This is a genomic window from Dietzia sp. NCCP-2495 (assembly GCF_026011735.1).
GTDB lineage: Bacteria > Actinomycetota > Actinomycetes > Mycobacteriales > Mycobacteriaceae > Dietzia.
In genome coordinates this window covers 1-57,671 of sequence record NZ_BRVN01000007.1, presented here as the reverse complement: position 1 = coordinate 57,671, position 57,671 = coordinate 1, and the positions used below count along the sequence as shown (strand labels likewise).

The 57,671-nt window shown below is 70.7% G+C and carries 36 protein-coding genes, 1 tRNA gene and 1 pseudogene (1 of these 38 running past the window's edge); 14 read left to right on the top strand and 24 right to left on the bottom strand.

The features are described from left to right. The 3 genes in view from OPF83_RS08345 to OPF83_RS08335 are tightly spaced (each overlapping or abutting the next) and all read right to left on the bottom strand, a layout consistent with a single transcriptional unit that may run on beyond the window. On the bottom strand, window positions 1-3,809 hold the 5' portion of the coding sequence (locus OPF83_RS08345) for an amino acid adenylation domain-containing protein (RefSeq protein WP_264886900.1). It extends 448 nt beyond the left edge of the window; the window shows 3,809 of its 4,257 coding nt (coding positions 1-3,809); its start codon is at window positions 3,807-3,809; the stop codon falls past the left edge of the window. Continuing rightward, complete coding sequence (locus OPF83_RS08340; protein ID WP_264886899.1) at window positions 3,806-5,467, bottom strand: (2,3-dihydroxybenzoyl)adenylate synthase; 1,662 nt, start codon at window positions 5,465-5,467, stop codon at window positions 3,806-3,808. The genes OPF83_RS08345 and OPF83_RS08340 overlap by 4 nt, the downstream gene beginning before the upstream one ends. Next, a complete protein-coding gene (locus OPF83_RS08335; protein WP_264886897.1) occupies window positions 5,464-7,134 on the bottom strand; it encodes a long-chain-fatty-acid--CoA ligase in 1,671 nt (556 codons plus the stop codon). Before OPF83_RS08335 ends, OPF83_RS08340 begins: the two co-directional genes overlap by 4 nt. A gap of 144 nt (window positions 7,135-7,278) precedes the next feature. On the opposite strand from OPF83_RS08335, the gene OPF83_RS08330 reads away from it, so the two are divergent. Beyond that, window positions 7,279-7,581 carry an acyl carrier protein gene (locus tag OPF83_RS08330; protein ID WP_264887009.1) on the top strand — a complete coding sequence of 101 codons (303 nt, stop codon included), beginning with the start codon at window positions 7,279-7,281 and terminating at the stop codon, window positions 7,579-7,581. Beyond that, on the top strand, window positions 7,578-8,873 hold the full coding sequence (locus OPF83_RS08325) for a wax ester/triacylglycerol synthase domain-containing protein (RefSeq protein ID WP_264886896.1): 1,296 nt from the start codon (window positions 7,578-7,580) through the stop codon (window positions 8,871-8,873). The genes OPF83_RS08330 and OPF83_RS08325 overlap by 4 nt, the downstream gene beginning before the upstream one ends. 81 nt (window positions 8,874-8,954) lie before the next feature. On the opposite strand, the gene OPF83_RS08320 is transcribed toward OPF83_RS08325, so the two are convergent. Beyond that, window positions 8,955-9,040: transfer RNA gene (locus tag OPF83_RS08320), tRNA-Ser, on the bottom strand. Window positions 9,041-9,196: 156 nt separating this feature from the next. Here OPF83_RS08320 and OPF83_RS08315 point away from each other — a divergent pair. Then, entirely contained in the window at window positions 9,197-10,246 is a 1,050-nt protein-coding gene (locus OPF83_RS08315; RefSeq protein ID WP_264886895.1) for an NAD(P)H-quinone oxidoreductase, read from the top strand. Between the two features lie 231 nt (window positions 10,247-10,477). Here the strand turns inward: OPF83_RS08315 and OPF83_RS08310 are convergent, their stop codons facing one another. The 4 genes from OPF83_RS08310 to OPF83_RS08295 form a co-directional block, all read right to left on the bottom strand. Next, window positions 10,478-11,068: a PadR family transcriptional regulator gene (locus OPF83_RS08310; RefSeq protein ID WP_264886894.1), complete on the bottom strand. Its 591-nt coding sequence runs from the start codon at window positions 11,066-11,068 to the stop codon at window positions 10,478-10,480. A 34-nt stretch (window positions 11,069-11,102) separates the two neighbouring features. Next, the gene (locus tag OPF83_RS08305; RefSeq protein WP_264886893.1) at window positions 11,103-12,116 is read right to left on the bottom strand and encodes a nitronate monooxygenase family protein; all 1,014 of its coding nucleotides are present in this window, start codon (window positions 12,114-12,116) and stop codon (window positions 11,103-11,105) included. A gap of 244 nt (window positions 12,117-12,360) precedes the next feature. Further along, window positions 12,361-13,791 carry a polysaccharide pyruvyl transferase family protein gene (locus OPF83_RS08300; RefSeq protein WP_264886892.1) on the bottom strand — a complete coding sequence of 477 codons (1,431 nt, stop codon included), beginning with the start codon at window positions 13,789-13,791 and terminating at the stop codon, window positions 12,361-12,363. A gap of 87 nt (window positions 13,792-13,878) precedes the next feature. Beyond that, entirely contained in the window at window positions 13,879-14,895 is a 1,017-nt protein-coding gene (locus tag OPF83_RS08295; RefSeq protein ID WP_264886891.1) for an NADP-dependent oxidoreductase, read from the bottom strand. A gap of 66 nt (window positions 14,896-14,961) precedes the next feature. On the opposite strand from OPF83_RS08295, the gene OPF83_RS08290 reads away from it, so the two are divergent. The 4 genes from OPF83_RS08290 to OPF83_RS08275 all read left to right on the top strand — a co-directional run bounded on the left by OPF83_RS08290 (window position 14,962) and on the right by OPF83_RS08275 (window position 18,401). Then, on the top strand, window positions 14,962-15,846 hold the full coding sequence (locus OPF83_RS08290; RefSeq protein WP_375546233.1) for an ABC transporter permease: 885 nt from the start codon (window positions 14,962-14,964) through the stop codon (window positions 15,844-15,846). Window positions 15,847-15,858: 12 nt separating this feature from the next. Further along, window positions 15,859-16,680, top strand: coding sequence for an ABC transporter ATP-binding protein (locus OPF83_RS08285; protein WP_264886890.1), 822 nt, complete (start codon window positions 15,859-15,861; stop codon window positions 16,678-16,680). An 82-nt stretch (window positions 16,681-16,762) separates the two neighbouring features. Continuing rightward, window positions 16,763-17,659, top strand: coding sequence for a glycosyltransferase (locus OPF83_RS08280; RefSeq protein ID WP_264887006.1), 897 nt, complete (start codon window positions 16,763-16,765; stop codon window positions 17,657-17,659). A gap of 142 nt (window positions 17,660-17,801) precedes the next feature. Beyond that, the gene (locus OPF83_RS08275; RefSeq protein ID WP_264886889.1) at window positions 17,802-18,401 is read left to right on the top strand and encodes a TIGR03086 family metal-binding protein; all 600 of its coding nucleotides are present in this window, start codon (window positions 17,802-17,804) and stop codon (window positions 18,399-18,401) included. 17 nt (window positions 18,402-18,418) lie between these two features. Here the strand turns inward: OPF83_RS08275 and OPF83_RS08270 are convergent, their stop codons facing one another. The 5 genes and pseudogenes from OPF83_RS08270 to OPF83_RS08255 form a co-directional block, all read right to left on the bottom strand. Beyond that, a complete protein-coding gene (locus OPF83_RS08270) occupies window positions 18,419-19,420 on the bottom strand; it encodes a hypothetical protein (protein ID WP_264886888.1) in 1,002 nt (333 codons plus the stop codon). A 123-nt stretch (window positions 19,421-19,543) separates the two neighbouring features. Next, window positions 19,544-21,424 (bottom strand): glycosyltransferase, encoded by a 1,881-nt coding sequence (locus OPF83_RS08265; protein ID WP_264886887.1) that lies wholly within the window; start codon window positions 21,422-21,424, stop codon window positions 19,544-19,546. A gap of 57 nt (window positions 21,425-21,481) precedes the next feature. Continuing rightward, window positions 21,482-22,468 (bottom strand): DUF6541 family protein, encoded by a 987-nt coding sequence (locus tag OPF83_RS08260; RefSeq protein WP_264886886.1) that lies wholly within the window; start codon window positions 22,466-22,468, stop codon window positions 21,482-21,484. Window positions 22,469-22,511: 43 nt separating this feature from the next. After that, window positions 22,512-23,573, bottom strand: a pseudogene (locus OPF83_RS17475) (DUF6541 family protein); the annotation flags it as partial. Between the two features lie 7 nt (window positions 23,574-23,580). After that, window positions 23,581-24,033 carry a GtrA family protein gene (locus tag OPF83_RS08255; protein ID WP_264887005.1) on the bottom strand — a complete coding sequence of 151 codons (453 nt, stop codon included), beginning with the start codon at window positions 24,031-24,033 and terminating at the stop codon, window positions 23,581-23,583. A 258-nt stretch (window positions 24,034-24,291) separates the two neighbouring features. Here OPF83_RS08255 and OPF83_RS08250 point away from each other — a divergent pair, with 258 nt between their 5' ends. From OPF83_RS08250 to OPF83_RS08225, 6 genes are all read left to right on the top strand, one after another. Further along, on the top strand, window positions 24,292-25,650 hold the full coding sequence (locus tag OPF83_RS08250) for a lipase family protein (RefSeq protein WP_264886885.1): 1,359 nt from the start codon (window positions 24,292-24,294) through the stop codon (window positions 25,648-25,650). A 132-nt stretch (window positions 25,651-25,782) separates the two neighbouring features. Beyond that, window positions 25,783-27,141 carry an FAD-binding oxidoreductase gene (locus OPF83_RS08245; protein WP_264887003.1) on the top strand — a complete coding sequence of 453 codons (1,359 nt, stop codon included), beginning with the start codon at window positions 25,783-25,785 and terminating at the stop codon, window positions 27,139-27,141. A gap of 66 nt (window positions 27,142-27,207) precedes the next feature. Then, window positions 27,208-27,969 (top strand): decaprenylphospho-beta-D-erythro-pentofuranosid-2-ulose 2-reductase, encoded by a 762-nt coding sequence (locus OPF83_RS08240; RefSeq protein ID WP_264886884.1) that lies wholly within the window; start codon window positions 27,208-27,210, stop codon window positions 27,967-27,969. 2 nt (window positions 27,970-27,971) lie between these two features. Continuing rightward, on the top strand, window positions 27,972-29,948 hold the full coding sequence (locus tag OPF83_RS08235; protein ID WP_264886883.1) for a galactan 5-O-arabinofuranosyltransferase: 1,977 nt from the start codon (window positions 27,972-27,974) through the stop codon (window positions 29,946-29,948). Window positions 29,949-29,953: 5 nt separating this feature from the next. Continuing rightward, window positions 29,954-33,367, top strand: coding sequence for an arabinosyltransferase domain-containing protein (locus OPF83_RS08230; protein ID WP_264886882.1), 3,414 nt, complete (start codon window positions 29,954-29,956; stop codon window positions 33,365-33,367). Window positions 33,368-33,452: 85 nt separating this feature from the next. Next, on the top strand, window positions 33,453-36,770 hold the full coding sequence (locus tag OPF83_RS08225; RefSeq protein ID WP_375546236.1) for an arabinosyltransferase domain-containing protein: 3,318 nt from the start codon (window positions 33,453-33,455) through the stop codon (window positions 36,768-36,770). 317 nt (window positions 36,771-37,087) lie between these two features. On the opposite strand, the gene OPF83_RS08220 is transcribed toward OPF83_RS08225, so the two are convergent. The 11 genes from OPF83_RS08220 to OPF83_RS08170 form a co-directional block, all read right to left on the bottom strand. After that, window positions 37,088-38,641 (bottom strand): acyl-CoA carboxylase subunit beta, encoded by a 1,554-nt coding sequence (locus OPF83_RS08220; protein WP_264886880.1) that lies wholly within the window; start codon window positions 38,639-38,641, stop codon window positions 37,088-37,090. A 20-nt stretch (window positions 38,642-38,661) separates the two neighbouring features. Then, the gene (gene pks13 / locus OPF83_RS08215) at window positions 38,662-43,677 is read right to left on the bottom strand and encodes a polyketide synthase Pks13 (protein WP_264886879.1); all 5,016 of its coding nucleotides are present in this window, start codon (window positions 43,675-43,677) and stop codon (window positions 38,662-38,664) included. 90 nt (window positions 43,678-43,767) lie between these two features. Beyond that, the gene (gene fadD32 / locus OPF83_RS08210; protein WP_264886878.1) at window positions 43,768-45,723 is read right to left on the bottom strand and encodes a long-chain-fatty-acid--AMP ligase FadD32; all 1,956 of its coding nucleotides are present in this window, start codon (window positions 45,721-45,723) and stop codon (window positions 43,768-43,770) included. A 190-nt stretch (window positions 45,724-45,913) separates the two neighbouring features. After that, window positions 45,914-46,879 (bottom strand): cutinase family protein, encoded by a 966-nt coding sequence (locus tag OPF83_RS08205; RefSeq protein WP_264886876.1) that lies wholly within the window; start codon window positions 46,877-46,879, stop codon window positions 45,914-45,916. A gap of 216 nt (window positions 46,880-47,095) precedes the next feature. Then, window positions 47,096-47,587, bottom strand: a complete 492-nt coding sequence (locus OPF83_RS08200; protein WP_264886874.1) for a DUF732 domain-containing protein — start codon at window positions 47,585-47,587, stop codon at window positions 47,096-47,098. Further along, window positions 47,584-49,557: an alpha/beta hydrolase-fold protein gene (locus OPF83_RS08195; RefSeq protein ID WP_264886873.1), complete on the bottom strand. Its 1,974-nt coding sequence runs from the start codon at window positions 49,555-49,557 to the stop codon at window positions 47,584-47,586. Before OPF83_RS08195 ends, OPF83_RS08200 begins: the two co-directional genes overlap by 4 nt. A 245-nt stretch (window positions 49,558-49,802) precedes the next feature. Continuing rightward, window positions 49,803-50,900 carry an alpha/beta hydrolase family protein gene (locus OPF83_RS08190; protein WP_264886872.1) on the bottom strand — a complete coding sequence of 366 codons (1,098 nt, stop codon included), beginning with the start codon at window positions 50,898-50,900 and terminating at the stop codon, window positions 49,803-49,805. A gap of 185 nt (window positions 50,901-51,085) precedes the next feature. Then, a complete protein-coding gene (locus OPF83_RS08185) occupies window positions 51,086-53,131 on the bottom strand; it encodes an arabinosyltransferase (protein ID WP_264886871.1) in 2,046 nt (681 codons plus the stop codon). A 13-nt stretch (window positions 53,132-53,144) separates the two neighbouring features. After that, window positions 53,145-54,179: a decaprenyl-phosphate phosphoribosyltransferase gene (locus OPF83_RS08180; RefSeq protein ID WP_264886870.1), complete on the bottom strand. Its 1,035-nt coding sequence runs from the start codon at window positions 54,177-54,179 to the stop codon at window positions 53,145-53,147. Then, window positions 54,176-54,766, bottom strand: coding sequence for a phosphatase PAP2 family protein (locus tag OPF83_RS08175; protein ID WP_264887002.1), 591 nt, complete (start codon window positions 54,764-54,766; stop codon window positions 54,176-54,178). The genes OPF83_RS08180 and OPF83_RS08175 overlap by 4 nt, the downstream gene beginning before the upstream one ends. Before the next feature lie 22 nt (window positions 54,767-54,788). Then, complete coding sequence (locus OPF83_RS08170; protein WP_264886869.1) at window positions 54,789-56,789, bottom strand: glycosyltransferase; 2,001 nt, start codon at window positions 56,787-56,789, stop codon at window positions 54,789-54,791. Window positions 56,790-56,919: 130 nt separating this feature from the next. Here OPF83_RS08170 and OPF83_RS17405 point away from each other — a divergent pair. Beyond that, a partial coding sequence (locus OPF83_RS17405) for a peptidylprolyl isomerase (protein WP_309297759.1) occupies window positions 56,920-57,671 on the top strand: 752 nt, incomplete at its 3' end.

Below are 57,671 nucleotides of genomic sequence, written 5' to 3'. Positions count from 1 at the left end.
CCGAGCCGCATTCCGTGGGGTGCGCCCGTCTCGGCATGGCGGATGAGGGTCACCACGTCGTCGCGGGTGGCTTCGAGCATCTCCCAGAACACGGACTTGGGGTGCGTCAGCCACGGGTGGATGACGGGAGCGTGGGTCTCGGGGTCCATGGGCTCGTCAGTGATGCGGTCGAGCAGCGGGAGCTCGGCGAGCTCGGCGGCCACCTCGGCGTCCGACATCGCGCTGATCTCGAGATAGTCGGCGACCGCCGCGTCCAGTCCCCCTCCTGCCGCCTCGCCGAGTCCGGCGATGTGCTCGGCGAGCGCGGCCACGGTGCGCCGGGAGAACACGTCGGCCACCGTCAGGTCCGTGAGCTCGAGCCAGTCCCGCAGCTCCGCGACGAACCGGGTGGCCTGCAGCGAGTCCCCACCCAGATCGAGGAAGTCGTCGTGGACACCGACTCCGCTCATGCCGAGCACACCGGCGAGGACGTCCACCAGGACCTCCTCGAGCGGCGTCCGCGGGGCGGTACCCGCATCACGCTCCGGGGGCTCGGTGAGCGCCGCGACCGCCGCCCGGTCGTACTTGCCGTTCCCGGTCAGCGGCAGCTCGGCGAGCGCCGACACCGTGCGGGGGATCATGTGCGGCGGCAGCTCGGAGGCCAGCCCGGCACGGAGATCCTCAGCGGTCACCGCCCCGGCGCTCTCAGGGCTCTCGGCGAGCGGTGACTCAGCACCTTCGGCGAGAGCCACCGCGGCGCGCAGGTCGCGCCCGTCCGACCACGCGACGGCCCCCGTCACGCCCGGCGCGCGCAGCAGTGCGGCCTCGACCTCACCCAGTTCGACGCGATACCCGCGGACCTTGACCATGTGGTCAGCGCGACCGAGGAAGTCGAGGAAGCCCCCGGGAAGGTAGCGGAGCACGTCGCCGGTGCGGTACCAGCGCTCGCCGTCGTGCTCGACGAACCGCTCGGCCGTGCGCTCCCGGTCGCCGCGGTAGCCCGACGCCACGCCGGCACCGCCGATCCACAGCTCGCCGGGCACGAGGTCCGGTCGGTCGTTGCCGCGCTCGTCGACCACCCGGCACCGGACCCCGGCCAGCGGGAATCCGTACGGCACGAAGGTCGCGCCGGCGGGCACGGCGTCGGGACCGCAGTAGGTCGAGTGGATCGCGGTCTCCGTGGCACCGCCCAGGCCGGCGACCCGGCAATGCGGCGACTGCTCGCGCACGCGGGTGATGAGCGAGGCCTCCACCTTGTCGCCGCCCATGATCACCTCACGCACCGACGGTGGGAGCGGCCCCAGGTCCAGCAGCATCCCGAGGATCGAGGGCACACAGTTCAGATGCGTGACCTCGTGCTGGTCGAGCAGTCTGACCCAGTCGTCCACGCGCGCTCCGGGAGTGGACGGGCCGCGGGAGTCGTCGTCGTCCTTCCCGACCTCGGTGGGCACCACCACGGCGCCACCGACGGCCAACGGCGCGAAGATGTCGAACACGGACAGGTCGAACTCGAGCGAGGACACCATCAGGGTGCGATCTCCCGCGCCCAGGCCGAGGCGACCGACCAGGTCGGTGAGGGTCGCGACGGCCGCGCGGTGCGGCACCTCGACGCCCTTGGGCTGGCCGGTCGACCCCGAGGTGAACAGCACGTACGCGAGGTGCTCGCCACTGACACCGGGCCGGCTAGCAGGCACCGGGTGGTGGGCGGAGGCGGCGTCGATATCCAGCACCGGCGCGCGGCTCCCGGCCCACGCGCCGGGGCGATCGGTGAGCACAGCGGCCGGCTCGGCCACGGCGGCGATTCGCTCGCGACGCGCCTGCGGCTGGGTCGGGGCGACGGGCACGTAGGCGGCGCCGGCGATGAGGACACCGATCGCGGCGGCGACCTGCTCCCCGCCGCGGGGCAGGTTCACCACCACCGTGTCACCGGCGCGGACCCCCACGTCGAGCAGGGCGCCGGCAATCGCGCGGGCCTGCGCGGCGAGCTCGGCGTGGGACCACGTGCGGGCGTCGGTGATCACGGCCGGGGCGTCGGCGCGGTCGCCTGAAGCGGCGAGGAAGCGGCCGTGCAGGGTGCCGTCGAACACCCCGGTCTCAGGCAGCGGAGATTCGGTGGCGCGCCGCGCGTCGAGGGTCGCGGCGTCGACGGCGGCGGGTGCCGGAGAGTCCCAGTCGCCGGCGATGAGCTGGTCCAGGGTCCGGACGTAGTGCGCGAACATCGCCTCCGCGACGCCAGCCGGCAGTTCGGAGGTGCGGACGTCCCAGTTGAGCAGCAGCCCGCCGGCGACCTCGGTGATCTGCGCGTCCAGCAGCACCTGCGGCCCCTGGGACACGATCCAGGAGGGCTCGCCGAACTGCTCGGTGACGGCCGGCGAGAACAGCTCGCCGAGCCCCAGCGCGCTGGTGAACACCACGGGGGACACGACCGGCTCGCCGTGGTGGCGGCTCAGCTCGCGGAGCACCTCGAGACCGCTGACGGAGCCGTGCACCGACGCGTCGCGCATCTCGCGGCGCAGTTCGGCGGCGCGCTCGGCGAGCGTGGCGGGACGGCTGAGATCCACGGCGACGACCAGTGAGGACGTGAAATCCCCCACCACGCGCTCGAGGTCGGGGTGCTCGCCGTGCGGGTCGGCGGCGTCGCGGTCGAACATCGGGACGGTGAGCAAGAACCGGGGCGAGGCTGCGTGGGTGCCCACGGCCTCGGCGAAGGCGGCGGCCACCGCAGCGGCCGGGGTCACGCCGTGGCGCTGCGCGTACTCCTCGAGGCGGGCCCTGTCGGCGGCGTCGATGCGGTGGTCCAGGCGGACGGTCCGAGCGTCGCCTGCGGTGTCGACGGTCGGCAGCTCCGGTGCCCCGGGCAGGGTGGGGATCCGCTCACGCCACCAGGCGAGGTCGGACTCCGTGGCACGATCCGCCGTGCGGGCGGCACCGAGCCCGGCGTACGTGCTCCGCAGCGGGGGAAGATGCTCGCCCAGGTAGAGCCTGGCGAGGTCGTCGGTGAGGACCCGGAAGCTCATCGCGTCGGCGGCGAGCATGTCCACGTCGAGGTGGATGCGGCTGCGCCCGCCGGGCAGGAGGGTCAGTTCGGCGCGGAACATGCCGCCCTCTGAGACCGGGAGCATCCTGTGGGTGCCCTCGGCCCGACGCCGGTCGAGCTCGGCCTCGGCCTGCTCGGCGGTCGCGGCGCGGAGGTCATGGACCGCGCAGCTCTGCGGGTGTAAAGCGCCGATGCTCTGGGTCCCGTCGGGGTGCACACAGGCGCGGAGCATGGGGTGCCGGTCGGCCAGTGCGGTCACGGCCGTGGTGAACCTGTCCGCGGCGTCGTCCCCGGCGATCCGGTCGCCGTCGAACTCGAGGTAGAGGTGCGCGGCCACGCCGCCGAGGGCGTGCGAGTCCGAGCGCCCGACCCAGTAGGCGTGCTGCATCGGTGCGAGGGGGAACCGGTCGGCGTCGGTCGGCTCGTCTCCCTCGCCAGGTGTCGAGGTGTCGGAGGAGGCGGAGATCGAGGAGTCGACGACGACAACAACGTCAGCGTCTGCATCGACGTCGTCGTTGTCGTTGTCGTTGTTGTTGTCGTCCTCCCCTGAAACAGCGGCGTCACCGAGGAGGTCGGTCCAGGCCTCGATCGTGGGGTCGGCGACCAGGCGCGCAAAGTCCACGTCGTACCCACGCTTGCGCCACTGCCCGGCCAGCTTCATCATGCGTAGGGAGTCCAACCCGTGCATCACCAGGTCGCTGCCCGGGTCGAGGGAGTCGGTCTCCACTCCGAGAACGGCGGCGATTTCCGCGCGGACGTCGAGAAGGTCGGTGTTCGAAGGCGTGATGGTCATGCGTTCTCCTTCTGCAGTTCGGCGCGCAGCGCCTTCTTGTCGACCTTGCCGATAGCGGTGACCGGCAATGAGGGGACGGTGTGCACCTCGTCGGGCAGCTTGAAGGCGGCCAGTCCGCGGCCGGTGAGGAATCTGCGCACCTCGGAGAGTTCGATGGGCTGGCCCGGTGGATGGTCGTGCGAGACCACGACGAGAGCCGAGATCCTCTCGCCCAGGTCCGGATCGGGGACGCCCACCACGGCGGCCTGCCTGATCGACGGGTGCGCGGTGAGGTTCTCCTCGACGTCGTCGGCGGCCACGTTCTCGCCGGCACGCACGACGGTGTCCTTGATCCGGCCGGTCACCGTGAGATACCCGCCCGCGAGCCGACGGACCGCGTCGCCGGAGCGGTAGTAGCCGTCCGGGGTGAAGCTGTTCGCGGCCTGCTCGCCTGCGCGGTAGTAGCCGCGGATCGTGTACGGGCCGCGGACCAAGAGTTCGCCCTCCGCGCCGTCGGGCACGTCGTCGCCGTTCTCGTCGACGACCCGGACGTCGTCGAACTCCGACATCGGGGCGCCCTGGCTCCGGTGGACGAGCTCGCGCGGGTCGTCTAGGCGCGTGTAACAGATCAGCCCTTCGGCCATGCCGAACACCTGCTGGCCGATCGGGCCGAGCGCGGCGTCGAGTGCCTCCGCATCGGCCTGACCGAGCTTGGAGCCCCCGACCTGCAGCAGTCGCAACGACGAGACATCGGCCGGTTCCCACTCCGTGGCCGCGGTCCAGACCTGTGCCAATGCCGGCACGAGCGCGGTGACGGTGACCCCGTGCGCCTCGATCACGTCGAACGCCGAGTCCGGGCTGGGGTTGTCCGTCATCACCACGTGGCCGCCGACGGCCCACGTCCCGAAGATCCCGGGGCAGGCCAGCGGGAAATTGTGCGCGGCGGGCAGCGCGGCCAGGTAGACGTCGCCGGCTCCCAGCCGCGTGACCTCTGCGGACAGCACGGCGTTGAGGACGTAGTCGTTGTGCGTGCGAGCGATGGGTTTCGGCAGACCGGTGGTACCGCCGGAGACCAGCAGCAGTGCCGGGAGCTCGGGGTCCATCTGTTCCGGGAGGTCGATCTCCGCCGGGTCCGCGTCCGGGATCGGGAGGTGGTCGCCGGGGTCGCCGTCGATGAAGACCTGACGCAGTCCCGGCACCCGGTCCCTGAGCGTGCTGGCGAGTTCCCTGTAGTCGTAGCCGCGACGGGCGTCCTCGGTGATGTAGGCGACCGCGTCGACGCTCGAGGCCAGATGACTGATCTCGCTGATGCGGTGCGCGGGCAACGTCATCACGGGAACCGCCCCGGCGCGTAGGAGCCCGAGCAGCGTGATCGCGAACGCCGCGGAGTTGTTCAGCTGCAGGACCACCCGGTCGCCCGGTTCGAGTCCGGCGGCGACAAGCCCGGCCGCTCTGGAGCGGGCGGCGTCGTCGAGCTCGGAGTAGGTCAGGGTCCGGGGTCCGTCGGTACCGGCGTCGGTGACGGCGGGCGCGTCCGGGTTGCTCCGGGCAGCGTCGCTGACAATCTGCCACAGGGCCCGGCCGTCGAATAGTCCGGCCTCGCTGTAGCGGTGGGCTGCCGCGTCGGGGTGGGGAGCGAATCCGTCGGCCAGCCCACCGACCCGGTCTGCGCCGATCATGCGCCGGCCACCGTGACGAGGCCGGCGGCGGCGTGGCGGCGGATCTTGCCCGAGGTTGTCTTGGGCATCTCGCCCTTGCCGATGAGGGTCACGACGGACACGGGCACACCGACCGCATCGAAGACCGCGCGCACGATCTCGTCGTGGATCCGCTGGTCGGCCGCGTGGTCGTCGTGTGCGATCGTCGAGTCGATCTCGGCGATCACCGCGATCCCCTCGCGCCCGTCGGGCCGGGGATACGGCACGGCGGCGGCGTTGCCGGGGCGAACCCCCTCGACCGCGCAGGCCGCGCGCTCGATCACGGCCGGTGCGATATTTCGGCCGGAGACGATGATCACGTCCTTCTTCCGTCCGGTCACCACCACTTCACCGGTGTCGGTTAGGTACCCGAGGTCGCCGGTGTCGAGCCAGCCGTCGGCGTCGACAGCGTCCGCGAAACCGTCGGGACCCAGGTAGCGGGCGGTCACGGCGGCACCGCGGACCATCAGCGTGCCGATCCGTCCCGCGGGGAGCGACTGCCCCTCGTCGGTGACCGTCACCTCGATTCCCGGCACCGGCTTTCCGACGCGGACGTGGGTCTGCGTGCGGGCCCCCTCCTGGACGACGTGGCGGATCTCGCCGCTCGTCTCGGCGGCACCGGCATCTATGGTGTCCGCGGTGAAGTGGTCCGTGAGCGAGTCGAAGGACACGGCGAGGGTGGTCTCGGCCATGCCGTAGCAGGGCATCAGCGCCTCGGGGGCGAGGGCGAACCGGGCGCCTTCGGCGAGCAGGGTGTGCATCGAGGACGCATCGATCGGCTCGGCACCGTTGATCGCGATCCGCAGCGACGACAGGTCGAACGCCCCGTCGTCCGCACGTCGGAGCCGCTTGGTCAGCAGTGCGTACGCGAAGTTCGGTGCCGCGGTGCAGGTCCCCCGGTATCGGTCGATGAGTTCCGCCCAGACCTGGGGCTTGACCAGAAACGCCCGTGGCGTGGTGATCACCGCGGCGATCCCCGCCAGCATCGGCATGAGCAGCAGACCGATCATCCCCATGTCGTGGAACAGCGGGAGCCAGCTGACGGTCACGTCCTTATCGGTCAGCTCGAGTGCACTCGTCATGGCGTCCTGGTTCGCCTCGACGTTGCCGAAGGTGATGACGACGGCCTTGGGGATCCCGGTGCTGCCCGAGGTCAGCTGGAGGATCGCCACGTCGTCGGCCACGACCGGCACGGGAGCGATATCCGGTCCTTCTCCCGCCTCGCCGGCCGCCACGAGATCGGCGACGCTCACCACCCGGGTGCCGACGTCCTGTCCGTTCAGGGAGTCGGCGAAGATCCCGCCCACCACGAGGACATCGGCCCCGAGCAGGGAGATCACGGCGCGAGTGTCCTCGAGCCACGTCTCGAGATCCGCCCGCGGAGTCGGCTGGTGGAGCATCGTGAACGCCGCTCCCCGGGTCCAGGTCGCCTGGACGAGATCGGCCACGTCACCCGGATCATCGGCGAGGATCGCGACCCGTCCGCCGTGCCCCACATCAGCGGTCGCCAGCCCCGCCGCGAGGGTCCGCGCGTCCTGCCTGAGCCGGGCCCACGACCGGTAGCGGAGGTCTGCCGGATCCTCACCACTGTGCAGCCCACAGTCCGTGGGAACCGGACCGTTCAGCCATTTCTCAACAAAAGTAGACACGCGCTGGATCAACCCTCATTCGCTCTTTAATGTAGTGGACGCAGCAACAGGTTAGGCATCCCTAAGTTAGGCAAGGTATACCTTGCTTTGCGCGCCAAGCGCTAGTACCGTTTCCGGTGATCCACACCACTCTGACGGTCCGAAATTGACCGAGATCGCCACCATAACTCCAGCTCAGGAGGCTCCATGCCCGACCACATCGAAAGCGCATTGCAAGATATCCTCACCGAGGACCTCGACCTCCTCCTCGATCAAGCCAGCTCGTCATCGCGGCTCGTCGAGGACCTGGGGCTCGATTCCGTCGGCTTCGCCATCGGCGTGGTCTCCATCGAGGAGCGCCTGGGCGTGCGTCTGTCGGAGCGCGAAATGCTCGAGACCTCTACAGTTGGCGAGCTGGTCGATCTGGTCCGCTCGCGGCGCACCGAGCCCGCGGATCAGCCGGCATGAGCCAGGCCTCGTCCATCACCTTCGGGCCACCGGATCACACCTACCTCCACCTGGACACCCCCAGTCGCCCGATGCACTGGGCGATGCTCCTCGAGGTCGATCCGGGGCCGGTCGGCCGTCTGGATCTCGACACGGTCCGCAGCCGCGTCGCCGACCGCGCCTCGCGCTACGACCTGTTCCGGACCGGCATCACGGGCGGCAGGTGGACCCGCCCCCGGATGCTCCAGGTCGCGGAGATCTCCCCGGAACTCCAGGTCACCGCCGTGGACGTTGCGGACCAGGCCGAACTCCACGAGGCGATCGGCCGGCTGATGGGCGAGCCCCTTCCCCGCGGGCTCCCGTTCTGGCACATCACCCTGCTCAGCGTGGCAGGCACTGAGGACCGGGCCGACGATCGGCAGTATCTCCTGGTGCGCGTGCACCACAGCCTGTCCGACGGGATCGCCGGCGCGGCGTTCTCCGCCCTCCTGGCCGACGGCAGCGATGAGGACCTGTCCGAGTTCGACAGATTCGCCACCAGCCCCAGGTTCTCGATCAGCGGGATTGAGAAGGAGGCCCTGAGGACCGCCAAGACGGCATTCGAGGACGCCTGGGCCGACGGCGAGCAGGGGCGCCGCTGGCCTGCCCTCACCGAGGACCGTCGGCGCGAGGTCGCGTGGCACAGCGTGTCCACGCGAGAGCTGCGCCGTGCGGCGAAACGGGCCGGCGCGACGCCGCACGAGTTCGTGCTCGCCGCAGTGGGCGCGGCCCTGAGCACGGCGCCTCCCACCGCCGACCGCTCGGAGAACATCCGCGTCACGCTGCCGGTGACCCTGGACAAGGATTTCCGGCACACCGGCAATGCGGTCGCGGTGTCCCTGCTCACCCTGTCAGGCGACCAGGACTCGGTGTCCGCGCAGCTACCGCGGATCCGCGAGCAGCTCACCCGGATCGAGGACGACTCGATGGCCCTGTACCTCGCGGCCGCCGACGACGCCCCGCGCGCGCCGTGGCCGATCTTTCGACTGCTCTCCGGCGCGTCGATGAAGAAGATGTCGCCCGATATCCACGTGGGGATCAACCCGGGCTTCACGCGGGTCCGCACGGTTCTCGGCGCACCGATCGCGAGGCTGACGGCCCTGTCCCCGCTGGTGGGCTACTCGTTCTCGGTGACCATCCTCATCCTGGGCTCGCGGACCAGCTTCGGAATCGTCTACGACCCGGCGGCGCTACCGGGCTACGGCAGGACGTTCGTCGAGGCCTTCGACACGCACCTCGGCGCGATGGACTCCGCCCGCACGGTAGCCCCGTAGACCTATCGAAACCCCGCGCACGCTGCGCGAACGGACGATGTCCCGGACCATCCACCTCGATGATCCGGGACATCTCGTCTGCGGAAGTGGAGGGATTTGAACCCCCGGTGCTGTTTAGGCACGCTCGCTTTCAAGGCGAGTGCATTCGGCCGCTCTGCCACACTTCCCCGCCGCGGGCTGCGATCAGCACACAACCGCTCGGTTCCACGTGGAACCGTCACCGCGACGTTGCTCATCGTAGTGGACCGCGACGGGGGCACACACCTCCGGCCGTGCCTGTTCCGTGTCTGCCGACTCTCGCCGGCCCGACTACGGTCGTGAGCATGAAGGCCATCGAGTACAGCACCGGACCCGACACCCTGCGGCTCACGGAGGTTCCCGATCCCGCTCCCCACGCCGGCGAGGTCGTCATCGATGTCGCGGCCACCGCCGTCAACCGCGCCGATCTCCTCCAGACCAAAGGGCACTATCCGCCTCCGCCCGGCGCGTCGGAGATTCTGGGCCTGGAGTGCTCGGGCCGGATCTCGGCCCTAGGCGAGGGCGTGGAGCACCTGTCGGTCGGCGACGAGGTCTGCGCGTTGCTCGCCGGCGGCGGGTATGCAGAGAAGGTCGCGGTCCCGGCCGCCCAGGTGATGCCGGTGCCGGCAGGCGTGTCGCTGCACGAGGCGGCGACGCTGCCGGAGGTGGCGTGCACCGTGTGGTCCAACCTCGTAATGACGGGCGGCCTCGGCCGCGGGGTGCTCGCCGCGGACGCCCGCTGGGGCGAGGCGAAGCTCGGCGCTCCGCGCGTCCTGATCCACGGCGGCGCGGGCGGGATCGGCTCGCACGCGGTGCAGGTGTGCCGCGCCCTGGGCGCGCGCGTCGCCACCACGTCGGGCGGCCCGGAGAAGATCCAGATGTGTCGCGACCTGGGCGTGGACCTGGCGATCGACTACCGGGACGAGGACTTCGTCGAGCGGGTCAAGGAATGGACCGACGACGACGAGGCCCGCGGCCGCGGTCGGGGCGTCGACCTCATCCTGGACGTCATGGGCGCCAAATACCTGGACCGCAATATCGCGGCCCTTGCCCCCGATGGCCGGATCATCGTGATCGGTATGCAGGGCGGGGTGAAGGGTGAGCTCAACTTGGGCCGACTGCTCCCCAAGCGTGCGGGGATCGTCGCGACCAATCTCCGGGCCCGCCCGGTGGACGGTCCCGGAGGCAAGGCCGGCATCTGCCGGGAGGTCGTGGACAACGTCTGGCCGATGGTGGCCGACGGACGGGTGATCACGCGGGTCTCGCAGGAGATCCCACTCGAGCGGGCCTCCGAGGCCCTGGCGCTGCTGGAATCCGGCGACAGCCACGGCAAGATCCTGGTGACCGTCGACTGACCCCAGGGCGGATCGTCTCGACACGAGCTGCCCGGCCACAGCCACGCCGCCCACGCCGCCCACGCCGCCCACGCCGCCCGCGCCGCTCATGCCGCTGATGAAGGGACTATAGCGCCAGCTGACCCGGCCGCACCATGCACTGCGCCCCCACCGTCAGGTGGGGGCGCAGTGCATTTCACACCTGACAGGTCAGATCGCGAACGCAGCTTTCGCGGACGACGCGGCCGGGGGTCATTCTCTCGTCATCGAGAGGGGGTCCAGGAGGGCATCCGCCCCGGGCGGGAGCCCGTCCAGCACTCGGAGGGTCTCGCCACACCAGGTCAGCCAGGACCGTTCGCCGTCGATTCCGAGCGTCAATACGCGGTGCTGGAGGACTCCGCGCACGTCGGTGGGGTCGACGGCCGAGAAGTCCCGCTGCTCGATGCCCAGGTACTGCTCGAGCCGCTCCCTCCGCAGCTCTCGATGGTGCTCGAGTGCCCGGCGGACCTCGTCGACCCGACCCGTGATCGCGGCCGCGCGGACCCGGACTGCGAGCGACGCACGCAGTGGTTCCGGCTCATCGAGCTCCCCGATCCACTCCTCGAGCAACGCCCGACCGGTCGAGGTCACCGCGAACCGCCTGGGCTGGCCACGCCGGGGCGGACCCTCCTGAGGCAGTTCGCGGATGAGCTCGGCGGTGGCCAGGCGATCGAGTTCGCGATAGATCTGCTGGTGCGTCGCAGGCCAGAAGAACCCGATGGACTTGTCGAACCGGCGAGCCAGTTCGATCCCGCTCCCCTCCCGCTCGGTGAGCGAGGTGAGAATCGCGAACTTCAGTGACACTCGTGCACCCTCGCCCTCAGTCTCAGCCTCAGTCTCAGCCGCGGGTGGCCGCGATTGCCTGGCCGGAGGCCGACTCCGCGGCAGTGGATTCGACCAGTTCCTCGACGGCCTCGCGGTACTCCGCGCGCAGCCGGTCGACGAGCTCGGCCACGGGACCGGTGGACGACACTCCGCCGACGCCCTGACCGGCGCCCCAGATGTCCTTCCACGCCTTGGACGCGGAGTCGCCACCGGATCCAAAGTTCATTGCCGTGGGGTCCGACTCGGGCAGGTTGTCCGGGTCCAGTCCGGATGCCTCGATGCTGCCGCGCAGGTAGTTGCCGTGGATGCCCGTGAAGAGGTTGCTGTAGACGATGTCGGAGGCGGTGCTGTCGACGATCATCTGCTTGTAATCCCCCGGGGCACGGGACTCTTCGGCGGCCAGGAAGGCCGAGCCGATGTAGGCCAGGTCGGCCCCGGCGGCGCGCGCGGCGAGGATCGACCGACCGTGGGAGATGGCGCCGGAGAGCAGCAGCGGGCCGTCGAACCACTCGCGGATCTCACGGACCAGCGCGAACGGCGACTGGGTTCCGGCGTGGCCACCGGCTCCGGCCGCCACGGCGATGATCCCGTCCGCGCCCTTGGAGATCGCCTTCCGGGCGAACTTGTCGTTGATCACGTCGTGCAGCACGATCCCGCCGTACGAGTGGACCGCCTCGTTGACATCCTCGCGCGCACCGAGGGAGGTGATGACGATCGGCACCTCATACTTCACGACCGTGGCCAGGTCCTCGGCGAGCCGGTCATTGGACTTATGGACGATCAGGTTGACGGCAAACGGCGCCACATAGGCGTCGGGATTTGCCTCCGCGAAGGCGGCGTTGCTCGCGGTGATCTGGTCGAGCCACTCAGCCAGCGCCGACTGCGGACGGGCGTTGAGCGAGGGGAAGGCGCCGATCACGCCGGCCTGGCACTGCGCGGCCACGAGCTCGGGACCGGAGTAGATGAACATCGGCGACGCGACGACGGGGACCGCGAGCGGGCCGGACAGAATGGGAGGCAGTGACATCGGGACACCTTTCAGACCAGGGGCGACGGTGAGCGCCCTCGGGCCAACGGTACGGCCCCACCGCTGTCTATGCAACAAGTTGCACAAACATTTCTCCACCTCCCCGAAATCCGCTACGCCGCCTCCTGATCCGCTACCCCTACAGCGGTAGCGGATGCTGAGGGGCAGTAGCGGATTCGCGGTGGGGTGGCTGGTTGGAGGGCAGTAGCGGATTCGCGGTGGCGGGGGTGGCGTGGCGCCGGAATCAGGGACGCGGATAGAGGTCGTCTGCCAGAGCCTCCGCCGCCGAGATCAGCGCATCGACGGCCGGCTCGGAGAATCCGCCACCCGCGGGCAGCGGCGGGACCTCGGCACCGGCGGCGACCTCGCCCGCGTCCACAGTGCCCCACGGCGATCCCGCCGCAACCAACGAGCCATGTTTGACGTCGTAATAGCCGGTCCCACCGCGTAGCACCAGGCCGGACGCGCCCCGGGCCGCCCCGAACAAATGCGGATGAAAGCGGGTACTCAGCCACACCTGCCCTGCTCGTGCAGGCAGGCCGGAGGCCCACACCTGCTGGAAGGGCACGAACCGCGCCTGCGAGAGATCGAGTTCCGCGAGGGCGTGACCGAGAGGATCTGGGCCGACCCGGTCCGCGATATCGGCCGGGTCGACGGTGTTGTCGTCGTCGGATCCGGGCGCCCGGTCGCGCGCGGCGGCAGCGCGGGCACACACCAGGTCCCACACCACCCGGTCCCCGCCCGGGATCGACTCCACCACGGTGATCCGGCCCCCCGAAATCTTCCACGCGGCGAGGATCCGTGCGAGGGCGTCGGCGAGCACCGCGGGGTCCACGAGGTCCGATTGCGCGCACACGACAAGCTCGCGGGCGGCATCGGGATCATCGGAGTAGACCGGATGATCCGGCGCGTCGAACCCAGCCCCTCCGGACAGGGCGAGCCAGCCGTCATCACCGACCAGACGGACGGGGACATCGGTGCCCGACAGCAGATCACGCGACGCGGCATCACGGACGGTGACCAGCGAGAACCCACGAAGAGCATCGGCCAGCACGGCGGGGTCGTGGCACGGCGCGAAGCCCTGCCCCGTCGCCACCACGCTCGCCCCGCCCAGGCGCCCGGCCTCCCCCGCCCCGGCCACCACGCCGAGGTGGTGCGGCCACTGGTCGTTGACGTATCCGCCGCCGATCAGGTGGATCACCGACGCACCCCGCAGCAGGTTGATACCGGAGGCCAGCACCGGGCGTGTACCGAGGTCGTCCACCGCGCGGCGGCAGAACTCGACCGAGGCGGCGGCCCGGTCGGACGCGGGAGGCTCCGCGGGACCGGCGTGCTCGGCAGCGAGGCGCCACAGGGTGTCGGTGAACAGCACGTCCGGGTGCTCGCCGTGGTGCAGCACCGCCGCCTGACCAGGCGTGTGACAGTCCACGACCACCGGCGCGCCCGGACGGTGACGACGCAGGTAGCGCAACCACCCCGCGAGCAGCTGCTCGTCGCCGTGGTTAGGGTGCCCGGCCGGGGCGACCAGGTAGATCAGCCCCGACTCCGCACGAGGGCGACCCCAGCGGGCATCGGCCGCCGCCCGCGCCGAATCGAGACGCCGCCGAAGGGCCAGCCTCACGTCGTCGGTCACGCGGGCGGCGGCGGACACGGCTCGGCGAGGCGGGGTCGACATGGCCACCACCCTGCCGCACCACCCAGGCGCGCCGGTGCACCACCCCAGGTAGGGAGGGCGCGCCCCCAGGTCGGGAGGGCGACACCCTCAGATCTTGACGACCATCTTGCCGACGTTCGCCCCCTTCATCAGATCGAGGAACGCCTCCACTGTGTTGTCGATCCCCTCCACCACGGTCTCATCGAAGACGAGCTCGCCGGAGGCCACCCAGGGGCCGACCTTGGAGATGAACTCCTTGTAGTGGCCCATGTTCTTGTTGATCGTGAAGCCCTGCATCGTCAGCCGGCGCGTGATCACGAGCCAGAGATTGTCCGGTCCGGGAGTGCGCCCGGTGGCGTTGTAGGAGCTGATCGCCCCGCACGCCGCGATGCGGCCCTCGTCGTTCATCAGGTCAAGCGCGGCCTCGAGGTGGTCACCGCCGACGTTGTCGAAATAGACGTCGATCCCCTCGCCGTCCTGATCACCGAAGTACTCGCGCAGCAGCGTGCGGACCGGACCGTCCTTGTAGTTGAGCGCGGCGTCGAACCCGTACCGCTCGACGGCGGTCGCCACCTTTTCCGCGCTACCGGCCGAACCGATGACCTTGGACGCGCCCTCGAGCCTGGCGATCTGACCGACCGCGGACCCCACCGAGCCGGCCGCGCCCGAGACGAACACCGTGTCCCCGGCCGTGAATCGCGCGATGTGCATGAGCCCGACGTACGCGGTGAGCCCGGTGGTGCCGAGGATCCCGAGATGCGCAGAGGCCGGCACGCCCTCGATCTCCGGCACCACGCGGAACTGCTTCGCCGGCCCCTGCGCGATGTCCCGCCAGCCCTGGTCGTGCAGCACCAGCGCGCCGACCGGGTGATCGTCGGACCGCGACTCGACCACGCGGCCCACCGCGCCGCCGGTCATGGTCGCGCCCAACTCGAACGGAGGGATGTAGGAGCGCCCCTCGTTCATGCGTCCCCGCATGTACGGGTCGACCGAGATGAACTCGTTGGCCACCCGGATCTCGCCCTCCTCGATATCCGGGAGCTCCATCACGGCGGTACGGAAGTTCTCGTGCGTGGGCCATCCCGTGGGGCGGCTGACGAGCTGGATCTGAGTGCTTGAGGTCATGCGTCATGTCTACGCGTCCTCGCGGCGGAACTGCCGGGAACCGACGCTCTAGTAGGCTTCGCCCTCGTGCAGGACCAGTCTCTCCCCGATCCCACCGCGGCGGCGCTCCACGAGCGTGAGCCCGAAGAGATCGTCAACGACTCCCAGACCTTCCGTCGGGCCGTAGCCGACCTGAAGCAAGGTCTACATCAGCGTGAGCTGTGGCTCTCGCTCGGCTGGCAGGACATCAAGCAGCGCTACCGCCGCTCGACGCTCGGCCCGCTGTGGATCACCATCGCCACCGGCGTCATGGCCGTGGCCCTGGGCTTCCTCTACTCGATCCTCTTCCAGATCCCGCTGGCCGAGTTCCTGCCCCACGTCACCGTGGGCCTGATTATGTGGGGATTCATCTCCGGCTGCATCAAGGAGGGCTCCGAGGTCTTCATCGCCAACGAGGGCCTCATCAAGCAACTCCCCAGCGCGCTGAGCGTGCACGTCTACCGACTGGTGTGGCGCCAGTTCCTGTTCCTGCTGCACAACCTGGTCATCTGGGTGGTGCTCATGATCGTGTTCCCGCGCCCGCTGGGCTGGGAGTTGATCCTGTCCGTGGTGGGTCTGGGCGTGCTCATGATCAACGGAGTGTGGGTGTCGATGCTGTTCGGAATCCTCGCCACCCGCTTCCGCGACATCGCGCCCCTGCTCGACTCGATGGTGCAGCTGCTCTTCTACATGACCCCCATCGTGTGGACCACACAGACGCTGTACGAGCAGGGCGGCGAGATCGCCGACCGCGCCCGCATCGCCGAACTCAACCCGCTGTACCACTACCTGGAGATCGTGCGCGCGCCCATGCTGGGTGAGTCCGTCGCGGCCTACCACTGGTGGATCGTCCTCGGCTGCACCGCCGTCGGCCTGCTGCTGGCGTTCGTCGCCCTCCGCAAGTTCCGCTCCCGAGTCCCGTACTGGGTGTAGGAGGTACAACCCATGAGTCCTGCCGCACCCACCCCCGGTGGCGTCTCGATCGACTGCGTCGACGCCTGTGTGGATTTCCCGATCTTCGACGCCAAGTCACGGTCGCTCAAAAAGGCCGTCCTCGGGTCCGCTGGCGGTGCGATCGGGCGCAACGCGTCCAACGTCGTCGTCGTCGAAGCCCTCAAGGACATCACCCTCTCCCTCCGGGAGGGCGACCGCATCGGCCTCGTCGGGCACAACGGCGCCGGCAAGTCCACGCTGCTACGCCTGCTGTCCGGCATCTACGAACCCACCCGCGGCGCCGCCCGGATCCGCGGTCGCGTGGCGCCCGTCTTCGACCTGGGCGTGGGCATGGACCCCGAAATCTCGGGCTACGAGAACATCATCATCCGCGGCCTGTTCCTCGGGCAGACCCGCAAGCAGATGAAGTCCAAGATCGAGGAGATCGCCGACTTCACCGAGCTCGGCGACTACCTCGACATGCCGCTGCGCACCTACTCCACCGGCATGCGCGTGCGCCTGGCGATGGGCGTGGTGACCTCGATCGACCCCGAGATCCTCCTGCTGGACGAGGGCATCGGCGCCGTGGACGCGGAGTTCATGAAGAAGGCCCGCGTGAAGCTCGCCGAACTGGTCTCCCGCTCCGGCATCCTGGTGTTCGCCTCGCACTCCAACGAGTTCCTCGCGCAGCTGTGCGATTCGGCGATGTGGGTCGACCACGGCCGGATCCGGCAGACCGGCGGCATCGAGGAGATCGTCACCGCCTACGAGGGGCCCGAGGCCGGGCAGTCCATCGGGCGGTACATCGAGAGGATGCAGCGTGACGAGGCCTGAGGCGGAAGGCGAGGCCCAGTCGAGCGGCACCGAACCGAACGGAAGCGCAGGTGCCACACGGGATCACGACGACCGGCGCGTCGTGGCCGTGGTGGTCACGCACCGTCGCCGCGAACTGCTCACCGCATCGCTGGACGTGGTGTGCGGCCAGACCCGGCCGGTGGACCACCTCGTGGTGGTGGACAACGCCGACGAGCCCGAGGTCCGCGAGCTGGTCGAGTCGCAGCCGGTCCCGGCCACCTACATCGGGTCCAAGCACAATCTCGGCGGTGCGGGCGGGTTCGCGCTCGGGATGCTGCACGCGCTCGCGACCGGCGCGGACCTGGTCTGGTGCGCCGACGACGACGGCCGCCCCGAGGGCCCCGAGGTCCTGGCCACGCTGCTCGGCTGCATGGACCGCCACGGGCTGGCGGAGGTCTCGCCGGTGGTGTGCGACCTGAACGAGCCCAACCGCCTCGCGTTCCCGCTGCGCCGCGGCCTGGTGTGGCGCCGCTGGCGCAGCGAGCTGTTCGCCGACGGCGAGAGCGTCGAGACCGCCGGCGATCTCCTGCCCGGCATCGCGTCCCTGTTCAACGGCGCCCTGTTCACCGCGGACTGCCTCGACCGCGTCGGCGTTCCCGACCTGCGGCTGTTCATCCGCGGCGACGAGGTGGAGGTGCACCGCCGACTCGTCCGTTCGGACGTGCCGTTCGGCACCTGCCTGACCACCGCGTACCTGCACCCGCAGGGCTCGGATGAGTTCAAGCCGATCCTCGGCGGGCGGATGCACACGCAGTACCCCGACGACCCGGTAAAGCGGCACTTCACCTACCGCAACCGCGGCTACGTGCTCACCCAGCCCGGCAACCGGCGGCTCATCCCGCAGGAGGTCATCCGGTTCGGCTGGTACTTCCTCATCACGCGTCGCGACCCGGCGGGCTTCCGCGAGTGGCTACGCCTGCAGCGCCTCGGTGCGGGCGAGCGCTTCGACAAGCCCTGACCCGCCCCGCCCCGCCTCGCCTTCCCCGCCTTCCCCGCTTTCCCCCAGAATCCGCTACTCCGGCTCCACATCCGCTACCCCTACAGCGCTAGCGAATCCGCAGGCGGAGTAGCGGATTTCGGAGACGAGGCATGATGGACGCATGACCGACTGGACAGCCCTGCAGGCCCGCGCCGCCGCCCTCTACGACGACGTGCTGGCGGGCGTCACCGACTGGGAGGCCGCCACGCCGTGCGCCTCGTGGACCGCGCGCGAGGTGTTGGTGCACGTGGTGGACGAGCAACTGTGGGTGCCGGGTCTGCTCGCGGGCGGGACGATCGAGGAGGTCGCCGAGGACCTCGAGGGTCCCCTGCGCCGCCTTCGTGAGATGTCCGGGCCCGAACTGGTCACCGAGTGGCAGGGGGTGACGGCGCCGGTGGCTGCGGCGTGGCGGGGAACCCCTGACGACGACGAGGTCCACCTCAGCTACGGCAGCGCGCCGGTGGGGCACTATCTGGCACAGCAGACCTTCGATCTGGCGGTCCATGCCTGGGACATCGCGGCCTCCCAGGGTCGCGACCTGTCATGGGGAGACGAACTGGAGCAGGCGGTACTGGAGTTCGTCCGGGCCGATCTCGCCGAGAACCCGGCGACGGAGCTGTTCGATCCCCCGGTCCCCGGCTTCTCCGGACCCGGGATCCCCGCCCGGTACACGGCGCTCGCGCTCACCGGTCGAGACCCGTCGCGGTGGCCGTCGAGGTAGCGCCCCTCGAACCACGGCTATCGTCTCGAACCCCAGATCCCGTGCGGGTCGCTCGCAGAGTCGTCGACGACCGCGGGATAGATCTCGGTCCCCGGCCACCGCGCCGCCAGGAGCACCGCGATTTTCTCGATGGGGTCTGAGCCGGGATCTGCGCCGGGGATCTGGCGGAGTCGCGCGGCGTGGGGCACACCCTCCCGGGCCCGGTCGCGCACGATGACCACCGTCCACCCCGCCTGCCGGATTCGCGTCAGCAGGTCCGTCGACGAGCGAGGATCCGCCGCCGGTCCCCCGCTCGCTCGGCCAGCGGCTGACAAGGGGACTTCGGTCGTGACGATGCCGCACCTGGCGGCCGGGTCCGCGAGCGCGAACTCGATCGTTCGTGGCCCCACCCGGACCCTGTGAGCGTGGACGAAGCGGTCGAATCCGGCCGCCGCGAGCTCCAGACGGACCCGCGTGGACAGTGCCGAGAGCGACTTCGTGTCCAGAGCGCACACCACGCGATCGAAGTCTCGGGCCCGGCGCCCTCCCGGCTGGCTCGCGTTGCTCGGGTGCAGCATCACGGCACGGAGCTGGGCGGGTAGCTCGGCCACCATGGCGCACAGCCGCTCGACCGAGACCACCGCGTCCTCGAATCCCAGATCTGCGGACAGGTCACGACAGGTGCGCAGTGGTGTCGTCACCGACAAGCCGTCGACCTCGGTGACCGAGTGCGCGGGCAGCTCCCCGTAGCGGTAGATCCGGTCCGCGGGTGCCTTGCGCGTGGAGGGCAGCCAGATCTCGGGCACGCAGTCCGTCGGCATCGAATCGTCGCCCCACACCTGCGCTGCGCTGCGCCCGCGCAGTACCCCGTCCGGGAACAGCCTGGCCAGGGCCCGGCTCCGTAGCTCGAGGCCATCGACCTGATCGTTCCGGCCGTACATGCCGCGCCAGATGCGGAAGTAATGCACGCGTCGTGCGGCTCGGGTCACTCCGGCGGCAGCCAGCTCTGAGGTCGTCAAGGGTCCGGACGGCAGGTTCATGCGTTCCACTGTGCGGCACGCGCACGTCCGCGCCGCCCGCTGCAGGGTGTGCGGAGCCCGAGAATGTGGATAGCCGAAATCTGTGGAATTCGCCGGCGCGGGGCCAACGCGCCCCGGCGTCCTCTAGTCGGCGTCCACCCCGTACAGGCGTGCCCAGTTCTCCCGCGTTGTGAGCTCGGCCTGCGCCCGGCGCCACTGCTCCTGGGCGGCGGGGGCCTCGCGGATGAACCGGGCGAGCAGCGCGATCAGGCGCTTCTGCAGTTCCGTGACCCGCGCCGGGTCCACCTTCCGGTGGTGCACCCCGGTCTGCGACGCGTCGGTCACGTACACCTCGTCGAACAACGACACGTGCCACCAGGCGGCGTCCTCGTACGGGATCGCCACGACGCCGCGGCGCTGCCGGCCGAGCTTCTGTACGAGCAGTCGCTTGGCGAGCACCTGGTCCTCGCGGTCCTCGCGCGGGATGCCGACCTTGCGCTCCACCGTGATCCCGGCGGGCAGTGTCTCGACGCCCAGTTTGGCGGTCTCCGGGTACCCGGCCCGCTCGGCGCGGATCGCGGCGAGGGCCTCCTGCCCGCCGTCGGCGACACCGTGGGCACCGCCGGGTCCGTCGAGGAACGCCTCGATCCCCCGCATCCGCGTGGCCGCGAGGCCGTACTGCATGGCGACGAGCGCACGCAGCACACTGCGGCCGAGGTTCTTGGCCATGTCCTTCGGGTCGATGCCCTGCCGGATCGAGGCGGTGACCAGTGAGTTGCGCTGGGAGAAGAACTGGCCGAAGTCGTCGCCGTCCTTCCAGTAGAAGTCGGCGTGCCACACGGCGGAGCCCTGCAGGGTGCACGTGGGCATGCCGGCCTGACGGCAGCGCAGGCCGTACTCGATGTCGTCCCACTGGAAGAAGTACGGCATCGGCAGGCCGACCTTCTCCACGGCCTCACCGGGGATGAGACACGACCACCACGCGTTGTACTCGGCGTCGATCCGCCGCTCCTGCCGGTCCTCGACCATCGACTGGTCCCGCAGCGCGAACTCGTCCGCGTCGAGCCCGCCCATGAGCTCGGGCAGGTGCGTGCGCTCGGCGGAGACCAGCAGGTAGTCCGGGTTAAACAGGTACATCATCTGCGCGCCTACGAGCATCGGCTCACGCGTCACCGCGGCAAAGGCGAACAGGCGCAGCACGGTCTCCGGCTCGACGCGCACGTCGTCGTCCATGAGCAGCACGTCCACCGGACCCGGCGCGCCCGGCGCGGTGGCCTCGAACAAGCCGCGACTGAAGCCGCCGGCCCCGCCGAGATTGGGCTGACGCAGGTAGTGCAGCCGGTCGCCGAACTCGCGGGCCGCGTGGGCGAAGTTCTCGCGGGTCTCGACCAGGTCCGTCCCCTGGTCCGTCACGTAGAGGTCGTCGATGAGGTCCGCCACCAGCGGATCCGACGCCAGCGAGTCGACGGTGGCCGCGCAGTCGTCTGCACGGTTGAACGTGCAGATGGCCACGGTCGCGCGACGGACCGGCCTCGTCGTCGTGGTGGACCACGTCACCTCGGACACGGTCGCCTCGGCGTCCACGGCGTGGAACTCCAGCCACATCGCACCGCCGTCGGTGAAGGTGTCGATCGGCACCTCTAGGACCGCCATGCCGTCACCGCTGTGGTGGACCATGTCCACCGTCCGCACGTGCGAGCCGATGTCGGAGGCCCGCACCAGCACGTCCACGCGCCCCGGGGACTCGATCGACACGCGCACGGTCAGCTCGGTGACACTGGTCCACCGCTGCCAGTAGGACGCCTCGAAGCGGCCGAAGTAGGTGTTCGTGTCGACCACCGCGCCGGGCTGGAGCTGCAGGTCGGATCGAGTCCGGCGGGCGAGGCCGCGGGTGACGCGCGAGTAGAGGTCGTCGTTGACCCACTTGCGTGGGCCCGAGAAGAGGGTGCGTTGGAGGAGCAGGTCGCGCTCGGCGGCGTCGGTGCCGGCGTCGGCACCTGCGGCGGTCACGGTGGTGGCGTCCATGGGGCGATGCGCTCCTGAGGTTCGGGTTCCGGTGCGACCCAGGCTAGTCGCCCCGCGCTACGGCACCGCGTGGACGATCGGTGAGTCGGTGTTCGACGGCTGGTCGGGTGGTGTGACCGGGGGGATCGGCGGTGGGACCGGCAGCGGCGGGTGCCCGGCGGGAACGGGCAGCACCTCGTAGAGTCGGGCCCCCTCGGTCTGGTCGACGAGCCGCAGGTTCGGGTTGGCCTCGAGGCCGACGAATCCGGCGGGACGCCCGGGGCCACCCACGACCCCGGTGCCCACGAGGATCCACCGCACGTCCTGCCGCTGAACCTCGTGGGTGATGGAGGGATAGAAGCCGTAGCGGTTGACCGAGGTGTACAGGGTCATGCGGTCGCCGCCGACCTGGGCGTCGGGGTCGTCGGCCAGTGGGGCGGGGAACACCACCGGGATGCCGTGCAAGGCGTACGCCCAGGCCGTGCCGTCGAACGGGTCGTTGAGGACCGCCCCGCCGCGGTAGAGCTCCGCCAGCAGGTCGAGGACGGGCCGTTCCCGGGCGTTGACGGCGGGACCGTCGCGGTAGCCCCAGAGCGTCATCTCGCCCGGCATCGCGGCGTGACCCGACAGCACGAGCAGCGCCGTCACCCCCACGACCGCGGTCCCGGCACGCGCGGACGGGCGGCGAACGTCCCGCTGCGGAACCAGCGCCCGCACACCCGCACCGGCGAGCACGGCGGTGGGCAGCACCAGGAGGGCCGCGAAGCGGTAGGCGTCGTCCCACCAGAATCCGGTGAACACGCGTACCCAGTCCCCGTGGACGGCGGCGGCGAGCACGTAGAGCGTGCCGAAGGCGACGAGCGAGGCCACCATCGCCGCGAGCGGTCGGCGCCACGCCGGCCGGGTGACCGCCGCCGCGAGGCCGACCAGCACGAACACCGCGATCCCGATCGAGGCCACCGGTGTGGGCCCGAGGTCGAACACCCCGGCCACGGCGCGCGGCACGCTCGCTGACCGCGGCCAGGAGAACCCCGCGAGCTCGTCGGCGGTCCCGCTGGCCACCATGCGGATCGCCGGCGGGGACCGCGGCCAGCGCGAACCCGCCGATCACGCCCGCCTTCCGACGCAGCCCACGAGCCGCCACGAGCCCGGTGACGGCCTGGCACCCCAGCACGATCGCCGCGGCCAGCGCCACCGACGGGTGCACGGACCACGCTCCCGCCATTCCTGCTCCGAGCACCAGCGCGTGGACCACGCGCGTCCTGACCACCTCGCCCCGCTCAGCGGTCCCGGGGGCGACGAGCCGATCGGCGAGCAGCACCAGCCCCGGGATCAGCGCGATCCCCAGGGCGAACGGCAGGATCGGGCCGCGCGCCAGCGCGAGGTACGGGAACGTCCAGCACGAGGCCGCGACCAGCGCCGCGCCGACGGCCGCCAGTCGCGATCCGCCGGTGAGACGCCCGGCCAGGACCGCCACGCCGAGCACGAACACCATGCCGGTCACCGCCGACACCGCGTTCAGCGCGCCGGGGAGCCCGCCCGGGGCCCCGGGCGAACCGTCGCCGGGCAGGTGCAGCAGGAGGGATACGAACGCGTGGTAGGTGTCCGGGTAGTAGAAGTGCGGGTTGGCGGGCTGGCTCATCGGCGCCAGGTCGGTGACGCCGGCCCTGCCGGTCTCGGCGATGTAGCGCGTGGCGCCGCCGTGGAAGATCGCGTCCCACCCCTGGGGGATCGCCGTGAGGGCCCGGGTGACGACGAGGACCTGGGCGACGGGGACGAGCGAGAGGACGACGACGACGAGTTCCGCCCCCCACCGCCGGGGCCCGCGCACGCCCGGGTTGACGGTCCGGTGCCCGCCCATGCCCGGGTCGGCGGTGCGTTGCCGCGACCTGCGCGCGAGCAGCCGGAACGCGAGGCCCACGAGCCCGGCGAGCAGCAGGGCTCCGAGGAACACCGCGGCCGCCGAGACCGGATCCCACCGGATGTCGGCGGCAGCGGTGACCGCACACCCCACCGCGACCACCGCCGTGCTCACCGCGGGACCGGCGGCGACCGCGTCCCGCCAGCGGGTACCCGCCGCGAGGCAGATCGCCGCACCCGGCCCGACCAGCAGGGCCAGCGCGGCGGCCAGCAGCAGGGCGGTCGCTGTGGCTGTCGCGGCGGTGGTCATGGCGGGGTCAGCGCACCCGGAAGATCACCGCGCGTTGGACGATGAAGTTGGTGACGGTCGCGACGCCCTGGGCGATCACATAGCCGACCGTCGTGGACCAGAACATGGTCCAGCCCATCGACTCGAACAACGGCACCAACAGCATGAACAGGCCCCACTGGACCCCGAACATGACCGCGTACAGGCACATCGTCGCGATGAACCGTGCCCGGGACGGCTCGGCCTGGAACGTCCACCGGCGGTTCAGTGCGTACGCGGTGAGCGTGCCCGCGACGAACGACAGCGCCTTGGCCGGGCCGTAGCCCATCCCGGTCAGCATGAGCAGCTGCAGCAGCCCGTAGTCCACGACCGCGGACAGCACACCGGTGAGGAAGAAGCGGATGATCTGGGTCTTGAGATCCGTCGGCGCCGCGGGATCCGACTCGTGCCGCGATTCCAGCGGGTCCACGGCACCCCGCAGCGAATCCAGCACGGAATCCGCGGGCTGATCGATCGGGCTGCCGGTGTCACCAGGAGAAGAACTCACACCGGACACATTAGGGTGCAACCCCGACAACCGCCCACAGCCGACCTCCGCCCGCCGAGCGCCTCCGGGCATCCCCAGCCACTCCGGGCACCGCCGAGCAATCCCGGGTGTCGGCGGCGCCGGTGCGACGGGATCGTTGTCGTCGTCGTCAACTTGCGCCGATCACCCGGGTAGCGCGGCTACCGTTGTCGCATGACCCCTCGGCCCCGTCCCCTCCTCGGCCGACTGATCACCGCGACAGTCCTGGCCACCGCATGCACTCTCGCCGGCACCCTCGCCGTCACCACCACCGCGGCCGCGGACCCGCTCGCCGCCGTCCGCCCCGCCCTCGTCGACCAGCGCACACCCGAGCGCTATCTGCCCAGCCCCTCGCCGGACCCCTGGTACTCGAACCCGCCGCGGATCGACCCGGCCACCGCGCCCGGCACGATCCTGGACACGCGGGAGGTGACGGTCCCGCCGTACAACATGGCCAACTTCGGCCGCGGCTGGCAGGTCCTGGTCCAGAGCACCGACTCCCGCGACCAGCCGCAGCAGATCATCTCCACGATCCTCGAGCCGAGCACGCCCTGGGACGGCCCCGGGCCGCGCCCGCTGATCGCCTACAACGCGGCCATCGACTCGCTCGGCCTGGAGTGCATGCCGTCGTGGAAGCTGACCAACGACGTGAACCTCGAGGTCCCGCCCTCGCTGCAGATCCTGACCCAGCGCGGATACGGGCTCGTCGTCACCGATTTCGAGGGCCCGAAGGGTGCCTACGCGGCGGGCCGCGGAAACGGGCACGCGGTGCTGGACGGGATCCGGGCCGCGCACGGCTTCGTCCCGCCAGGAGAGGAGGAACCCCTGTTCGGGGACTCGCGCGTGGTGCAGACCGGCTACTCGGGCGGCGCGATCGCCGCCGGCTGGGCCGCGCAGCTCCAGCCCGTCTACGCGCCGGAGTTGACCGGGGTACTGGTCGGCTCGTCGATCGGCGGCGTCCCGTCCGACTACACCGCTCTGTTCGACACGATGGACGGCACCCTCGGCTCGGGCCTGTACCGCGCCGCCATCTTCGGCCTCGCCCGCGACTACCCCGAGCTCTACCCGCTGCTCAACGACACCGGCGACGTGGCGGCGCACCAGCTACGCGACGCGTGCGTCGAGACCAACCTGCTCAGCGGCGTCCTCCACACCCCGCTGAGCACGATCACGGACGTCGACCCGCGCACCGACCCCACCGTCCGGCGCGTCCTGGCCCACAACCGGATGGGCGCGGTCGACACGGCCGCCGGCGACGACCCGCGCGCGGTGCCCACCGGCCCGGTCCAGGTGTGGCACGCGGACTCGTCCGTCCCGATCGGTCCCGGCTCCTCCGGGATCGGCGACACGTTCATCCCCGAGACCGCCGCCCGCCGGCTGGTCGACGAGTGGTGCGCGGCCGGCGCCGACGTGGAGTACACGCCCGTGGCCGGCGAGCACCTGTCCGCGCCGTTCACCGGCATGGATCCGTCCCTGGACTGGGTGGACGCGCGCGCCCGCGGGATCGAGTTCACCGGCGGCTGCCGGGCCTAGCGTGGCGGTGGCGGTAACCTCGTCTCCGTGAGCAGCACCCAGAACGCCCGCAGCGACAGGTCCCCCGCCGGCTCCGCCGCCCTGGACACCGAACTCAAGCGCCTCACCGGCTGGGGACGCACCGCGCCCGCGATGAGCCACGTGCTCACGCCGCGGTCGGTCGAGGAGATCTCGGCCGCCGTCGCGACGGTCAACGACTCCAACGCCTCCTCGCCGGCGCACCTGCGGCGCGGCGTGGTGGCGCGCGGGCTGGGCCGGTCCTACGGCGACAGCGCCCAGAACTCGGGCGGGCTCGTGCTGGACATGAGCCGGTTCAACCGCATCCACGAGCTCAACGCCGAGAAGGCGCTCGCCGTGGTGGACGCCGGGGTGAACCTCGACCAGCTCATGCGCGCGGCCCTGCCGTTCGGCCTGTGGGTCCCGGTGCTGCCGGGCACCCGTCAGGTGACGGTCGGCGGCGCGATCGGCCACGACATCCACGGCAAGAACCACCACTCGGCCGGGTCGTTCGGCAACCACGTGACGAGGATGGAGCTCCTCGTCGCCGACGGGCGCGTGCTGACGTTGGAGCCGGGAGGGACCGACGACGACAAAGACGGCAGCCTCTTCTGGGCCACGATCGGCGGCAACGGCCTCACCGGCATCGTGCTCAAGGTGTGGATCGCGATGACGCGCACGGAGACGGCGTTCTTCCTCGCCGACGACGACCAGACCTCGAGCCTCGACGAGACGATCGCCCTGCACACCGACGGTTCCGAGGACAGGTACACCTACTCCTCCGCCTGGTTCGACGCGATCAGCGCGCCCCCGAAGCTCGGCCGGGCCGCGATCTCGCGTGGCAACCTCGCCACGCTCGCGCAGCTCGAGGAGTACGCACCCGAACTCGCGAAGAACCCGCTGACGATGGACGCCAAGCCGCTGCTGACGTTCCCGGACATCTTCCCCAACGGGCTGGCCAACAAGTGGTCCTTCAGCCTGGTGGGCGAGGCGTACTACCGCATGGGCGGGACGCGCCGGAACAAGATCAAGACGTTGCCGCAGTTCTACCACATGCTCGACCTGTTCGGAGAGTGGAACCGAGCGATGGGACCTGCGGGTTTCCTGCAGTACCAGTTCATCGTCCCGCCGGGCGCGGTCGACGGGTTCAAGGAGATCATCGGGGACATCCAGCGCTCCGGCCAGTACTCCTTCCTCAACGTGTTCAAACTGTTCGGCCCCGGCAACCAGGCGCCTCTGTCCTTCCCCATGGAGGGGTGGAACGTGTGCGTGGATTTCCCCATCAACGACCGACTGAACGCGTTCGTCAACCACCTGGACGCGAAGGTCATGTCGATGGGCGGGCGCCTGTACACGGCCAAGGACTCCCGCGTCCCGGCCGAGCGCTTCCACGCCATGTACCCGCAGATCGACTCGTGGATCACAACGCGCCGGAAGATCGACCCCAATGGCGTGTTCGCCTCCGACATGGGACGTCGGCTCGAACTGCTCTGAGCCAGCGGGCCGTCAGCGGCGTGGGGAGACCAGTCGGTGTCGGAGGCCGCCGGTAGACTGCCGACCATGATCAATGCCGTCGGCGTCCCCCAGACCCTGCTCCTCCTCGGAGGAACGTCCGAGATCGGCCTCGCGATCTGTGCCGAGTACCTCGCACAGGGGCCGATGCGCGTGATCCTCGCCTGCCTGCCGGGTGACCCGGGGGTCGAGGACGCGAAGGCCGAGATGACCGCCGCGGGTGCCACCGCGGTGGAGGTGGTGGACTTCGACGCCGCCGCCACCGACACCCACCCGGCCGCGTTCGAGACGATCTTCGCCGGCGGCGACGTGGACGTGGCGATCGTCGCGTTCGGCCTGCTGGGCGAGAACGAAGAGCTGTGGTCCGACCAGCGCAAGGCGGTCCAGATCGCGCAGATCAACTACACCGGCGCCGTGTCGGTGGGCGTGCTGCTCGCCGAGCGCATGAAGTCACAGGGCTTCGGCCGGATCATCGCCATGAGCTCGGCCGCCGGTCTGCGTGCCCGCCGCTCGAACTTCGTCTACGGCTCCACCAAGGCGGGCCTGGACTCCTTCTACACCGGCCTCGGCTACGCCCTGTCCGAGCACGGGGTGGACGTGCTGGTCATCCGTCCCGGCCAGGTCCGTACCCGCATGTCGGCGCACGTGGACGAGGCGCCGCTGACCATCAACAAGGACGAGGTGGCCCGGATCGCGGTCAAGAACTCCGGACGCGACAAGGGCGCGGTGTTCGCGCCCGCCGCGTTCGGCGGCGTCATGGCCGTGCTCACCCACGTGCCGCGGCCGATCTTCCGCAAGCTCCCGTTCTGAGCATGCGACCAGCGCTCCGGGGGCTCGGCCTGGCGGGGGCGGCGACACTACTCGCCGCCGTCGTCTGCGCCGTCGTCCTCGTGGGGTTCTCGCTGGTGTCGTTCCCCGCGTACGGCAACTCCAACGTCCTGCGCGCCCTGACCGTCGTGGGCCAGGTGGCCGCGATCGCGCTGGTCGTGCTGGGGATCCTCCTCGCGCGGGCGGGTGAGAGACCCGGTGGCCGGGCGGCGCTGGTCCGGCTCGGCAAGCTCGCGGCACCCACCGGATCGGCACTGCTCGTGGCCGCCACGCTGGGCATCCCGCTGGCCGCCTCCCGCCTCTATCTGCACGGCGTGAGTGTCGACCAGGAGTTCCGCACCCAGTTCCTCGGCCGGTCCGCCACCTCGCTCGGGCTGCCCGACATGGCGTACGCGGACCTGCCGTCCTTCTACCCGTCCGGCTGGTTCTGGCTCGGCGGCCGCTTCGCCAACCTGGCCGGGCTCGAGGGCTGGGCCGCGTTCAAGCCGTGGTCGATCCTCTCGCTCGCCGTGGCCGCGACGCTGGTCACCGTCCTGTGGACCCGGCTTCTGCGCACCGACCTGGGCGCGGTGGTGGGCCTGGTCTCCACCGCGATGATGCTCACCTACGGCAGCCCCGAGCCGTACGGCGCCGTGGTGGCCCTGTTCCTCCCGCCGGTCCTGATCCTGGCCTGGCACGCCGTCAACCCGACCGGCATCGCCGCAGGTGGGAACGCCGCCGCGACCGGGAACGCCGCGACCCGGCCGGGCGGCCGCGGCGCCACCGTCGCGACCCTGGTGTTCCTCGGCGTCTCGGCCAGCACGTACACCCTGTACACGGGCCTGGCAGCCGGCACGGTCGTCCTCATGGCGCTCCTCGCGACCGTCCTCGCACTCCGCGGCCGCACGGGCTACCCGGTCTGGCTGCCCGCCGTCCGACTCGCGGTGATCGGCTTCGGCTCGATCGCGATCGCGTTGGTCGTGTGGGCCCCCTACCTGCTGGCCTCCCTCAGCGGCGCCCCCGCCGACTCGGGCACCGCGCTGCACTACCTCCCCGACTCCGGCGCGCAGCTGCCCCTGCCCATGACCGCCGGCGGCCTCACCGGCATGGTCTGCCTGGCGGGCCTGATCTGGATCGTCGTGCGGGCGTGGTCGTCCCGTCGGGCGCAGGCCCTCGGTCTGGGCGTCGCGGCCGTCTACCTGTGGTGCCTGGCCTCGATGGCCGTCACCGTCCTCGGCACCACCATGCTGGGCTTCCGGCTCGAACCGGTGCTCATCATCCTGCTCATGGTGGCGGGCGTGTTCGCGATCGCCGACCTCGCCGGACTGCTCGTCCGGGCCGTGGGCCGGCAGAACGGCACCGAACGCCCCGAGGCCGAGGCGGCCGATCACCGCCGCCGCGCGACCGTCGCGGTGAGCGTGGTGGCCACGTTCGCCGTGCTCGCCCAGGTGCAGGGCATCCCCGATCACCTGCACGAGGAGATCCGGCTGGCCTACACGGACACCGACGGCTCCGGCGAGCGCGCCGACCGCTTCCCGCCCGGGCCCGAGTCGCACTATGCCGAGGTCAATGACGTGATCGCGGAGGCGTACCCGGGCCGCGAGAAGACCGACCTCGTCGTCGTCAGCACCGCCGACGCGTTCCTCTCGTTCAACCCGTACCTGGCCTACCAGGCGGTGACCTCGCACTACGCCAACCCCCTGGGGCGGTACGCCGACCGCAACGCGGCCATGACCGCCTGGGAGGACGCCACCAGCGGCGACGAGCTCCACGCCCTCATGACCGGCACGGACTGGCGTGGCCCCGACGTGATCCTGGCGCGTCCCACCGGCGGCGGCTACTCGCTGCGCCTGGCCGAGAACACCTACCCCAACGACCCCAACGTCCGGCGCTTCTCCGTCACGATCCCCGCCGAGGCCGTCAACGGTCCCCATTTCGAGGTCCACGAGGTGGGACCGTTCGCCGTGATCGTGGTCCGGTGATCTGAATGTCGGGACCAGGGAACGGAACGGACGAACGGAGCGGAACCAGCGCGTCGGCGGGTGGGGACCACGGATCGGGTGACGACGACGAGAGGGTCACCCACACGCCCGGGGCGGACCGGCCGCTGGGACTGCACCCCTACCCCGGCATGGACCGCGACCGCCGCTGGGCGGTCATCACCGGCTTCCTCGGCGCGTTCCTCGCGATCCTCGCCGGCATCCTGCCGGTCCACCAGGACACCGTGCGCGTCGAATGGACGGCGGGGCCCGACTACGCCTCGGTCACCGCGCCGCTCGTCTCCGGTCGCCCGCTCGACCTCACCATCACCGCTCCCTGCGCGCCGCTGACCCGGGCCCCGGAGAACACGGTCGTGTTCTCCACGCTCCCGGAGGACGCGCCCGGCCGCATCTCCGACGGACTGGTGGTCCAGCGTTCCCGGGACGCCGGTGACACCCCAGTCATCGAGGTGGTGGTCCGCAACCTCACGCTCCTGTCGGTCCCGCTGTCCACGCTCCGTGATCCTGCGTGCGAGTCGCTGCACGTGCGGGCCGAGACCGGGGTGCTCGTCGCGGAACTGACCGGGCTCGAGCGGGACCCCGACAGTGCCGAGGACCCCGTCCGCGCGGCCGTCCCCGGGAGCATGCGACCGCAGGTCACGGGCATCTTCACCGACCTGACCCCCACCACCGCGCCGGACGGCCTGGAGTCCTCGACGATCGACGTGACCGTCGACACCCGGTACTCCTCCAGCCCCACGCTGCTCAAGCTCGTCCTGATGCTGATCGGCGTCGCCGCGACCGGCGCGTCGGTGTGGTTCCTGCACCGGCTCGACCGGCTCGACGGGCGCACCGACCGACGCTTCGTGCCCCGCACCTGGATGCGCCTGTCCGGACTCGACGCCGTGGTCGTGGGCGTCCTGACGTTCTGGCACTTCGTCGGCGCCAACACCTCCGACGACGGCTACCTGCTCACCATGGCCCGCTCCGCCGGACCCAGCGGGTACATGGCCAACTACTACCGCTGGCTCGGCTCCCCCGAGTCGCCGGTCGGCTGGTACTACGAGATCCTGCGCCTCTTCGCCGAGGTCTCCACCGCCAGTCCGTGGATGCGCCTGCCCACCCTCCTGTGCGGCATTCTGGCGTGGCTCATCATCAGTCGCGAGGTCATCCCGCGACTAGGTCGACTCGCCCGGACCTGGCACCGGCCCCGGTGGACCGGCGCCGCGCTGTTCCTCGCGTTCTGGATGGCGTTCAACAACGGCCTGCGGCCCGAGCCCGTCATCGCGCTCGGCGCGCTCCTGACCTGGCTGTTGGTGGAGCGTTCCATCGCCACCCGCCGACTCGTCCCCTTCGTCGCGGCGATCGGCGTCGCCGCCTTCTCGCTCGGCACCGGGCCCACCGGGCTCATGTGCGTCGCCGCCCTCGCCGCCGGGGCACGCGAGTTCCTGAGCATAGCCCGCGCCCGCGCCCGTGTCGTGGGCTGGGCCCCGATCCTCGGCCCCGTCCTCGCCGTGGGGCTGGCACTGCTCTACACGGTCTTCGCCGACCAGACCGCCGCCGCGGTCATCGAGGCGACCCGCATCCGCACCGAACTCGGGCCGAGCCTGCCCTGGTACGGCGAGAAGGAACGCTGGGAGGCCCTGTTCAGCGTCTCCGCCGACGGTGGCGTGGCCCGCCGCTTCCCCGTCCTGCTCATGCTCATGTGCCTGGTGCTGGTCGCCGCCGTCATGCTGCGGCGCGGCAGGATCCCCGGCGCCGCCGCCGGCCCGGCGCGGCGGCTCATCGGCGTGATCGCTGGCTCGCTGCTGTTCCTGGTCTTCACCCCGACCAAGTGGACGCACCACTTCGGCGTGTTCGCCGGGCTCGCCGGGGCGCTCGCCGTGTTGGCCGTGATCGCCCTGCGGTCCTCGTCCGTGTCGCTGGCCCGCAGTCGCTGGATCGTCTGGGCGGCCCTGTGCCTGGTCGTGGGCCTGTCCACGGCCACCGACAACACCTGGTGGTACGTCTCCGACTACGGCATCCCCTTCTCGGACTCCTTCCCCGCCATCGGTGGCTTCCAGATCCAGTACATGGCGTTCCTCGGCGGCTTCGCCTGCCTGCTCATCGCGGGGCTCATCCACGCCGGGGTCCTGCCCGACGAGCCCGGCCTCCGGTTCTGGCGCCGGGTGAGCCGGTGGCTGCCGATGACGCGCACCCGCCCCGATACGCCCGCCGCGCGTCAGCGGGACGGGCGCGGCATCGACGGCGCGCCGCTGGCCGTCGTGGCGTTCGCCCTCGTGGTTTTCGAACTGGCCTCCGCCGTCATCGCCGTGTTCGACCAGTCGCCCGCGTACACGGTCGGTCGTGCCAACATGCGCGCGATCTCGGGCCAGCCCTGTTCCCTGGCGGACTCGGTGCTCGTGGAGGAGGACTCCAACGACGGACTCCTCAGCGCGATCGGCGCCGGACCGGAGATCTCCCTTGGCGCCGGCGAGGTCATGGGTTTCGCCCCCAACGGCCTGCCGGACTCGATCACCGTCGACAGTGCCGAGGCCTCCGGCTCCCTGGCCGAGTCCCAGACCGACGAGCGGGACCCCTCGGACGGCATCGACGCCGGCACCACCGGCGGTCGCGGTGCCGTCACCGTCAACGGGTCCACCGTCGCCCTGCCGTTCGGCCTCGACCCGGACACCACTCCCGTGCTCGGCTCGTACCGGCGCGGCCCGCAGGTCGCCGCCGAACTCACCTCCGCCTGGTACCGGCTCCCCGCCCGCAGTGCCAACCGTCCGCTGCTCGTCATGGCCGTCGCCGGTCGCATCGGCTCCAACGACCTGCGCATCGAGTACGGGCGTGCGGGCCGGGTCGGTGCCGCCGGGCCCACCGACTTCGAGGTGATGGGCTCCATGACGCCCATCGACATCGGGCCGGCCCCCGCCTGGCGCAACCTGCGTATCCCGCTCGACGAGATCCCCGCCGACGCCGATGTGGTGCGTGTCGTGGCCGACGACAACAACCTGGACCCGGACCGGTGGCTCGCCGTGACCCCGCCCCGTAACCCACAACTGCGCACTCTCCAGCAGGTCGTGGGGGACACCGCCCCGGTCCTCATCGACTGGGTCGTGGCGCTGGCCTTCCCCTGCCAGCGGCCGTTCGTCCACAACGGCGGAGTCGCGGAACTGCCCGGGTACCGGATCCTCGCCGACCGAGAATCTTCCTCCGCGGCTAACTGGTGGCAGAGCGCGAACGGCGGCGGCCCGCTCCTGTGGACCACCCAGTCACTCGAAGCCGTGACCGTCCCGACCTACCTGGACCATGACTGGTCACGCGACTGGGGCTCACTCCAGCGGTTCGAGCCACTCGACCCCACCGCCACCCCGGCGCCCCTCCTCCGCGGAAGTACCACGCAGTGGGGCTGGACCACACCCGGCCCGATGAACTGATCGTCGCCTAGAATCGACCGTCGTGTCAGACTCTTCTCCCGCCACCGGCGCCTCGACCTCGGACTCCGGGCCGGGTGACGGCCAGATGTCCCGCGACCCCCGCGTGGTGAGACTCCGCCTCATCTCGATCGTCAGCGGACTCCTGGGCACCCTGTGCTTCCTGTCCCTCCCGTTCCTGCCGGTCTCCCAGACCACCGCCTCGGTCCAGTGGCCGCAGAACGGCTCGGTCGACTCGGTCACCGCGCCGCTCATGGCGCACAGCCCGCAGCGCGTCACCGCGACCCTGCCGTGCGCCCTCGTGGCCGACCTGCCCGAGGACGGCGGGATCCTCATGTCCACCGTCCCCGCCGGCGGTGAGGAGGCCGGCGAGCGCGGCATGTTCGTGCGTGCCTCGTCCGAGACGGTCGACGTGGTCTCCCGCAGTCGCGTCATCGCCTCCGCCCCGCGCGAGGCCGTGGCCGGTGGTGAGTGTGGTGTCCTGCGGGTCGAGGCCACCGGTGAGTACGTCGAGGCGTCCTTCGACGGCATCGACGAGCCCGAAGCGACCGCCCGCGTCGAGGCGACCGACCTGCGCCCCATGGTCGTGGGCATCTACTCGGACCTGCCGTCCGAGACCGTCGCCCCCGCCGAGCTGGCCGTCACGGTCGACGTGGACTCGCGGTTCACCACCGATCCCACGCCGCTCAAGTGGGCGGCGATCGTCCTCGGCCTGCTGTCCACCGCCGTCGCCCTGGTGGCCCTGCACGGCCTCGACCAGACCGACGGCCGCGGCGGCCTGCGCTTCATGCCGCGCGACTGGTTCCGGATCCGGCTCCCCGACGTGGCCGTGCTCGGCACGCTCGGCGTCTGGCACTTCGTCGGCGGCAACACCTCGGACGACGGCTACATCATGACCATGGCCCGGGCCGCCGAGCCCGCCGGCTACATGGCCAACTACTACCGCTGGTACGGCGTCCCCGAGTCCCCGTTCGGCTCCCCGTACTACGACCTGCTGACCCTGTTCTCCCAGGTCTCCACCGCGAGCCCGTGGATGCGCCTGCCCGCGCTCATCGCCGCGATCCTGTGCTGGCTCGTCATCAGCCGCGAGGTCCTGCCGCGACTCGGTCGCGCCGCCCGCACCACGCCGGTCGTAGTGTGGAGCGCGGCCGCGGTGTTCCTCGCGTTCTGGATGGCGTTCAACAACGGCCTGCGCCCCGAGCCGGCCATCGCGCTCGGCGCCCTGCTGACCTGGGTCTCCGTCGAACGCGCCATCGCGACGCGGCGCATGCTGCCCTTCGCGGTGGCCGTGATCATCGCGTCGTTCTCGCTGGCGACCGGCCCGACCGGCCTCATGGCCGTCGCGGCGCTCATCATGGGCCTGCGCGCTGTCCTGGGCACCGTCGTCGTACGCGGCAAGCGGATCGGCTCCTACCTCGCGCTCGTGGCACCGGTGCTGGCCTCGGGGACCATGGTCCTCATCTGCGTCTTCGGCGTCCAGACCCTGGCCGCGGTCCTCGAGGCGATCCGCGTGCGCGGCGAGATCGGCCCCAACCTCGCCTGGTACGAGGAGTTCGTCCGCTACTACTACCTGATGATCCCGACGGTCGACGGGTCGCTGTCGCGCCGCCTGCCGGTCCTGCTGGTGATGTTGTGCCTGATCATGGTGATCGGCACGCTGCTGCGCCGCGGCAAGGTCCCCGGCGCCGCCTCGGGCCCCGTGTGGCGTCTGGTCGGCGTGGTGGTGGGAACAGCGTTCTTCATGATGTTCTCCCCCACCAAGTGGACCCACCACTTCGGCGTGTACGCCGGTATCGGTGCGGCGATCGCCGCACTGGGCGCGCTGGCGATCTCCGCCTCCGCCGTCCGGACCGCCCGTAACCGCACACTGTTCTTCGGCGTGATCCTCATGGTGCTCGCCCTGGCGTTCGCCGGCCCGAACGGCTGGTGGTACGTCTCCAGCTACGGCATCCCGTGGTGGGACAAGGCGCCGAGCGTCAGCGGGATCTCGGCGGCCTCCGTCCTGCTGCTCCTGTCGGTCGTCACGTTCGCGTTCGCGGGCTGGCAGCACCTGCGGGCGGATTACACCGCCGACACCGCTCCCCGCACCAGCGCCGGCCGTCGCCGGATGCGGACGATCGCGGCCGCGCCGATCGCCGTCGTGGCCGGTCTGCTCGTGGTGTTCAACGTGGCGTCCTTCGCCAAGGGCGTGCAGAAGCAGTTCCCCGCGTACACCGTCGGCGCCGGCAACATCTCGGCGCTGGCCGGGAACCCGTGCATGCTCGCCGACCGCGTGATGGTGGAGCCCGATGCCAACGCCGGCATGCTCGCCCCGCTCGGTGCCGAGCGTCGACCGGACGGCACCATCGACCCCGAGGTCCTCGCCGAGGCGATCGAGGGCGGCGACAACACCAATTTCACCCCGGACGGTGTCGCCCCTGACCTCTCCGCCGACGCGGTGGTCGGGGATCCGGGTGCCGCGAACACCACCTCGGAGCCCGGCGGCGGCCCGTCCGTGAACACGGGCGAGAGCGCCGGCACCAGTGGCGGCCGGGGCGTCGAGGGCGTCAACGAGTCCACCGTGGCCCTGCCGTTCGGCCTGGACCCGGCCACCACGCCGGTGCTCGGTTCCCACTTCGTCGGAGCGCAGCGTGTCGCCAACCTCGAGACCGGGTGGTACGTGCTGCCCGAGGACCGCGAGGCGAATCCGCTGTTGGTGATCTCGGCCGCCGGCCGCATCGGCCGCTTCGACGCCGACGGCATCTACAAGTACGGCCAGGCCGTCACCGTCGAGTTCGGTCGCACCGGTGCTCCGGGGCAGGGCGGCGAGCCCGCGGTCGAGATGGTCGGCGAGCCGGTCGTGCCGTTCGACATCGGCCCCGCCCCGACGTGGCGGAACCTGCGGGTCCCGATCGACCGGGTGCCCGCCGATGCGGACGTGATGCGCATCCGTGTCGACGACGAGGACCTCACCCCCGACCAGTGGGCCGCCGTCACCCCGCCGCGGGCCGCGCAGCTCCAGACCGTGCAGGAGATGGTCGGGTCCGACTCCCCGGTCCTGCTGGACTGGGCGGTGAGCCTGCAGTTCCCGTGCCAGCGGCCGTTCCGGCACTACGCCGGTGTGGGTGAGCTGCCCGAGTTCCGGATCCTGCCCGACCGCCCGTTGGCGGTGTCCGCGACAAGCACCTGGATGTCGTACGAGGCCGGTGGCCCGCTCGGCTGGGTCGAGACCGCGGCACGGGCCCGCACGATCCCGTCGTACCTGCGGCACGACTGGAACCGGGACTGGGGTTCGATCGAGGCCTACACCCCGCTGGGCACCTACCAGCAGGGCCCGGTCGAGCCGGCCGAGCTGACGCTGGGTGAGACGAACCGCTGGGGCTGGTGGTCGCCCGAGGCGCCGATCCTCGTGACCGACCCGGAGTAGCCCGCCCCGCGCCGCACCCCCGCCCACACCGAAATCCGCTACTCTGCCTGCGGATTCGCTACCTCGATAGCGGTAGCGGATCCGGAGCGCGGGTAGCGGATCTTCGTATTTCCGGTTCTTGGCTCCGGGACGATCACCACTCCGGAGACCTGACCTGCAGAATTTATCCATACTCCGAAAAGCGGCGCGCGGGGCATCCGTGGGGTCCGCGGCATCATCGGCCTCGGCTGAGGAGCGCACGCAGAACGGGACGTGCACTCGTGGAGTGCACGTCCCGTTTCGCTCGTGGCCCGGCTGCGCGCAGGCAGGCCTGCTGCTTACAGCGGCTGGATGGGGTGCTTGCGCGGCGGCTCGATGCGGATCTTGTCGCGCAGCTGCTTGAGCGCGCTACGGAGCACGAGGCGGGTCTCGGACGGCTCGATCACCGCGTCGATGTAGCCCCGCTCGGCCGCCGTGTACGGCGTCGCGATGAACTCGTTGTACATATCGATGAGCTGCTTGCGGAGCTTCGGGCCCTCAACCGGGCCGGCCTCCTCGATCTGCCGACGCTGCAGCAGATCCACGGCACCCTCAGCACCCATCACGGCGATACGCGCGGTCGGCCACGCGAAGTTCAGGTCCCCGCCCAAGTTCTTGGACCCCATCACCGCGTACGCACCGCCGTAGGCCTTACGCACCACGAAGGTCACTTTCGGCACAGACGTCGCCGCAACGGCATAGCCCATCTTGGCACCACGGTGGATGATGCCGAGCTTCTCCTGCTCCACGCCCGGCAGGTAGCCCGGGGTGTCCACCACGTACACGAGCGGGATCGAGTAGGCGTCGCACAGCAGCATGTGCCGCGTCGCCTTCTCGGACGCGTCGATGTCCAGCGCACCGGACAGGTGCAGCGGCTGGTTGGCCACCACTCCGACCGACTGTCCGTCGACACGGGCGAAGCCGGTGATGATATTGGGGGCGAACTGACCGGAGGTCTCCACGAACTCGCCGTCGTCGAACATCCGGATCAGCACGTCGTGCATGTCGTAGGCCGCATTGTCGGAGTCCGGGATGATCTCGTTGAGCGAGAGATCCGACTCGGTGAGCTCCGGCTCGAGGCCCGGGTTGATCAGCGGCGCCTTCTCCGCGGCCGAGGACGGCAGGTAGCTGAGCAGGTTGCGCACGTACATGAACGCGTCGTGCTCACTCACGGCGACGTGGTTGACGTTGCCCCTCTTGGCCTGCTGCAGCGCCGAGCCGAGATCCTCCATGGAGATCTCCTCGCCGGTGACCTGCTTGATCACGTCCGGCCCGGTGATGAACATGTACGCCTGGTCCTGGACGGCCACCACGAAGTCCGTGGTCACGGGGGCGTACACGGCACCGCCGGCGCACTTGCCCAGCATGATCGAGATCTGCGGGATGTAGCCCGAGGCCGGGTACTGCCGCTTGGAGATCTCCGAGTAGTACGCGAGAGAGGTGACAGCGTCCTGGACGCGGGCGCCACCCGAGTCGTTGATGCCGATGATGGGGCAACCCACCTTGAGGGCGAAGTCCATGATCGCGCAGACCTTCTTACCGAAGCCCTCGCCCACGGACCCGCCGAACACCGTGTTGTCGTGCGCGTACACCACCACGGGGCGGCCGTCGATAGTGCCGCGCCCGGTCACCACGCCGTCGCCGTACGGGTTGTTCGGGTCTCCGGGAGCCTTGGCCAGCTGACCCATCTCCACGAAACTGCCTGCGTCCAGCAACTCGTCGATGCGGACTCGCGGCGGCGTCAGGCCCGCGGCATCCCGCTTGGCCTTGGCACGCTCACTGCCCGGGTCCAGGGCCTGCTCGGTCTTGACCCGCAGTTCAGCGAGCTTCTCCGCGGTGGTCTTCGCCGTCACGCGTCAAATCCCTTCAGTACTTAGGCGTCGAGCTCGGAGAGCCGACGTGCCAGATGCTTACCGACGGTACCGACCACCGGCTCGTCGACCACCGCCAGGTGGTCTCCTGTCAGCTGGACGATCTCCAATTCGGTCACGATCTGGGCCCAACCGCCGTCCGGATCGATCTCCGCGTACCGCGGCTCGAGCTCGATCGCACCATCATGCATGCGCTCTGCGCGATACAGGATGAACGGCACCTCGGAGCCCGTGGACGCCCACGTCGCCAGATCTGCGCTCTGCAGGATCCGGTTATCGACGAAGCTCGCCCGCTGGTGCTCGATCACGCCGCCACCCATGGTGTTGGCCTCCGAGCCCATCGCCTCGAGCAGCATCGCCAGGACGCCGTCCTCACCGTGCTCGGCGAGGAACTCGCGCGGGACCTCCACGTCCAGGCCGTAGGTCTTCTTGGCGAACTCCGAGTAGCGCTTCCAGCGCGCCTCGGCCTCGTCCAGGGTGTCCGGCACGGGCTCCGACGGCTGCACGGTGTCCAGGAGGACGACGAGGGAGACCTCGTCACCCGCGGCCCGCAGCTGATGCGCCACCTCCACGGCCAGGGCACCACCGAAGGACCAGCCGCCCACCGCGATCGCGCGACCGTCGGCGAGCTGCCGGATGCGGTCGAGGTAGCCGGCGGCACGCTCGGCGAGCGGCCCCTCCGTGCGCTCGACGCCGTACACCGGGGTGTCCGCACCGAGACGCTCGACCAGCGGCTCGTACACGAACGAGGAACCACCGGCGGCGTGGAACAGGAACAGCGGGGTGCGCTCGGGCGAGCCCTCACGCAGCACGCGGATGTTGCCCTCGACGGCCGTCTCGGTGAACGGCCGCAGCAGGTCGGCCACGTCCGCGATCGTCGCGGCACCCGCCACCTGCTCGGCCGAGATCTCGCCGCCCGACCGCTCGGACAGGCGCTCGGCGAGCGCGGTGCGGGTGGCGTCGTCGACGGTCGGCAGGGGGCCGGTCACACCGGGCGCGGCCGCGCCGGTGACCACTGCCCAGGCGCCGAACGCCATGCGCTCGGTGTCGTCGCGCGGGGCGATCGTCACCGAGGACTCCGCGTCGGCGGCCCCGTCACCGGCATTCCCCGTAGAAGCACCAGCGGCGCCAGCGGCGCCAGCGGCTCCAGCCGCAGCAGCGTCGGCGGCACCGTCAGCATCGCCGTCGCGCAGCGCGGCCACGTCGACCGCGCCCTCGCCACCTGCCTGCTGGGCGGCCAGCTCGCCGACCTTGTCCGGGTTCTCCACCGCGAACGTCACCATCTCCACCACGTCGTTGAGCGACGCGTCCCGCATCGCCTGCAGCTCGAGCGGCGGGATGGAGAACTCGTGCTCGACGCGGTTCTTGATCCGCACGGCCATGAGCGAATCCAGACCCAGATCGAGCAGCGGCAGCTCGCGCGGCAGGTCGTCGGGGCTGTATCCCATCGACGAACCGACGATCCGGGCGAGGCGATCGCCGATCTTCTCGCCCGAGTCCGGATCCCAGCGGTTGTCGGCCTCGTCGTCGTCGCCCTCGTCCACCACCGGCGCGTCGGACTCGGCGGACACGTAGTGCGGCTCCGGCGCGCTGTCCGGATCGATCGGGGTACCACCGGTCACGGCGCACTCGGCGACCAGGGTGAACGAGCCCGGCTGCTCGCCGTGCGCGTGGACCTGCAGCGACGCACCGCCCGGGTGCGGGGTCATGGTGGTGGTGACGGTCCCCGACGCTGGGAGGAGTCCCGGCCGGTTGACTGCGGTGAGGGTCGCGCCCTCGACCACCGACGCGGCGGCCGCCGTGAACAGGGCGTCCACGCTCGGCACCACCTCGGCGCGGACCTGCCACGCGTGGCGGCCGTCGGGCAGCGCGACGTGCGCACCCGGCATGCGGCCCTCGCCCGACCCGCCACCGGCGGTGACGGTCGGCCACAGGGTGCGGCGCTTCCACTGCGTGCCCGGCACGGCGGCGTAGCGCCCGGCGCCGGTGACGTGACCGTGGATCATCTCCACGACCGACGGCATGTCGATCGAGTGCCCGTGGACGTACAGCTGCGCGATCGCGTTCAGCAGCGTGTCGGCCTCGGATTCCTTGCGCTTGAGCGAGTACAGGAGGTTCGGCTCCATGAGCCCGGCGTCGAAGCACGTGGCCGCGATCGACATGGCCGCGACCGGGTTGGGGGCGAACTCGAGGAAGGTCACGTAGCCGTCGTCGACCGCCTTGCGCACGGCGTGCGTGAACCACACCTGGTGGCGCATGCCCTTGACCCAGTAGTCCTCGGAGTGGATCGGCTCGTGGCCGGCGCGGTAGAGGACCTCGCGGTCGACCGACGAGAACAGGGCGGCGGTCAGCGGACGCGGCTGGAGGCCGGCGATCTCGGCGGCGAGCTCGCCGAGCAGCATGTCGACGTCCGAGGTGTGGCCGGCGCCGCGGACCTGGAGCTGGCGCGCGAACTTGCCCTGCTCCTCGACCCAGGCCACGAACTCGGCCACCGGCTTGGCGCGGCCGCCGACGGTGGTGTGGGTGGGCGCGGCGTAGACGGCCGGCTCGATGGAGGCGAACTCCGGGTGCTCGGCGATGATCCGCTCGACCTCCTCGGCCGAGTACTCCACGAGCGCCATGGCGCCCGCGTCGGCGTCGGAGACCTGCTGCTCGGCGTCGCCCATGAGGCGCGACCGGACACAGATCACGCGCACCGCGTCCTCGAGGCTCAGCCCGCCCACGGCGTACGCGGCGGCGACCTCGCCCATGGAGTGGCCGATCACGGCCTCCGGCTGGGCGCCGAGCGCCCGGAGCGTGTCCACCAGAGCCACCTGGATGGCGAAGATGCCCACCTGGGCGTTCTCGACGCCGTAGGTGATCTCGTCGTCGAGGAACATCTCGGCCATACGGTAGCCGGCCTCGAAGTCGATCAGCTCGTCCACCGCGTCCAGGTACGAGGCGAACAGCGGGTTGGAGAGGTACAGCTCCTTGGCCATCTTGCGGTGCTGGGCGCCGAAACCGGCGAAGACCCACACGTCGCCGGTGCCGGCGGGGGCGTCGGCGGAGAACACGCCCGGCCCGGGGTCGCCGGCGGCCAGTGCGCGCAGGCCGGCGACGAGCTCGGCGCGGGTGTGGCCCACCACGGCGCCGCGCGAGCGACCGTGGTTGCGGGTGGCCAGCGTGCGGGCGACCGCGCCGAGGTCCAGGTCGTCGTCCTGCCCCTCGAGCCAGTCGGCGATCTGTCCGGCGGTGGCCTTGCGGCGCGAGGGCAGCGAGCCCGACACGACGAGCACCGTGGCGGGCGCGCCGGGCGCGGAGGTACCGGTGGTCGCGAGCACCTCGGCGTTCCGGGCGACGGCGTCGGTGACACAGCGGGCCACGTCGTCGGCGGCGTCGCCGTCGGCGCTGGTTCCGGTGTCGGGGACGACGACGGGCTTCGGCTGGTACTCGGCCACCACGACGTGCGCGTTGGTGCCACCGAAGCCGAATCCTGAGACGCCGGCCAACGCGCGGCCGCTGTAGCGGGGCCACGGGGTGTTCTCGGTGACCACGCTGAGGCGGGCGGTCTCGAAGTCGATGTACGGGTTGGGTCCCGCGAAGTTGAGGGTCGCCGGCAGCGAGTCCTTGTTCATGCCGAGGACGACCTTGGCCAGCCCGACCGCGCCGGCGGCGGACTCCATGTGGCCGAAGTTGGTCTTGGCCGAGCCGAGGAGGGTCGGCTTGTCCGCGTCCCGGCCGCGGCCGAGGACCTGGCCCAGTGCGGTGGCCTCGATGGGATCGCCGAGGATCGTGCCGGTGCCGTGCGCCTCGATGTAGTCGACCTCGCGCGGGTTCACACCCGCGTCGGCGTAGGCCTGGCGGAGCACGGCGACCTGGGCGTCCGGGTTGGGGGCGGTCATGCCGTTGGAGCGACCGTCGGAGTTGACCGCCGAGCCCTTGATCACGGCGAGGATCTGGTCCCCGTCACGCTCGGCCTCCGACAGGCGCTTGAGGACGAACACGCCGCCGCCCTCGGCGCGACAGATGCCGTTGGCGTCCGAGGAGAAGGCCTTGATCGTGCCGTCCGGGCTGAGCGCGGCGCCGGTCTTGGCGAAGCCCATGGTCGCGGCGGGCGCGAGCATCATGTTGACGCCGCCGGCCACGGCGAGGTCCGACTCGTGCAGGCGCAGCGAATTGACCGCCTCGTGGATGGTGACGAGCGAGGTGGAGCAGGCTGTGTCGAGGGTCATCGACGGGCCGCGGAAGTCGAACGTGTAGGACACGCGGTTGGAGATGATCGAGTTCGACGCGCCGGTGACGGCGTACGGAGAGGCCGCCGCCGAGTCGGCGGTGAGGAAGACTTGGAAGTCGCTCGAGGACGAACCGATGAAGACGCCGACCTCGTGGCCCTTGAGGTTGCTGGCGGGCAGGTGCGCGTTCTCCAGGGCCTCCCAGGTGAGCTCGAGCGCGAGCCGCTGCTGCGGGTCGACCATCTCGGCCTCGCGGGGGCTCATGCCGAAGAACTCGGCGTCGAAATCCCGGACCTCCGCGTCCTCGAGCCAGCCGCCGTTGTCGGGCGCCTCGGCGAGGACCTGCTGCACGTAGGCGTCGCCGGTCCACTCGGACCACCGCGTCGCCGGGCGCGGGCCGGTGGCATCGCGTCCCGCGGCGAGCAGTTCCCACATCGCCTCAGGCGTGTTGGCGCCGCCCGGGAACCGGGTGGCCATGCCGATCACGGCCACGTCGAACTCCATGCCGGCGCCACGCTCGCGGAACGTGTGCATATCGGTCGGCTCGTCGAGCACGGACGGGCCGTTGATGACGTACTCGGCGAGCGTCTCGATGGTGGGGTGCTGGTAGGCGACGGTGGCGTCCAGCGGGCGACCGAGGAGATCCTCGAGGTCGGCCGAGAGGCTCACCGCGTCCCGGGAGGAGAGCCCGTACTCCTCGAGGGACCGGTCGTCGGTCACCTTCGAGACGTCGAGGCCAGTGGCCCGGCAGACCCAGTTCCGCAACCACTCGCGGAGCTCTACTACCGTCATGTCGCTCTGTGCCATCTGGCTGGCTCGCCTTTCCTCGGGTGTAGTCCGGTGCGTCCCGCGCGGCGGGGCACCCGTGGTGCCTTCTGGCCGGCCCGGTGCCGGAAGCTATTCCGTGGGCAGGTCGGGGAAGGCCGTCTGCTGGTGTCCTCCACGCAGTGTGCCGTCCACATAAGCAGCCTTGCACGCGCGGCGGGCGATCTTGCCACTGGAGGTGCGCGGGATGGATCCCGCCGGCACCAGGAGCACGTCCTGGGCCGTGACCCCGTGGCGAGCCGAGATGGCCGAGCGGACGGCGTCCGCGATGGGCCCCGGATCTACCTTGCCCGCACCGGGTGCGCGCTCGCCGACGATGACGAGCGTCTCCGAGGAGTCATCGGCCGCGATCTCCGCACCGTTACGGGCGGTGATCGGGAGCTGGTTCGCGGGCACGGCGAACGCGGCCACGAAACCGGGGCGCAGGGCGTCGGACGCGTCCTGCGCGGTGTTCTCGAGATCCTGCGGGTAGTGGTTGCGGCCCGCGACGATCACCAGGTCCTTGACGCGTCCGGTGATGTATAGCTGCCCGTCGACGTACGCGCCGTAGTCACCCGTGCGCAGCCAGGTCGCGTCCTCGGCCACGGTGCCGAACTCACGCACCGTCGCGGAGCCCTCCGCGAGGCGTTCGACGAGCCGGTTGCCGAACGTCGCCCGGGACTCGTCGGGGCGGGCCCAGTAGGCCTGGCCGACATTGGTGCCGTGCAGCCAGATCTCGCCGACGCGTCCCTCAGGCAGCTCCCGTCCGGTGCCGTCGTGCTCGCCGGTGGCGGGGTCGATGTTTGCCTCGACGATCGCGGCCCACTGGCTGGGCGCGACGTAGCCACAGGCGACCTGCGCGATTGCGTCGTCGTTGCCCTCGACCTCCGACTCGTCCAGGACGGTCATGGTGCCCTTGTTGAGGCCGTCGCGGTCCACGTGGATCACGATCGCCTCGTCGTTCTTCCGCGGCGAGGAGACGAACAGGGTCGCCTCGGCCATGCCGTAGGACGGCTTGATGACCGACGGCTTGAGCCCGTACTCGGAGAAGGCCTCGTTGAAGGCGCGCATCGAGGCGGGCGTGACCGGCTCGGAGCCGTTGATGATGCTCGTGACGCCCGACAGGTCGAGGGTCTCACCCTCGCGCGGCAGTCCGCGGCGGGCGGCGTGCTCGAAGGCGAAGTTGGGGGCGGCGGCGAACACGCCGTCGACACCCTCCTCGGCGGCCATCTCGGCGAGCTGGTTGATCCAGCGGCCGGGGCGCTGCACGAACGCGCGGGGGCTCATCACTGTGACGGTGGAGCCGACCATGGCGGGGAGGATGACCTTGAGTAGTCCCATGTCATGGAACAACGGCAGCCAGGTGACGCCGCGCGAGTTCTCCGACAGGCCCAGCCCGTCGAAGAGCTGGATGACGTTGGTGACCACGTTGCGGTGCGTGATCTCGACGCCGGCGGGGACCCGGGTGGAGCCCGAGGTGTACTGCAGGTAGGCGATGTCGTCCGCACCGAGTTCCGGCCGGGTCCATCCGGAGCCGAGCTCGCCGGGGATGGCGTCGACGGCGACGGTGCGCGGGCGCTGGCGGGCGGGCAGCTCACGGAACAGGGTCCGGACGCCTGCCGCGGACTCGGTCGAGGTGAGGATCACCGCGGGTGCGCAGTCGCCCAGCACGGCGTGGAGCCGGTCGTGGTGGCCGGGCTCGTCCGGATCGAACAGAGGGACCGCGATGAGGCCGGCGTGGATCGCGGCGAAGAACGACACGATGTAGTCCAGACCCTGGGGGGCGAGGATCGCGACGCGGTCTCCGGGCTCGGCCACCTGCTGCAGCCGGGCCGCGATGGCGTGGAGCCGGTCGCCGAAGCGCGTCCACGGGAGCTCCCTGACCTCACCGTCGCGGGACTTCGAGTAGTCCATGTAGCGGTAGATCAAGCCGTTGGCGGCCGGGTCCTGACGTGCGGCGGCCACATTGGCCTCGACGAAGTCGACCAGGGTGGTGCGATCGGGGATGACGATCGCCCCGCTGGCGTCGTGGTACTGCTCGAACTCCACGTTGCTCCGTTCCGGTCCGTTTCTGGTGGTCGACGCCGTCGACCGCAGCGATGGTGCGGACGTACAGACGACAGGCTTTGTCGATCCTACAGCGTGCCCCAGACCAGTTCCGAACTCCGAATCGGCGACTGCGGACGGCGTGTCGTCGCACCTCGGGCGCTTCTGTTGCCACGTCAGCGCCCGCCCGCGGTCATTCGTGTGCGATTTCCGGAGCCGAATCCGTAAGCGAGCGGATGTGTCCGAGGGTCCATTCGGGGACCGTCGTCCCGATGATGACGTCGGGGTTGGTCGCGTACATCGCGTGGATCGCGTTGTTCGCGACGAACTCCTGGAACCGGGCGGCACCGTCGACGACATTGAACGGCGCGTTGCAGATGAGATCGCGGGCGTCGCAGATCTGGGCGGTCCGGTCGGCGAGTGCACCGAAGCCCCCCGAGCGCGGTCCGGTCATGGTCGCGCCCGCGATCAGCTGGGTGAGACCGGTGGCCGGCTGCAGCGAGATCTCCATCCCCTGCCCGTTGCTCGGGGCGAGCCCCGGAGACTGTCCCTCCCCGGGGAGGCGACGCCCGTCGGCGATGAGGACCGACCCGAGCACGCTCTCCGGCGGGACGGGCCCGTTGCCGATGCCGATCTCGTTGGTCAGATCCCCGGCGATCACCGCTCCCTGCGAGAAGCCCAGCAGGATGAACGAGGTGTACGGGCAGTGCTCGTGCGTGGCGACGATCTCGGCGCGCGCCCGGTCGGTGCCCTCGGCGCGGCTCTGGTCGTAGGTGATGTCGTTCGGCCGCTGGGGATTCCGGAACTGGGCGACGTACGGGACGGTGAAGACCTCGAGCCGGTCACCCGGATACTGCTGGCTCAGCGGGTCGGTGATGGTGCGCAGGAGTGCATTGGGCAGGAAGGTCGGGTTGTGCGGGTCATCGGTCGGACTGGACTCCCACGTTCCCGGCACCGCGATCAGCTCGACATCGGCGCAGTCCGCCGGCTGGCTCACCTCGGGCACGTCCGGTCCCGGTACCGGGCCGTCCGGCCCCGTGGGCAGCCCCCGGTTCCCGAGCCACCAGCCGATACCCACCACGATGAGGACCACCAGGACGAGCGCCCCGAGTGAACACCCGAGCCGACGTCCGGTCCCCCGACGAGATCCACGAGCCACGGTCAGTACTCCTTCCCGACCATCACGTCAACGGGTGTCCGCCGATGGCCGATGCCTGGTTCAACGCGCAGCGGCGCCTCCCGGTTCCGCACCGCGGGCCGGAAATGGCGACGCTCACGCCTGCAGCCCGGGTCGGCCTGTCCGGATCGCGGGCATCACCGCCTCACGGACGGAGCTGCCTCACGGACGACGCTGCCACCCGGGAGGGACACCGCCTCATGGGCAGAGCTGGCCCGCGGAGGCGTCCACGACGATCCGGGCGACCTGCTCCACCTCGAGGTCCGAGTACCCGCCCGCGACGATCTGGCCGGCGACCGCGTCAGCGATCGTCGTGGTCTCGTCGGCCGCACCTCCGGTGGTCCGGATGCGGCAGATCGTGTTGCCCGCGGCGACCAGCGGGTCCTGCAGCTCCTCGGTCTGGACCCCCTCACGCTCGAGCACCTCGAGGTACCCGCGCTCGCGCGCACCGACGGCCGGGGCGTCGTAGCCGGGGGTGTCCGAGGAGACCGTGCCGGGCGCCTCGGTGAACCGGCCGGAGTCCTCGTCCACCGGCACGCGGGCCGAGGACGAGGCCGCACCACCGGGCGGCGGTGCCAACGTCTCGGTATCCGGCGTACCGGACACGGTCGAGTCACCACCGCCACAGGCGGTCACCAGGCCGCCCGCGACGATCAGCGCGGCACCGAGGGCGGGGACGCGGGCCCTCACGAGATCTCCGCCCGGCCGTTCGAGACGGTGATCGTGCCGCCCTCGAAGTCCTGGACCTGACCGTCCCGCGTAGTGCGGACCGGGCTCGTCGGGTAGCCGAGACGACCGGTCTCATAGCCCTGCTCACCCCAGGCCTCGAGGATCGGCCCGCGTGGGACCACGTGGGCACCGGTGTCCTTGGACCAGTAGATCGACCCGCCCTGGAAGCGGCTGAACGCACCGTTCCGGGTACTGAGTGCGATCTCGTCGGTGACCGGGTAGCCGAGAGCCGAGTTCTCCGCGCCGGCCTCGCGGTAGGTCTTGAGGATCGAGCCCTTGACGACCTTGGGGCCGGTCTCCTCCGACCAGTAGACGGTTCCGCCCTGGAAGCCCTGGACGACGCCGGGCTTGTTGGGGTTGGTGATCTCGTCGGTCGTCGGGTACCCGAGGTCCCCGCGCTCGGAGCCCTGATCCGCCCACATCGCCCGGATCGCGCCGCGGACCGCGTGCGCTCCGGTGGTGGGCGACCAGTAGATAACGCCGTTCTGGAAGGTGGAGAACCGACCCTTGCCGTCCGGAGTGACGGTCTCGTCCGAGGTCGGCAGCGCGAGCGTGCCGTCGGCGCCGCCCTCGGCCTGGTACGCGGCACCGATGGCGCCCACGACGGAGTGCGCATCGGTCTCCTGTGACCAGAAGACGCGGCCGAAGCGGAAGTCGGTGGCCTTACCGCCCTTGACGTCGTACTCGCCGGTGAGGCAGGGCCCGAGACCGGGCTGACGCTCGGCGAGAGCAGCGATCGCGCCCTCCGGTGCGCACTGCGCCTCGACGTTCTCGATACCGACCGCGGCCGCGTACTGCGGCCACGCCTGGGTCATCTCGAACTGCCAGTAGGGCCAGGTGTGCGTCCCCGAGGGGCGGAAGTTCGCGGTCACGTCGACCCCGGCCTCGCGGGCACGGTTGACGAAGGTCTGCGTGGTCATCCGCGACAGCAACTCCAGGCCGTAGCCGGGGAAGTTGGTGGGGATGTCCGGGAGGCCGGACGGCTGGTCCCAGGGACCGGTGTTGCCGCTCCCGGCGGACACGTAGACGCTCTGTCCGCGCATCTTCTCGGCGTGGAGCTTGGGGTCCTGCTCCTGCCAACGCTCGGAACCCAGCGGGCCCCACATGTTCTCGGCCGGGTACCCGCCGGCGTCCTGCATCGCGACCTTCACGGCCTCGGGCATGCCGAAGCTGGTGAGGTCAAGGAAGCCCGAGTAGCTCGCGGCGAACTGGAAGTGGTCCGGGTAGCGCTGCGCGAGCATCATCGCCGCCGTACCACCCATGGACAGGCCCGCGACGCCGTGCTTGTCGCCCACCCGCCAGTCGCGCTCGAGCAGCGCCGGGAGCTCCTGCATAAGGAACGTCTCCCACTGGTAGGTGTCGCCCTTCGCGTCGGCCACCCAGTCGGTGTAAAAGCTCGACTCACCGCCGACGGGCAGGACGATGATCGAGTTCTTGGCGTCGAAGAACTGGGAGATCTTGGTCTCGAGGGTCCACCCGCTCGCGTCGTCGCGCGCACGCAGTCCGTCGAGCAGCAGCAGCGACGGGTACGTGCGGTCCGGCTCGGAGTTCCAGGTGGCCGGCAGCATGAGCTGTACCTGGACGGACTCCTTCATTGCCGGCGACTGCACCCAGAGCGCGACGCGGTTGGCGGTCTTCCACTCGACGCGGTCCAGGCGGACGCCCGACGGCACCTGGGACGTCACCTGCAGGGTCGGTGCCTCCGGCGCGTTCGCGGGGTCCGGGGCCGGGGTCGCCCGGGCCGGGGACTCCGGCGCGGGGCCGTCCTGGGCGGGACGCTCCGGAGCCGGGCTCTCCGAGGTCGGGGTCGCCTGGGCACTCACCAGGGGCGGCACGACGAGGCCGGAGCCCACCACACCCGCCACGAGGGGAGCCGCGAGAAGGGACGCCCACCGGTGTCGGGGGCCCGCGTATGGGTTGGGGGTCGCCATGATGCTGATCTCTTTCTTGCCGCGTCGTCCGGAAGGTGGTGCAGGAGCAGGTGCACGGACGGCCTGGGTCGGCCGGGCACACCGGTCTCCAGGGACCCGGATCCGCGACGAGTCCGTGGTTTCCCCTCCCACGGCCGTACACGGTGGTCATGACATACGACCGGGGCCCCGCACGTGAATTTACGCACGGGGCCCCTGTGTTACGGGTGAGGACTCGCTGACGGGAGTCCTATTCGTCGGTCAGATCACCAGGCGTGGGCGTTCATCACGTCAAGGATCTGGGTCGACCGGGCGGCGATGAGGTCGTCGTTCCAGTAGCCCCAGCCGTGGATGCCGGTGGTCCGGTAGTTGAAGACGGCCTTGTTCGGGGCCGCGTTCATCGTGTTCTGGAACGCCAGGGTCGAGCCGCGGGACAGACCCTCGAGGATGATGCCGTTGAAGGTGTTGAACACGGCCTGCAAGCTGGACGGCTGGTCGTACTGGCCGGGGATGGCCGAGCCGGCGGTGACGTACATCGGGATGTCGCGCAGCTTGTCGGCATTGAGCAGCGGATCGTGCGCGCCCCACTCGGGCGAGCCCGGCAGGCCCCACATGGCGAACGGGTCACACTTGCACTGGTCGAACATCGCCAGCGGGATCATGGAGTACATGCCCGGCGCGGTGGGGTTCATGTAGCCGGAGAACACCGAGACTTGCTTGAACTGGTCCGGGTGGTGGGCCGCGAGGGTCGCGGCGGCGGATCCGCCCATGGACAAACCGGCGATCGCGTTGTTGTCGCGACGGACGCCGAAGTGGGCCGCGAGGTAGCCCGGGAGCTCCTCGGACAGGAACGTCTCGTACTTGTACTCGAGCAGGTTGCCACCGAGGTTGATGGGCCGCTGCCAGTCGGAGTAGAAGGACACCTGGCCGCCGACGGGCATGACCAGCGTGATGTTGTCCTGCAGGAAGATGCGCTGAGCCTGGGCGTCGTGGGTCCACGCGTTCCAGTCGTCGCGGGCACGCAGGCCGTCGAGGAGGTACAAACCGGCGTTGCCGCCGAAACGGGCCGGCTGGACCTGGACCTTGATGTGGCGGTTCATGGCGGGCGACCAGACCTCACACAGCTGCACCCACGACTGCACCGGATCCCAGACGCAGCCCGGACGCAGCCAGTGACGGAACCCGACCGGGTTCTCGTTACCCGGCGCGGGCTGGAACTGCGGTGCCGGCGCGGGCGCGGAGGAACCAGCCGATCCGGCCGACTGCGCGTTGACGACTGCCGGGGCGCCGGCGAGGAGCCCGGCGGCCGTGGCCAGCGCGGTGAATCCGGCAGCGAGCTTACGCCGGAGGGTGGAGTGGGACATGCGTGGTTCCTTTGTTCGTTCCTGGTGCCCCGCGAGGCATCGGTGACGTCCATCGGACCGACCCCACCAGGTGAGGGTCGGAACTGCGACATCGTTACTGTCGCGCATCCTGGGACAGGTGTTACAGGGCGGGGGCCCAATCGACCCCATGTTGTTATCGTTTCGAGACAACAGCAGGCGCTACCCTACCGAGTGCCCTGATACTTCTCCACTTCGTCCGGCATGGGCAGACCGCACCTCTGGACCTCATACGCAGGGATTCTGTTCATCCGATACTCGGCGAATGAGAATGCGTTCACGAGGTTCGACCAGCGCCGTTCCAGGGTCAACGGAGCCGAGTACGAGTCGATGAGCGCCTGCGTCGCCGGGCACTGCAACGCCACCTCGGCCTGGTTCACCCAGTTCACATCGATCCATCTGGGGAAGTTCACAGGATCCTCGATGACCCCCGTCTCCGCGAGCACCCAGTCGTACGGCAGGAACTTGTCGTGCCCGATCCGCGCGTCCTCCATCCGGTCCGTGTGCGCCGCCAGCGGGGCCGCCAGCCCCACCGTGTCGTAGACCTTGACGTCCAACGGGAGGTTCATGCTCGTCATGCCGAGATTGAGGAACACCACCGTCTTCTGCGGATCCTCCGGCAGCTCGAACGGTGCCAGCCCCGGCAGGGGATGGTCGTAGGAGACCACGTCCCACCGGTCCTGGAAACCGGGCACCGGCAGGAACACCGCGCCCGTCCGGTTGGTGGAGACGTCCTGCACCAACGCACGCATGCGCGGGAAGTCGAGATAGTCGTCCGCGAGCAGCGGGTGTAGGTGCCCGGTGCGCTGGATGTAGAACTGCCGCTCGTCGACGATCCCCGCCGAGGTGATCGACTCCGGTTCGTCGCGGAACGGGTCCTGGGTGACCTGGATCGTCACGGCCCAGCCGACGACGACGAGCCACGCCGCGGCGCCGACCGGCACAGCGATCCGCCGCGTGCGCGCGTCCTCGGTCCCCCGCGCCGCACCCGCGGGAAGCGGCAGCACCGCGACCGGCAGCAGGAACAGGAAGAGCGAGGGCAGCAGTACGCGGCCGTGCATGAAGTCGCCGCCGACGCGTGTGACGTACAGGAGCATGATCGCGGCCACGACCAGGAACGCGAGGGTGACGACCCGGGTCGAGCGCACCCCGTCCCGCAGGCGGAGCAGACGGCCGGCCTCGTCGTCGTCGGACTTGGTCTTCTCTCCCCCGCCGCGCGGAAGGAACCCGCCGCGCGCGAGGAACCCGCCGCGCGCTTCAGGACCGAGGGCACCGGGGAGTCGACCGGCGTAGGCCCACAGGCAGACCAGCCCGGCGATCAGCACCGCGGCGAGCGGCAACAGCAGTACATACGGCGAGAGGAGGTTCCACAGGTAGTCGAGGCCGCGGCCCCACTTGGACCCGCCCGCGTCCTTTGCCACGGCCGTCAGCGGATACGGCAGGGCGTAGTACGACATGCGCCAGACCTGGTACAGCACGGGCACGGCGCCGGCGATCACGACCAACCAGCCCAGGTGCCGCCACGACTGCCGCGCGGCCGCCATCAGGCCCAGGAACACGACCGCGGCCAGCGCCATTTCCGGCCGCACCAACGGGCCCAGTCCGGCGACGAACGCGAGCAGCGCCGTCCACAGGGTCGGCAACCCGACGCGGTGCTCCCGATGCCCGGAGCGCGCCCACAGCTGCATGCCCAGCCACATCGCGCCGATCCAGCAGATCACCAGACCCGTCTCCAGGCCCGAGGTCGCGAAGTCGCGAGCCGGCGGCAGCATGACGTAGACCAGCACGCCGAACGGCAGCAGGACCATCGGCGTGCCCACCGGGGCCGCGCGGGTGCCGCGATACAGGACCCGGGTGCCGAGCATGGCCAGCACGACCGCCGCCATGCTCAGGGTCAGAGCCACCCCCAGCACCACCAGTTCGAGACGGCCGCCGGTCACCTCGTGGGTGAAGTAGATGACGTAGGTCCACAGCGTCGAGGTGTTGGACTCCACGCGCTCGCCGGCGTTGAACACCGGGCCGTTGCCGGCGATGAGATTGCGGACGGTACGCAGGACGATCAGCCCGTCGTCGGCGATCCACCGGCGCTGCCACGCACCCGCGAAGAAGACCGCCACCACCGCGACCAGTCCGGCCCAGAAGACCGGCCGCGCCCACCGCCATGGGTCCCCCGCCGCGACCTCGTTCGTCGACCCCGCCGCGACCTCGTTCACCGGCGCCCCTGCGTCAGAGTGACGGGACGACGTAGACACCGATCACCACGGTGAGCACCCACAGGGCGGCGAGGACCTGCAGGACCCGGTCGCCGAGGGCGATGTCCTCCGGCTCGCCGGCCTGGGCCTTGTCCACGTCCACCGCGTAGCGCAGGACGGCGATCGTGAAGGGGACGATCGAGATCTGCAGCCAGATCCCCGCGCCGTTGACCGAATCCGGATCCTCGCCCCGGTCGTACGCCCACAGGGCGTAGCAGAGCACGAGCACCGTGGCCGAGAGCGTCCAGACGAAACGGAGGTAGGTGGGCGTGTAGCTCTCCAGCGCCTTGCGGATCTTGGCGCCGGTCTGCAGGTGCAGGTTGAGCTCGGCGTAGCGCTTACCCGCGGCCATGAACAGGGAGCCGAACGCCATGACCAGCAGGAACCACTGCGAGATGGCGACCTCGGCCGCCGCGCCGCCGGCCACCGCGCGAAGGAGGAAGCCGGAGGAGACGAAGGCGATGTCGAGCACGGGCTGGTGCTTGAGCCCGAAGCAGTACATGAGCTGCAGCACGATGTACACGGCCACGACGATCGCCAGGGCCGGGTGCGCGAACGCGAGCGAGATGCCGATGGACGCGATGATGAGCACCACCGCCATCACGTACGCCATCGGCACGGGGAGCACGCCGGCCGCGATGGGACGGAAGCGCTTGGTGGGGTGGGCCCGGTCGGCCTCGACGTCCATCGCGTCGTTGATGAGGTACACGCTCGAGGCGGCCATGCAGAACGCCGCGAAGGCGATGAACACGTGGAACAGGACGGTCGTGTCCGTCAGCGTCTGCGAGCCAGCGGCCGCGGGGGCCGCGATCACGAGGACGTTCTTGACCCACTGCCGCGGGCGCAGTGCCTTGATCATGCCGTCGAGGAGGTTCTTGGGCGGGGCGCCCTTGGCCTCCTCGGCGGCGTCGGCGATGTCGTCGATCTCGTTGGCCGTGTGCGGCTCGGCGCCGAAGAGCTGGTGGTCTCCCCCGCCCCGGGTGGCCGGCGCTCCGGTCTGATCGGTCATCGATTCTCCTCGGGATTCTCTGTGGCACCTCGCCCTGCCGCGCTGTCACGCAGCGCGCCGGGCAGCACGTTCTGGACGACCTCGGTGGGCCAGACGGCACGTGTCAGCGCCGCACAGCCGACACCGACCGCGGCACCGCCGAGCACATCCGAAGGGTAGTGGACTCCGAGCGCGAGCCTGGACGCCAGCATCAGCGGCACGAGCGCGGGCGCGATCGAAACACCGGTCACCGACCCCGCGAGCAGGGCGAACGCGGTGGTCGAGGTGGCGTGGGACGACGGGAAGCTGAGCTTGGAGGGGGTACCGACCCCCACCGTCACGCTGGGGTGATGGGGCCGACGACGACGGACGATGCGCTTGATCACGACCGAGGCCGCGTGCGCCCCGAACGCCCCCACGCCGACCATGGCCCAGCGGCCGCGCCGCGCGGGGTCGAGTGCCACGCCGGCGCCGGCGATGGCGATCCAGCCCAGCGCGTGCTCTCCGACGTGGGACAGCGTCACGGCGGTCTCGCGCGAACCGGGGACCGCGAGCAGCCGGCCCTGGATCTCGGACAGCAGGCGCACCTCGCCGGTGGGGACGGGGATCTCCACCTGCGGTGTGGTGGGGTCAGGCGTCGAAGACACGGCTCCAGGCCTCCTTGGTCACGAGTTCCGTATGGGCATCACGGTAGCGCCGCCGCATCTCGGGGAAGCGGCGATACAGCTCGCGGTGAGCCGCGACAGACTCGGAGAACAACGCGGCGGCCTTGTCACGGTCGCGCTTGCGGTAGACCACGCCTCGCCCGTCGGCGGTGGTGACGGTGGCGCCGTCGACGCGGCTCAAGGAGTACCAGCGCGCCTCGATGGGCGGGAAGTTGGCCTGGGGCACCTCGTGGTGCGCCTTGTCATCGCGCGAGAGGGTGTGCGCGAGTCCCCTGGCCAGTGCCACGATCTTGCGGGCCTTGCCCTTGGGTTCGGTGTGGATGCCGGCGGGGCCGCCCGACGGGGCGGGGAGGTCGACCGCGGATCCGACGACGACGGCGTCGGGGAATTCGGCACGCATGGCGCGGATCTTGGGCAGGGCGGTCGGGAGGAGCTCGTACAGGGCCTCGGGTCCGCGGAGGAAGTCGCGGATGGCCTCGATCTGGATCGCCACGGTCGAGTACTCGAGGCAGACGAGGTGCTTGACCAGCGCCTTGAGGCTGGACTGCATGATCCCCTTGTGGTCACCGTCGTGGTAGAGCGAGGCCACCACGAGCCGGTTGCGCAGGTGAAAGTAGGCCTGCCAGTCGATCGCGTCGTCCTTGTCCGACCACGCCATGTGCCAGATCGCCACGCCCGGCATGGTGACAGTGGGGTGGCCGGCCCGGCGGGCGCGGAGCCCGTACTCGGCGTCGTCCCACTTGATGAACAGCGGCAGCGGCTGGCCGATCTTCTCGGCGACCACGCGCGGGATGAGGCACATCCACCAGCCGTTGTAGTCCACGTCGATGCGGCGGTGCAGCGGCTTGGGGTTCTCGCGGTCCGTCAGCGGGTAGCGGGAGAAGTCGTAGTCGTAGTCCGCGTGGGGGGCGGCGGTCCACATGAAGTCGTGGGCACCCACCACTTCGCCCATGGTGTGGAGGTGGCTGCGCTCCTGGAGATTGAGCATCTGACCGCCCACCAGCATCGGGACGCTGGAGTAGCGGCCGAACGCCAGGGCCCGCAGGATCGAGTCGGGCTCGATCTCGATGTCGTCGTCCATATAGAGGATGTACGGCGAATCGGTGAGCCGCCGTGCCTCGTACATGATGCGGCTGTATCCGCCGGACCCGCCGAGGTTGCCCTGGTCGAAGATGCTCAGCCGGTCGCCCAGTGCGGCGGCGGCCTCGGTGAAGCCGGGCTCGTCGCGGACCTTGCGGTCACCCTGGTCCGGCATGAGGACGGCGTCGATGACCGCGTCCACCTCGGGGTCGGACGTGAGCGCCTTGAGCGCGGCCACGGCGTCGCCGGGCCGGTTGAAGGTGGGGATGCCGATCGTCACGCGGCGGTCGTTGGGCACCTGCACCGACTCGTCGGGGCGACCGTCGGGGCCGGCGTCCGGTCGGGTGGCCGGGGCTGCGACGGGGGCGTACCAGCCGCCCGCGAGGAGCTCGATGTCCGTGTCGGAGGTGAGGTCGAACCAGATCCAGCCGCCGTCCTCGAACGGCCCGAGGTCGCAGACGAACTCGACGGTCGTCACCGAGTCGGCCTCGCCGGGACTGCCCACGACATCGCCGGTGATCGCGATGCGCGAGCCGTCGATCTTGGAGCGGTACAGGTCCACCCGCCCGGCGCCGCGGACGGTCAGCCGCAGGACGACGGAGTCGAGGATGGTCCAGCGGCGCCAGTAGGCGGCGGCGAAGGCGTTGAAGTAGGTAGCGAACGAGACCTCACTGTCCGCGCCGACGGTGAGGGTGGTGCGGGTGTCCGAGTGTGCGCGCCGGGCGTTGGTCGACGCCTCGGTCAGGTAGAGCGAACGGACGTCCAGCGGCTCCCCCGCCCGGGGCAGGATGATGCGCTGGAGGCATTCCAGGCCACGTGGATCCTCGAGAGCCGCGACCGAGCGCCTGACCTCGTCGTCCGGCTCGTGGTGGCCGTGATGCTCCATATGGATGAGTCCCCGTTCCCAGCGGCCCGCGCCGCCCTCGGTGCATATCGAAAGCCGGGTCGATCGTACCCGGCGGGTCGGGACACCCCTGATCACCACGCGGGGCCGGGGGCCCACCTAGGCTCATGCCATGACCACCACCGGCTCCGCCCTCCGTCGCCCCGCCCTCCGCTCGACCCTCGGGGTGCTCGCCCTCGCCGTCCCGCTGGCCCTGGCCGGCTGCGGCGCCGACGACTCCACCGACGAGTCGGGTCAGGCCGCCAGCGGGGCCACCGCGGCGGACGGGGCGTCCGCGGCGGACGAGGCCGCCACACCGACGACCGCCGAGGCCGTCGAGGGCTCCCTCGAGTGTCCGCCGGTCGAGGGCAGGACCGAGCGCGCCACCGTCTTCGCCGAGGCCCCGCAGATGTGCCTCGAGCCGGGCGTGGACTACACGGCCCGCATCACCACCGACGCCGGCGTCGTCACCGTGGACCTGCTCGAGGACGCCGCGCCCGAGACCGTCAACAACTTCGTCTTTCTGGCCCGCAACAAGTACTACGACGGCATCTCGTTCCACCGCGTCATCCCCGGCTTCATGATCCAGGGAGGCGACCCCCAGGGCACCGGCGCCGGCGGCCCGGGCTACGAGTTCGCCGACGAGCTCCCCGAGGACGGCGCGTACGAGGTCGGCTCCATGGCCATGGCCAACGCCGGTCCCGACACCAACGGCTCGCAGTTCTTCATCGTCACCGGCGACGCCGGTGTCTCGCTGCCCCCGCAGTACAGCCTCTTCGGCACCGTCACCGAGGGCATGGAGGCCGTCACGGCGATCGAGGACGACGGCAGCCCCCAGGGCACGCCGCGCACCACGCACGTCATCGAGCGGGTCGAGATCGTCGA

What these genes read in the sequence shown, in the direction of transcription:
- OPF83_RS08340 (WP_264886899.1), bottom strand. Translation starts at nt 5,467, where the DNA reads ATGATCGGCGCAGACCGGGTCGGTGGGCTGGCCGACGGATTCGCTCCC.
- OPF83_RS08325 (WP_264886896.1), top strand. Translation starts at nt 7,578, where the DNA reads ATGAGCCAGGCCTCGTCCATCACCTTCGGGCCACCGGATCACACCTAC.
- OPF83_RS08315 (WP_264886895.1), top strand. Translation starts at nt 9,197, where the DNA reads ATGAAGGCCATCGAGTACAGCACCGGACCCGACACCCTGCGGCTCACG.
- OPF83_RS08305 (WP_264886893.1), bottom strand. Translation starts at nt 12,116, where the DNA reads ATGTCACTGCCTCCCATTCTGTCCGGCCCGCTCGCGGTCCCCGTCGTC.
- OPF83_RS08300 (WP_264886892.1), bottom strand. Translation starts at nt 13,791, where the DNA reads ATGTCGACCCCGCCTCGCCGAGCCGTGTCCGCCGCCGCCCGCGTGACC.
- OPF83_RS08295 (WP_264886891.1), bottom strand. Translation starts at nt 14,895, where the DNA reads ATGACCTCAAGCACTCAGATCCAGCTCGTCAGCCGCCCCACGGGATGG.
- OPF83_RS08285 (WP_264886890.1), top strand. Translation starts at nt 15,859, where the DNA reads ATGAGTCCTGCCGCACCCACCCCCGGTGGCGTCTCGATCGACTGCGTC.
- OPF83_RS08275 (WP_264886889.1), top strand. Translation starts at nt 17,802, where the DNA reads ATGACCGACTGGACAGCCCTGCAGGCCCGCGCCGCCGCCCTCTACGAC.
- OPF83_RS08270 (WP_264886888.1), bottom strand. Translation starts at nt 19,420, where the DNA reads ATGAACCTGCCGTCCGGACCCTTGACGACCTCAGAGCTGGCTGCCGCC.
- OPF83_RS08265 (WP_264886887.1), bottom strand. Translation starts at nt 21,424, where the DNA reads ATGGACGCCACCACCGTGACCGCCGCAGGTGCCGACGCCGGCACCGAC.
- OPF83_RS08260 (WP_264886886.1), bottom strand. Translation starts at nt 22,468, where the DNA reads ATGGTGGCCAGCGGGACCGCCGACGAGCTCGCGGGGTTCTCCTGGCCG.
- OPF83_RS08250 (WP_264886885.1), top strand. Translation starts at nt 24,292, where the DNA reads ATGACCCCTCGGCCCCGTCCCCTCCTCGGCCGACTGATCACCGCGACA.
- OPF83_RS08245 (WP_264887003.1), top strand. Translation starts at nt 25,783, where the DNA reads ATGAGCCACGTGCTCACGCCGCGGTCGGTCGAGGAGATCTCGGCCGCC.
- OPF83_RS08240 (WP_264886884.1), top strand. Translation starts at nt 27,208, where the DNA reads ATGATCAATGCCGTCGGCGTCCCCCAGACCCTGCTCCTCCTCGGAGGA.
- OPF83_RS08235 (WP_264886883.1), top strand. Translation starts at nt 27,972, where the DNA reads ATGCGACCAGCGCTCCGGGGGCTCGGCCTGGCGGGGGCGGCGACACTA.
- OPF83_RS08230 (WP_264886882.1), top strand. Translation starts at nt 29,954, where the DNA reads ATGTCGGGACCAGGGAACGGAACGGACGAACGGAGCGGAACCAGCGCG.
- OPF83_RS08225 (WP_375546236.1), top strand. Translation starts at nt 33,453, where the DNA reads ATGTCCCGCGACCCCCGCGTGGTGAGACTCCGCCTCATCTCGATCGTC.
- pks13 (WP_264886879.1), bottom strand. Translation starts at nt 43,677, where the DNA reads ATGGCACAGAGCGACATGACGGTAGTAGAGCTCCGCGAGTGGTTGCGG.
- OPF83_RS08195 (WP_264886873.1), bottom strand. Translation starts at nt 49,557, where the DNA reads ATGGCGACCCCCAACCCATACGCGGGCCCCCGACACCGGTGGGCGTCC.
- OPF83_RS08190 (WP_264886872.1), bottom strand. Translation starts at nt 50,900, where the DNA reads ATGTCCCACTCCACCCTCCGGCGTAAGCTCGCTGCCGGATTCACCGCG.
- OPF83_RS08180 (WP_264886870.1), bottom strand. Translation starts at nt 54,179, where the DNA reads ATGACCGATCAGACCGGAGCGCCGGCCACCCGGGGCGGGGGAGACCAC.
- OPF83_RS08170 (WP_264886869.1), bottom strand. Translation starts at nt 56,789, where the DNA reads ATGGAGCATCACGGCCACCACGAGCCGGACGACGAGGTCAGGCGCTCG.